We start from the raw sequence: 57671 nt of genomic DNA on the forward strand, positions 1-57671 counted from the left end.
TGCCGGAACAGGTTGGCCTCAAGGCTGCCCACCAGCCGGGCCGAGGCCAGGGTAGGTCCTACCAGAAACTCCACCGTCAACGGGGTGTTGGGCCGATCCTGATCCCACACCCAGCCCGCTATGTTAATGCAACTCACCAGATCCAGATACCCCTCAAAACTGCCCGTGGTCGGCGAGACTGGGGGCGTCGGGGTGGTGGGAGGGGTAGTGCCCGGATTCACCGTCAGCGTCAGCTCTACACTGGTTTTGGCATTCTGGTTGTCGGTGGCCGTGTAGGTGACGGAATAACTTCCCGCCGTGGTGACCGTCCCGCTCAGGCTCCGGCTAAGGACCTCAAAACTCAGCCCCGTCGGCAAACCGCTCACCGCATACGTCAGCGTGCCCCCTTCCGGATCGGTGAAAACCGGCAAAACCGTCTGGTAGGCCACATTCACCGTCGCCGTCAGACTCACCACTGTGGGGGCCACCGGCGGTTGATTCGTCGGGGTAGTCGGCATGGTTGGGGTAGTCGGGGTGGTTGGGGGCGTTGGCGTGTTGTTCCCGGTACAGGTCAGGGTCTTGGGAGACCCTTTCAGCAGATAGGTCGTGCCCTGAACCCGGCCCCAGACCTGATACGACTGGTTGTTCTTCAACTCCTCGGCCGTATCCCAGCGGTAGCCGTGGCTGCCGTTGCCTTTGCCGTTGTCTTTCAGGTCCTGCCGGAACAGGTTGGCCTCAAGGCTGCCCACCAGCCGGGCCGAGGCCAGGGTAGGTCCCACCAGAAACTCCACCGTCAACGGGGTGTTGGGCCGATCCTGATCCCACACCCAGCCCGCTATGTTGATACAACTCACCAGATCCAGGTAGCCTTCGAAGTTACCACTCGTCGGATTTTTGTCGACAACGATCAGCTTAAAGCTAAGTTGTCCGAGTTCATTCCCCTGATCATCAACCCCCTTAATCAGCAGGGTTGTCGTGCCGGTTTTTGTGGGTACTCCCGAAATCGTCCGGTTTTTGGCATCGTAACTCAGCCCTTCGGGCAAACCGGCCACGGTATAGCTATTACCGGGTCCCGGATCGGGCAATTGATAGGAATAAGCCAGGCCAGCAACAATCGTCTGATCAGCCAGCGTAGAAGAGATCGGCGAAGAACAACTGGTCCGGTACGTATAACTAACCTCCTTGTCGCCCTGACGAGCCATGAGTTTGAGATCGGTCGCATTCCGTTTTTCCGGGCCGATTGTAAATGTAGGATTGCTGGTCCAGTCACCAACGCCCGGAATCGAATACGTCAATGCCGCCCCATTGCCCCCTTCAGTTCGAATCGTTAATTGCCCGGTCTGGCAGTTGAACGTCGGGGCAACGATGGTCAGGCTGGTTTCTGTGGCCCGAATCGTAATCAGAAAGGCATCTTCGGCCTTCGCCCCCCGCTCATCGGTGGCGGTGACCACCACCGAAGTTGTACCGGTTTTTTTAGGTGTTCCCGAAATGGTCCGCTTGCCTTTATCGTAGGTGAGTCCTTCCGGTAGAGCACTAACGGCAAACGTCATTGTGGTGGACGCCCGGAAGGTTTCCGCCGGAATGGTCAGGGTGACGGCCTGACCAAGCGGGTAGGTCTGATCGCTCAACGGATTAACCACCACCGGGGCTTCGTATCCGTTACACTTTGTTGTGTAGGAAAACCGGGCCTCTTTACCACTTTGCCGGGCCTGGATCTCGAAGGTTACCCCGTCGCGGAGCCAGGGCGGAATAATGGCGATGGCATTGACGGTCCAGTCCGCGATGCCCGCCGATCGGAATTCAATCCTGGTCCCATCTCCTCCGCTGGTACGGAATTTAATTTCCCCGGTATTGCAATCAAAGGTTGGCTCCACTAAGGTTAATTTCCCTGTCGAAGGAGCGTTGTTAATCGTGAGTTGAAACTCCGTGGTAACACTGGCCCCTTTGTTGTCCGTGGCTTTGACCTTCACCGCAATAACACCGGCAACGTTGGGCATCCCCTGAATGGTGCGGTTGCCGGTTTCAAAACTCAGTCCGCTCGTCAATCCCAATACATCCACATCCGTGATTTGTCCATCGGGGTCCGAAAACGTCTCATTCGGAATGGTGAAGCTAAAATTCTGCCCGACGATGGCGGTTTGTGCGGGTATTATTTTACTAACTACCGGTGGTTTATTGGTTTCTTCCGGTTTAAGGACCGTTAATTTAAAACGGGTCGAAACACTGGTTCCCTTATCATCCGTCGCTTTCAGCGTAATCGTTGAAACTCCTTCCGAAGTGGGTTTACCACTGATCGTGTACGTTTGCGCATCATAGGACAATCCCACCGGCAAATCTGAAGCCTGAATACTCACGATCCGGCCATCCGGGTCTTTAAAGGTTTCATCCGGAATCCGAAATGAAAATTCCTTGCCGACACTGGCGGTTCGGTCCTCAATGGTTTTATTAACAACCGGAGCCTGGTTGCTATTTTGCCCCAGCACCGTAATCTGAAACTGCGTTGTTACCGGGGAGTTTTTATTATCGACCGCCCGGACCGTCACCGTGATCGTTCCCGTTCCGGTGGGCGTTCCCGAGATCGTTACGCCATCGGCCGAAAGCCCCAAAGCCGGCAAACCCGCCGTGATTTCTACTTTGGTGATGGAACCGTCCGGGTCTTCAAAGGTAGCCGGGGGAATGCTGAATTCGAAGAGTTTATCAGCGTAAGCGGTCTGGTTGGGAATCGGTTGCCGAACCCGCGGGTCCTGATTGGCATTATCCTCCAGCCAGTCTTCATTGATGACAATATTGACGGGTTTCCGGCCACTCTGCACATACGCCTTCGACCATTGATCACTGGCCCGGTTCTGCGAGTCCGAAACATCGTCCAGCACCATCGACGATAATTTGTAGGTGGCGTTACTACCGGTTTGGACCTGGGTTACGGGCTGATTCAGCAAACCCTGACTAACGACCTTATGAATCAACCGATTTAACGCATTCCGGGCATCCCAGCCCCCAAAGTTTGCCAGCGTCACCATCCGGGCGCCGTGTTCAAAACTTTCGGCTACCTGCTCGTAAAACCGGTCGGTAGAAACCGTCTGGTGGAAAAGGCCATCGACCTCGTTACACACCCAGCCTCCGGGACGGATATTGCTCCGAACAACGTCCATCGAAAACCGGTGGTTATAGTCCGGACCGTCGTTAATTTTAAGACCATCGGCATTTTGTGCCAGATTCCGGAACCCGAACGTGCCCCGCAAACCACTCTGGCGATCCCAGACGCAGCCGTGCTGGTTGACAAACTGAATCGAGCCATTGACTTCTTTGACCGTGCGGTTGGTTTCGTCAATAAACCGCTTCAGCATCAGGTGGCGAAACACGTACCAGTCTTCGCCCCAACGGCCCCGGCTAAAGGAAATATACGGATCATTCTGGTTGTACGGCGGGGGCACAACGGCTTCCCATTTACTGAAGTCGCTGCCCCAGCGCCGGTTCAGGGCCTCCAGCGAATACCGGCCCTGCAGCCACTGCCGAAACCCCTGCTTCATCGGGTCGCTGTAATCGAACGGAATGGGATAACTACCACCAGAGCGATCGTTTCGGGGGGAATATTCTGCTTCCTGAATGGGAGAAGCCACCACCGACATAAACAGAAGCTGGTCCTGTTGTTGCAGGTATTCGAAATGACGGGTGACCTGCCGAACAAAGTCTTTGGCTAATTCCAGCGTAGGTTGATGAGCAAAACTGAATTGAACCGCTTGCCCGAAATTCATCCGGGTGCCGTCGGCAGCCTGCATCGATTCTGCATTGTTCCAGAAACCGCTCAGCCGGTTGGGGTCGCGGGCCAGGTGAATGCGGAGCGCTACCTTCATGCCCATCCGTAAGGCGGCATTCACATAGGCATCCACCAGCTTCCAGTTCGGAGCGCTGTTGCGGGTGGGATAGACTCCGTCCCAGTGGATCGAGATTTCAGCCGCATTACACCCCATCCGGCCCGCATTCTCAATCCGTTCGATGTCACTGGTGGGGTCACCTTCGTAGTTAAAGATAACGATGGCCAGATACCGCTGGCGTTCCGGAACCTTTGGGGCAATAAGGCGGCTTTTCGACGGTTGGGAACCGCTGGTGGCCGGAGAATGTGCGTAACTTACGCCGAGGAAGAATGATAAAATTAAAAGCGTTACGGTTAGTTGTCTGATCATCATCCGTGCGGTGTGCTATTATGATATTTTGTTCTTCTCCCTGCGAGGCTGCAAAGACGCTGAAGCCGGGGAATCGGCTTATCACCGGCCACGAATCAGCGGATTCTGCACTCGTCAGGGCTAACTTCGGTTACGGATTTTAGCAGAGATGACTCTCCGGTACCGGAACCGAATGACGCGTTTCGATTAGCAGTCAGACTTATTATTAACTGCTGTGATTCAAATTCGAATACTGTGAAGGACAAAAATCATTCCAATGTAACCGGGCTCGCGGAATGAACGGCAGCGCAGTGCCTGCTCTTGGGAAAGTAAAAAGATGAACGGATGAACCCGTAAAAAGGCGCCAAAACCTCAGATTAAAACATGGCAATATCCTGTTTACCTGTATATAGTAAACTCAATTACACATCAAGCGTAGGATGGTTACAAAAATTGTGTCAGGAGCAACTAAAATTTAGTATGCGGTAGCAAAACCTAGTTACAACAAAGATACTAAATGTTAGTAAGTGGTAACATTTATAGCTGTAAAATAGCCTCCTGCCATTTTAAGACTTGTACTTTAGCATCAAATTGTTGACTTTTTTCGATCAATAAATTTGTGTTATAATTTTTGGGATGCTGCATCACGCGTACCATTGCCCTCCTAAACTCCTCTGGCATGGGGTAATCGACCAGTTCGCCCATGCCCGGAACGATAAATTCCCGGGCTCCGCCGGCATTGGGTGCCACCAGCGGTTTTCCGAGCGAGGCCGCTTCGGTCATAATCTTACCAAACGGTTCTTCGCGGGAAGTCATTACCAATCCGTCGGCGAGTTGCAGGTAGTTGTAGTAATCGTCGGTCTGCACATCGACGAAATGGAGGTTAGACAGGTTCAGCGCTTTGACCTGGCTATCGACCAGGTAATTCAGGCCGGTGGGCTGGGAGTTACCCATCCAGATAAAATGACACGGCTGATCGGCCAGCGCCTGGGCAATGAACGGAAACAGATCGACCCCTTTCCGGTAAATCCGCGTTCCGACCATCATCCAGACAAAAGCACCGGGTGCTATGTTCAGTTTTTTCCGAAGCTCCTCGACCCGCTGCTGCGAGACTTCCTTATGGATCAGATCCACCACGGGATACAGGAGAGCCGTCCGTTTTGCCCCCATCACCGTGGCGAGGTCGCAGATTTGCTGCGTTACGCCGATGACCAGTTCCGAGTAGGTCATGGCGTGTTTCATTTCGTCGTAATGAATCGATTCGAACTGCGAGTGGAGTTCGTGAATCTGCGTAATCACCTTCACGCCCAGTTGTTCGGCCAGTTTCGAAAGTGGAAACATCAGCACGGTATTCAGGTACCAGTAGTCGGCCTTTACGTGTTCCTGCAAACGCCGGATGTAGTTCTCATACACCTTCACGCCCATCGCGTGGGTCAGTTTGGAAACCAGTTTCCGGGCCAGCCCCCGGTTGAACGGCGAAGTGAAGGATGGTATATCTGCCGGCAACTGCGCAACCAATGGCCCCCGGTTTTCGCTGTACAAAGCCGCCTGAATCTGTTGTCGATCAAAATTTTGCAGATAGGTCCACAACACTACTTCCGAGCCGGTAAAGGATCCGTAGGGAGTAAAAAACAGAATTTTCTTCATGTATCAGAATGCGCTTCGGCCGCTAATATCCGCCGAAAAAACCATAAAAAGTGACGAAATCCGAAATTTGACGGAACGACCACCAAACCGGAATCCTCTACAGTTTGTTACCCGAACGGATTGGCAATTCAATAGTATATTGCGGCTTCGTTGGCTCATCGGTTTTCTGGAAGGTCTTCAGCTCGGCACTCACCGCCAATTGATAAAGAATTAAGGAATCGCTCCGGCGATCGTTTGAATTATGGCAAATCGGTATTTTTTGAAAGTAAAAGAAGTCGTTCGGCAAACCCCGGACGCCGTGACTATTCATTTTTGGCATCCCCTCAACGAAGTGATCCGGTACCAGCCCGGCCAGTACCTGACGTTTATTTTACCCTTCGACGGCCAGAAAATCCGGCGGTCGTACTCGATGTCCAGTTCTCCGCATACCGATGTCGCACTGGCGGTTACAATCAAACGCCTGCCGGGAGGGGTGGTTTCCAACTACCTCTGCGATACGACCAAACCCGGGGATGTGTTCGAGACGCTGGAACCGCTCGGCACCTTCGTCCCTAAACTGGATCCCGCCAACCAGCGACAAATCGTACTGATCGGGGCCGGAAGTGGTATTACGCCCCTGATTTCGATGGCCAAATCGGTTCTGCACGTCGAACCCCGCAGCACCATCTGGCTGCTCTACGGCAACCGGAACCGCGCATCGATCATTTTTGAAAAAGAGCTGAACGACCTGGTGCAGCGATCGGGCGGGCGGTTTCGGGTCACGCACCTGCTCAGCCAGCCCGAACCCGGTTGGAGTGGTCTGCAGGGGCGACTGAACCAATCGGCCATTCTGAAGCTGCTCGAAGAACAGCCACACCACGTCCTTCAGCAAACCGACTTCTACATTTGCGGCCCCGACGGCTTGATGGACGAAGCCCGCAGTGCGCTCCGGATCCTGGACGTTCCGGCCCATCAGGTTCACAAAGAGAGCTTCGCGACCAGTTCGCACGAAACCCACGGCGAGGTAGTGGAAGCCGAGCCCGCCGGTTCGTCAACCCCCGAAGTGACCATTTTATACGAAGGCAGCGAATACAAATTCACCGTTGAACCCCACCAGACCATTCTGGAAGCCGCCCTGGAACTCGACATCGACCTGCCGTATTCGTGCCAGGCCGGTATGTGTACGGCCTGCATGGGTCGTTGCCTGTCGGGTAAAGTACACCTTGACGAAGACGACGGGCTGGCCGAATCCGAACTCCAGGCCGGTTACATCCTGACGTGCGTAGCGCGCCCGTTGACCAGCGATGTTGTCATTGAAATTGAATAACCGTTGAACCGTTCAGGGTTTATCGTTGAAACCTGAATCATACACCCGTTTTCCTGAATACCGTAATGGAACCGACCTTAGCAATCCCCGCCCGCCCGGCCCGGCCGTTTATTGGTGAAGCATTTGTGCTCACGACCTGGGACGAAGTAAAACCGCTGTACGACAACCTGGTTGAACGTCCGATCACGAATGCCGATGAGCTGCGCCAGTGGTTTATCGACCGCAGTGAACTGGAATCGTACCTGTCCGAAAACTTTGCCTGGCGGTATATCCGGATGACCTGCGACACCTCCGACCCCGAACTGGTGCAGCAGTTTAACTTTTTCATTACCGAAATTCAGCCGCACTTATCCGCTTACGAAAACCGCCTGGATAAAATGGCCGTCGACAGCCCTTTTCTGGCCGATTTGAAGGATAAGGGTTTCGATATCACGATCCGGGGCATGAAGAAAGCCATTGACATTTTCCGGGACGAAAACATTCCGCTCCAAACCGAGATCCAGTCCGAACAACGCAAATACGGGGCCCTGGTCGGGGCCATGACGATCGAGCTGGAAAATGCCGAGGGCGTCCTGGAAGAAATCACACTGCCGCAGGCCAGCACCCTGCTGCAATCGCCCGACCGCGCGCTGCGGGAAAACGTCTGGCGAAAAATTCAGGAACGGCGGCACGAGGATAAAGCGTCGCTGGACGAGTTGTACGACCGGCTGGTGGAACGGCGGCACCAGGTGGCGGTCAATGCCGGTTTTGAGAATTTCCGGGATTATATGTTTGCCGCGATGGGGCGGTTTGATTATACCCCGCAGGATTGTTTCGACTTTCACGCGTCGGTTTCCAAGGCCGTCGTGCCGCTGCTCGATCAACTGGCGCAGGAACGCAGCCGGAAACTCGCCAGCGTCGATTCTTCTTTTGATATTCTTCGTCCCTGGGATTCCAAAGTCGACCCCGACGGGTTGGCGGCCCTGAAACCGTTCGAAACCGGCGAAGAGTTGCTGAATAAAACCATTACCTGTTTCAGCCGGCTGGATGCCGCCGTGGGCAATACGTACCTGAGCGACTGCCTGCGCATCATGAAAGCGATGGGCCACCTTGATCTCGAATCGCGGAAAGGCAAAGCACCGGGCGGTTACAATTACCCGCTCGAAGAAATCGGCGTTCCGTTTATTTTCATGAATGCCACCTCAAGTCTGCGTGATCTGGTCACAATGGTGCACGAAGGCGGTCACGCCGTCCACTCCTTTCTGACCCGCGATCTGCCGCTGAAACCGTTCCGCAACCCGCCGATGGAAGTGGCCGAACTGGCGTCGATGGCGATGGAATTGCTGACGATGGACTACTGGGATGTATTTTTCGAGAACCCCGACGAGTTGAAGCGCGCTAAAATCCAGCACCTGGAGTCCATCATCGAGACGCTGCCGTGGGTGGCCACCATCGATAAATTCCAGCACTGGGTGTACGAATCAGCGGCCCGCCCTCACCCCAAACCGTCTCATCCTGAACGTGACCAGGCCTGGGTGCGCATTTTTGAGGACTTTTCGGATACGGTTACCAGCTGGCAGGGCTTGGAGAAATACGAAGCGAGTTACTGGCAGAAACAGCTGCATTTATACGAAGTGCCGTTTTACTACATTGAGTACGGCATTGCGCAATTGGGTGCCATCGGCGTCTGGATGAACTTCCGGCAAAACCGGCAAAAGGGGCTGCAAGGCTACCTGAATGCGTTGAAACTGGGCTATACGGCTCCCATCAGCGAAATTTACCGGGCGGCTGACGTGCCGTTTGATTTTTCGCAAGAACACATTGGCCGATTGATTCGTTTTGTCTGGGAGGAGATCGAACGGCTGAAACGCTGAGGATTAGCGTTCCGATAAAAATTTGATGGACTGTTGGCGAATTGGCCGGCAGTCCATAGATTTGTGCTGAATTTTGTAAAATGTTTGTATGAAAGGGCTTTTGATTAAAGGAGTATTTTTACTGGTTGCCGGTTCGCTGGCATCCTGTGACTATCAGAAATATAACAGCATCCGCCAGAAAGATTACCGCGCGGGTGATTCGTATGTTTACGGCCCCGGTCTTGACTCTCCCGCTGTTCAGACGACGTATAAGTATGCGTCCCGTCCTGAACTGGCCGATCGGACCAATAAGATTCGTCAGAAATTATTCAGCCAGGCCCACTAAGCGACCTGCTCTCTATTCATATCCACCCGTGTGTTCTCTATCCGACCAGCAGCCGCTTTCGGCTCTTTCTTCATTCATAAGCCGTTAACCGTGTTCAAAAAGAAAACCAGCGTTTTGGCTTATGTATAATGGCAAAAAAGCAGTGGTGGTGCTGCCGGCCTACCGGGCAGCACTGACGCTTGAACGAACCTTCCGTGAAATTCCGTTCGACCTGATCGACGACGTCATTCTGGTCGACGACGCCAGCCCCGATAATACCGTCGAAGAAGCCCGGCGACTGGGCATTCGGCACATCATTCGCCACGAAAAAAACCGGGGCTACGGCGGCAACCAGAAGTCCTGCTACGCTAAGGCTCTGGAACTGAATGCCGACATTGTGGTGATGCTGCACCCTGATTATCAGTATACGCCGAAACTCATTACGGCCATGGTCAGCCTCATTGGCAATGAGCTGTATCCGGTCGTTTTCGGTTCGCGGATTCTGGGAAAAGGCGCACTGAAAGGCGGCATGCCACTCTATAAGTACGTCGCTAACCGGTTTTTGACCTTTACGCAGAATCTCCTGCTGAACCAGAAACTCTCGGAATACCATACCGGTTACCGGGCCTTTTCGGGCGATGTACTGCGCAGCCTCGATTTTACGCACAACTCCGACGACTTCATTTTCGACAATGAGATGATTGCCCAGATTTTTTACAAGGGCTACGAAATTGCCGAAGTAACCTGTCCCACCAAATACTTTGAAGAAGCTTCTTCCATCAATTTCCGGCGGAGCAGTATTTACGGTCTGGGCGTGTTGAAAGTATCCTTGTTTTACCGACTGACAAAGTGGGGCCTGATGAACTGGAAGGTGCTGAAATAGCAGCCTACCCGGCTTTCATCCGGCTTTTGTTTTTGTGTGATAGCAAGACCGTTTTTAGCGAACGGGCATTACGCGTACTTAAAATACACTAACTTTGTAAACCATTTTGCTGTAAATCAAGGATCGAAGGCTATTTTTTATCCCTAAAATCCAAGATTTCTACACTTGACCACATTCCAAAATATTGTACTTTTTCTGTAAACGCCGACATTTATGAACATAGCCTTAGTAACGGGTTCAGCCGGATTGATTGGGAGCGAGTCTGTAGCCTTCTTTGCCGACAAGTTTGATCTGGTTATTGGAATCGATAATAACCTGCGTCAGTATTTCTTCGGCACCGACGCATCGACCGAATGGAACCGGAATCGTCTGAACGATGCGTATTCGAACTATGAGCATTATACCGCCGACATTCGCAAGGTGGAAGAACTGGAGCCGATCTTTAAAAAGTACGGTACCGACATCTCCCTGATTGTGCATACGGCGGCTCAACCCAGTCACGACTGGGCCGCCCGCGAACCGTTTACGGACTTCTCCGTGAACGCCACCGGAACGCTGAACCTGCTTGAAATGACGCGGCAGAATTGTCCGGAAGCGGTTTTTATCTTTACCTCGACCAATAAAGTATACGGCGATAACCCCAATTACCTGCCGCTGATCGAAACCGAAACCCGCTGGGAAATCGACGAAAATCACCCGTATTTCAAAAACGGTATCGACGAGCAAATGTCCATCGACCACACCAAGCACTCGTTGTTCGGTGCGTCGAAAGTAGCCGCCGATATTCTGGTGCAGGAATATGGCCGGTATTTTGGAATGAAAACCGGTATTTTCCGGGGCGGTTGCTTAACGGGTCCCAACCACTCGGGTGCCCAGTTACACGGTTTTCTGTCGTACTTGATGAAATGTGCCATAACCGGTAATCACTACACCATTTTCGGTTACAAAGGAAAGCAGGTACGCGACAACATTCACAGCTACGACCTGGTGAACATGTTCTGGCATTATTACCAGAACCCCCGGGCGGGTGAAGTCTACAACGCCGGCGGTGGCCGCCATGCCAACTGTTCGATGCTGGAAGGCATTGCCCTGTGTGAAGAAATTTCGGGTAACAAGATGAGTTACAGCTACTCCGAAACCAACCGCATCGGAGATCACATCTGGTATATTTCGGACCTTTCGAAATTCAAGGAACATTATCCCGACTGGAACTGGACGTATGACCTGAAGCAAACGCTCGTGCAAATCCACGACAGCATGGCTCAACGGTTGCAGCTTCAAAAATAAATGGAACGATTCGGAGGCAAGTGTGTCAGCTTTGATAGAAACTGATGCACTTGCTTTTTTGTAAATAAACATCTCAAAATCGCGCCGGATTCCAGTCCGCTTTGTCCTTAATCAACTGCTCATGCTTGCCGTAAATTTGTTAAAAACACCCATTTTCTGGGAAATAGCAGGTTGGCTCGCATTTCTGGTGGTTAGCGGTTTGTTCATCATCAGTGATTTCCGGCGGCACTTGCCGCGCTGGCAGCAAGTGGGCCTGCTAGTAGTCCTGATCGGACTGCTGGTTACCAACCGGCTCCTGCTCCTGTTCTTCAACCGCGAACTGAATCCCGACGAAAGTCAGCTGCTTTCCCAGGCCATTACGCTTTTTCACCACCCGGTGTACTGGCAATCGACCGACGGCGCGACGATGGGGCCCTTGAGCTCGTATGTTGCCTCGCTCCCGGCCTATCTGGGTTATCCGCTGGATTACATCGCCCTGCGCCGAACGGCTTTTTTGTGTCTGCTGATTACCTTGATCAGCGGTTATTTCACGATTGAGAATTTTTTCAATCCCAGAACCGCCCGACTGGCCCTGCTGCCCGGGGTTGCCTTTCTGGCGTTTACGTACAACCACGATTTCCTGCATGCCACCAACGAGCAACTCTCCCTGACCCTGCTCGGGCTGGCCTTCTGGCAGTATTCCCGGCTCTGGCGCAACCAGTCTTTCGATTCGGTGGGAGAAATGGCGTTGTTGAGTTTTACCGGTAGCCTGATTGCTTTTGCCAAGCTACAGGGCGTTCCGACGGCGCTGGTCATTGTTGCGGCTGCCCTGCTTGGTTTGTGGTTTCAACGCCCAAAAATGACTGCGGCCCGGTTTTGGGCGACCTTCATGGGCTTGCTGGCGGGTGGCGTGGCGTTTCCGCTGCTGGTCGTTTTCCTGACCTGGCATTTCGGGGTTTTCGAGGATTTCAAACAGTTTTATGTATTCGGCAACCTAAGCTACAGCGCGGGGGCCAGTTTCTGGGATTATCTCGCCCGGTTTCCGGCTTTTGTGATGCGCACGACGGATTTTCTGGTTTTCCTTATTCCAACCGCTGTGCTGCTAACCAGCCTGCTGCTGGGCCGAAAAGGCGAAAAAAAGAACGGACTTCTGCTGTTCATTCTGGCGTCGCTGGTCGCGAGTGGATACGCCGTCATCAAACCGGGTAGCGAATTCATGCACTACCTGCTGTATCTGGTTTTTCCGGTTTGCCTGCTTAATGCCTGGTTCATCGACCGCCTGACAGCGCCGGTTTATACCATCGGTTGGGTTACGCTCATCGGCCTGTGCTTTGGGGTGAACGCGGCAAGGCAGTTTCATCAACTGGCCCAGCACCCCTTAAATGCGTACCGCCTGCAACCGTTTCAGTTGCAGCAGCTTTTCATTTCGCCCACGTCGGAGGCCGTGCAGCAATACGCCCGTTCGGGTGAGGATCTGGTCGTGTGGGGGTGGGCACCGCGGTATAATGTGGAAATGCAGATGCCGCAGGGCGTTTGCGACAACCACACCATCCGCTGCATCATTGGCGGAGCGGAAGCCCAGACGCTTCACCGCGCCCGGTACATCCGAAACATTACGGCTTCGCGTCCTCCGGTTTTTCTGGATGCAGTCGGCCCGAATTCGTTCTGGCTCAGTGACCGGGCGACGCAGGGATACGAGAACTTTCCCGAATTAAAACGTTTTATTGATACCCATTACCAGTTTGCGGGGGAAGTCGCCCGGACCCGGATTTACGTTCGGACCGACCGTTTGCGCCCGCAAGAGTAGTTTAGCGTTTACGGTTCACGGGGCTCCGCTCGAAACCATATACTTAAAAACGGTTTACCTGTTTATGTGGATTAAAAAAGGATTGATTTATAAAACCGACGGCCAGTTGCCGTTCAGCCGTACGCACGCCCAGGTGCCGTTTGCGTTTCCACTCGACGATGATCAGCGGCTGCGGGTCTATTTTGCCACCCGTGACGAAAACCGCTCGTCGTCCACTTCCTTCGTCGAACTGGATGCCAACGACCTTTCCAGGGTGTTGTATGTTCACGACAAACCGTGTCTGACGAAAGGCGCTGTCGGGATGTTCGACGAAACCGGCGCGATGCCATCGTGGTTTCTGAAACGGGGCGACGAAATCTGGCTGTATTACACGGGCTGGAACAAAAGCGAAACCGCCTGGTACCGGCTCGGCATTGGTCTGGCGATCAGCCGCGACGGTGGATTGACGTTTGAGCGGGCCTACGACGGGCCATTGCTCGACCGCTCGATCTACGATCAGGTGTGGGTGGCCCAACCCTGCGTGATGGTCGAAACCGATGCCGATGGCAACGACCGCTGGCGGATGTGGTACCTGTCGTGCACCAAAATTGAAATCATCCATAATCACCCGGAACCGTTTTATAACGTGAAATATGCCGAATCGAAAGACGGCATCACGTGGGAACGGACCGGTATTACCTGCGTCGGTTATAACGAATTCACCGATGCAATCGGGCGGCCCGCAGTGATCAAAGACGGCGATGTCTATAAAATGTATTTCTCTTATCGAAGCGCCACGGACTTCCGGACCAGCGTAGAGAAAAGCTACCGGATCGGCTATGCGGAGTCGAACGATGGAATCACCTGGGAGCGCAAGGATGACAAGGCCGGAATTGAACGATCGGCAGAAGGCTGGGATTCAGCCATGATGGACTATTGCCATCTTTTTCAGCACCACGGTCAGTGGACGATGCTCTACAATGGCAACGGCTTCGGCGCGTCGGGCTTCGGGTACGCCGTTCAGGAAAGCGGCCACTAAGGAATTGTGCCATAACCGCTTACCGGCAGAAACGGCGTTCATTTACTAAAATGGTGCTGATTAAGTTGACATTAGCCCCAGAGCAGGGTACTTTTGCGACGCTCTGTTCATATAATATACATTAGTTTAGTACTAAATTTCAGGTGCGATGAAGGTCAGTGTTTGCATTTTTACATACAATCACTCAAAGTTTATTCGGCAGACGTTAGACAGCGTTTTGTGCCAGCAAACTGACTTCGACTTTGAAATCATTGTAGGCGACGATCTTTCCAAAGACAATACCCGCGAAATTCTGGCGGAATACCAGACTCGCTACCCCGATAAAATCCGGTTGCTGCTGCATCCGAAAAACCTGGGCAATAACGGAATGTACAACGCGCTGGCGACCTTCCAGGAAGCGCGGGGCGAATACCTGGCCCAGATGGACGGCGACGATTACTGGATCAATCCCCATAAATTACAAAAGCAGGCCGATATGCTCGACCAGCATCCCGAATATTCGGCCTGCTTTACGAATGCCCTGAAGGTTTTCGAAGATGAACAATACGAGTCGTATGAACTGGTGAAGGACAAAAAACCGGCGTACACCATCGATGATCTGATTGGCGAGGAGGAGATTTTTTTCATGGCAACCTCCAGCATCATGTTCCGGAAAAATGCCATTCCGGAATACCCGGCCTGGTTTTACAAATCCCAAAGCGGGGATATTCCGCGGAACGTCCTGCTGGCCAAAGCCGGTTCGATCGGTTACATTGACGAAACGATGTCCGTTTACCGGAAAAACCGGGCCGGGGTCAGCTATGCCGATAACGAAAAGGATCGGGCGTTTCTGAATAACCGGATCGAGATGTATTCCAACATCAACCGCGAACTGAATTACAAATACGACAAACTGCTTCGGAAAAATATCGCCCGGTATTATAAACTCATGCTGGAGGCCAGGCAGTATCAGAACAGTTATTTCCGGCGGTTGGGATTTGCCCTGAAATACCTGTATCTGGGGAAACCCAAGACACAGGTTGCTAAAGAAATTATCCAGCATTATATTGTACCGGCCCCACTTTTTAAATTGTACAGTGCCATTCGGCTAATGCCTTACCGTTTAATGGATCGATCATGAAGCTAAGTGTAGTTATTCCCGCCTATAACGAACAGGATTCCATTCCGGAGACGCTGCGGTCGTTGTACGTTACGTTGTCGAAATACGGTATCCCGCACGAAATCTGCGTGACCAACGACAACTCCAAAGACAATACCCGGGCAGTTCTGGAACAGCTGACGCACGAAATCCCGACGCTGGTGTATTTCACCAACCCCGGTCCAAATGGTTTTGGATACGCCGTTCGTTACGGACTGGAACGGTTTACGGGCGACTGTGTAGCGGTTTTCATGGCCGATATGTCCGACGATCCGGAGGATCTCGTGAAGTTTTATTACAAAATGCTGGAGGGTGACTACGACTGTGTTTTTGGCAGCCGCTGGAGCAAGGGCGGCAAGGTCGTCGATTATCCGCCCCTCAAAAAATACATCAACCGGCTGGCCAACTTCATCATCCGGATGATGCTCGGCATTCGCTACAACGACACCACCAACGCGTTTAAGCTCTACAAGCGGGAAACGATGGAGGGCCTGAAGCCTTTCCTGTCGCCCCACTTTAATCTGACCGTTGAATTACCGCTGAAAGCCATGGTACGCGGCTATAATTTTGCCGTCGTGCCCAATAGCTGGACGAACCGGAAATACGGCGAATCGAAGCTGAAAATCAAGGAGATGGGCAGCCGGTATTTCTTTATCCTGCTCTATTGCCTGATCGAGAAATTCTTCTCGCGCGGGGATTTCCGGAAGAAAACCAAACCGGCGGCTCCCGTGAGTCGGTAACTTAATAGAGCGGTAAAATCTATCGCTTAATCCGACAAACTACACTGACAGCTGACGAATGCTGTGACCGGGGTTCGCTTTTCAGCCTACGGCCGGGAACGTTGTGCATCGGGTGAAACGGTCGTTTATCCCAACCAAAACAGCTCACTCATACGCCCACGTCTCAAAAGGCTGATACCCTACGGCAAGACCATCTTCAGCAAACCGCCTTTATCAACCAAGCCTTTACAACCCTAAACGCAGTAAAGGGATCGTTTATAAAATTACCCCGTTCACCATCTCTTTTTTTCATCCAATGAAGAAGTATCTGTTCTTTCTATTCTTGCTTCCATTTGCTGTTCAGAGTAAAACCGCCCACCACCGTTCGGACGAGTTAGCCGAAAAAATCCAGAAAATCGCCAAAACCGCCCAGGGTCGGGTCGGTATGATGGCCACCGTCATCGAAACGGGCCAATCAATCAGCCTCGACCCATCGGGCCATTTTCCGATGCAAAGCGTTTACAAATTTCCCATCGCCATGGCCGTACTTCAGCAGGTCGATCAGGGAAAACTAAGCCTGGGCCAGAAAATTCAGGTTGACAAAAATGATTTCGTTGGCCCCCGGCAACACAGCCCCATCCGGGATACCAATCCGCAGGGCGTCGAACTGACGCTGGCCGAACTGCTCCGGTTTATGGCGTCGGAAAGCGACGGAACGGCCTGCGATGTCCTGCTGAAGACGCTCGGAGGCCCCGCGAACGTGACCCAATACCTGCGTTCCCTGAGCATAAACGGTATTCGGGTGGCAACCACCGAAAAAGAGATGGGCACCAGCGAAACGGTTCAATACCGCAACTGGGCGTCACCGGAGTCGATGGTAAATCTGCTAACGGTTTTTCATCAGGGACAAAAACTTTCGGCCTCCAGCACCGACCTGCTTCGGCGTATCCTGACCGAAACGCCCACAGGTCCGCGTCGTCTCAAAGGCTTGCTGCCAGCCGGAACGGAAGTCGCTCACAAAACGGGCAGCTCCCGGACATTCGACGGTTTTACGCGGGCCACCAACGATGTCGGGATTATCACCCTGCCATCGGGTCAACATCTGGCCCTTGCGGTTTTTGTGGCCGATTCAAAAGCCAGCGATGCCGACCGGGAAAACGTCATTGCGCAGGTTGCCAAAGCCGTTTGGAACGAATGGAGCGGTCAGGCGGCAAAATAAGCGCACTGGCTTACTTTCCGGTTTCGCTGCTTGTAAACCGACTGAACAAGTCCGGTAGCTGATAAACCGCCAGGGTAAAAACGATCCCCCAGAACAAGGCGCTGATCAGCATATAACTGAAAATCAGGGAACGGTTTACTTTAAACGAAACCGCCAGGATAGTTCCGCCAATGGGCGTCAGTAAGAGAGGAGTCAGGAAAGCAATTCCCAGCATACCGGAGCGTTTCCAGACCCGGACCGCCAGCCGCGTCCGGCGTGTAAACCGGCGGGGAGCCGAGCGACGGAACCGGTTGATCAACGCCTGTAAAGCCGTACCCGCATACGTCACCAACATCACACTGGCCATCATGCCGGCCACCGTAAACAGCCAGGTTTCTACCCAGTTCAGCCCTACGGCGATGCCGGTTACCGGACCGCCCACAAACTTCACCATACTCGCAACAACAACCGATAAATATTTTGTAACTTCCATAATGGGAACCAACCAGACTAAATTTCGTTAAAAATAACAGAATAACGATCAAAAGGTTAACGTATGCCGGTTCTCCGACATTCTTCTTACCCCGGAGCGCCCCGGTATCTGATTAACGGCCACCTCCAGACAATTATTCCGAGTATGTTCCGCCGGATTGAGGGCGTGACCTACGAGCGGGAACGGCTGACCCTGGCCGATGGCGACTTTGTGGACCTGGACTGGATCGACCGGCGGAGCGACAAACTTGTCATCATGACGCACGGACTGGAAGGTGATTCCCACCGGCATTACATCAAAGGCACGGCTAAACTCTTCGCCCAAAACGGCTGGGATGTGCTGGCCTGGAACTGCCGGTCGTGCAGCGGTGAAATGAACCGGGCCTTCCGGCTTTACAACCACGGCGAAATCGACGACCTCGGCGAAGTCATTCAGCACGTGCTGCGGACCAAACCGTACCGGGAACTGGTGCTGGTTGGCTACAGCATGGGGGGCAATATTGCGCTGAAATACGCCGGGGTTCACGGCAAGAACGGGCCGGATGCCCTCCGGAAAGTGGTGGCGGTTTCGTCGCCAACGGACCTCGAAGCCAGTGTCCGGCAACTCGACCTGCCGCGAAACCGGTTTTACCGCAACCGGTTTATGAAAAAACTGATCCTCAAACTGCAACAGAAAGCCGACCGGTTTCCGGGAAAACTGGACATGACCAACCTGCAGCAGGTACGGCACTGGCGCGATTTCGACCAGTTTTTTTCGGCCCCGGTCAACGGCTACCGCGACGCCGATGATTTTTACACCCAGGCGTCGGCGGTTAATTACATGCCCGACATAGCGGTGCCGACCTTGCTCGTCAACGCCCAGAACGATCCCCTCCTGTCTTCCGAATGCTCGCCCGCGTGGCTGGCCGACAAACATCCGAACATCTACCTGGAAACGCCCAAAACCGGGGGGCACGTCGGTTTTGCCGTTCGCAATGACGAGTTTACCTGGATCGAGCGCCGGGCGCTGGAGTTTGTGCAGCAAGGTGAGTGATGCCCGGTTTTTGCCGTATCTTTCGGCCTTATCCAACTTTTTCCCATGAACCTTGTTTACGCAGACGCCTACGCCCTGAACCCCGGCGACCTCGACTGGGCTCCGCTCACCTCCCTCACGAGTAGTACGCTCTACGACCGTACGGCCCCCGACCAGTTGGTCGAACGGCTGAAAGATGCCGACATGGTGTTGGTCAATAAAATAAAGATGGACCGGCAGACACTGGAGCAATTGCCCCGACTGCGGTACATCGGCGTAACCGCGACGGGCTACGATATTATTGACGTCAAAGCGGCCCGTGAACTCGGCATCATCGTCACCAACGTGAAAGGCTACAGCACCGATTCGGTCGCACAGGCTACGTTCGCGTTGCTGCTGGAACTCACGCAGCATATCGGTCTGCACGCCGAAAGTGTTCGGGCGGGCGACTGGGCGCGCAATCCGGATTTCAGTTACTGGAAAAAACCGCTGGTTGAACTGGCCGGCAAAACGCTGGGCCTGGTCGGTTTTGGCGATATTGGGCAACGCGTAGCCGCCATCGGCCGGGCCTTTGGCATGCACATTCTGGTGAACCGGCGGCATACCGACACCCCACCACCGGAAGGCATTCGGTATGTCAATCAGGATACGCTTTTTGCCGAAAGCGACGTCGTGTCGCTCCACTGCCCGATGACCGACGAAAACCGGGGGTTTGTCAACCGTGGATTACTGAACCAGATGAAACCGTCAGCCTTTCTGATCAATACCAGCCGGGGCGCCCTCATTAATGAAGCCGATCTGGTCGAGGCCCTGAACAACGACCGGCTGGCCGGTGCCGGGCTGGATGTGTTAAGCACGGAGCCTCCATCGGCCGATCATCCGCTGTATTCGGCCCGAAATTGCCTGATCACTCCCCACCTGGCCTGGGCAACCCGGGAATCCCGCCAGCGCCTGTTGCACGAAGCTGCCGAAAATATCCGCGCTTTTTTCAGCGGCAGCGCCCGCAACGTCGTCAACTAAAAACCGTCCTTTTTCCGGACCTTGTTTTCGCCCCGCAACATTCTGCGGGGCGTTTGCGTATTACAAGATACCGTTCCGTCAATTTCGGTAACATCCTAACCGGTTACCGCGACGAAGTCCGTATCTTTTCGAGTCAGCTGTATCCCTCACAATCCTGTAGTTCAGTGTTATGCTTCCACATTTTACAAGACCTGATTATGAATGTGTCGTTGGACCGGAACCTGGCAGGTATTCCGGTGATTCGGCGGTTTGGGATCGCCTTCTGTCTTTTTTTGCTGGTTTTTATAGCCCTTCCCTCCTTTGGAAAACACATTTACGGCGGAGACATGAGTCTTCGGGTGGCAAACCGGGCTAATTATTACACGCTAACCCTGACGCTGTATCTGGATCAGGCCAACGCAGCGCCCAATACCTACGAAACCCAAATCAATCTGTTTGTTTTCCGGAAAAGCGACCACGCCCGGGTCAATACCGTCACGGTTCGCCAGACCTCGTCGCAACGGGTCCGCTACGACAACCAAGCCTGCGCCGATCTGCGCAATCTGAGCGTACTGGCGATGAATTACAGCTCGGACGTGTATCTGAATCCGGCCATTTACACCGACCCCGGCGGTTATTACGTCATCTGGGACCGTTGTTGCCGTAGTGCCGACATCAGCAACATCCAGAATCCGGGCGGAGAAGGCATGGTGTTTTACATGGAATTTCCGGCCGTGGTCCGCAACGGCGCTGCTTTTACCAACTCCAGCCCGCAGTTTAGTTTTCCCAACGGCGACTACATTTGCATCGGCAAACCCTTCCAGATCAATTTCGGCGCTACCGACGCCGATGGCGACCAGCTCCGGTATTCGCTGGTAACACCCCTGGCCGGTTATACGGATAATACCGGACAGAATACGGTCGGAAACGGCGACTCGCACGCAACGTACCCCGAAGTAAACTGGCTGCCGGGTTTCGGTGCCGCCAGTTCCATTCCCGGTAATCCACCGCTGAAAATTGACCCGCAAACCGGGGAGTTGCGGGTAACGGCCAGCCAGACCGGCCTGTTCATCTTTGCGGTTTTGTGCGAAGAATACCGCAACGGCGTTCGGATTGGGGCCATCCGGCGCGAATTTCAGATGCCGGTCGTCGATTGCGGCAACAACACCCCACCCCCACCGATCATCCGTCACAAAAACGTCGAAATGCTGGATGTACCCTTCTGCGAAGGAACGACCGTAACCTTATCGACCGAAGCTGATCCGCTCTGGTCGTACCAGTGGCAAAAAAATGGGTTCAACATTGCGGGCGCGACGAATGCAACCCTGATCGTCAGCGAACCGGGCGATTACGCCGTTGTCAAGAGCTTTGCGGCCACCTGCGGCAACGATACGATCTCTAAAATAACCAAAGCCCGGGCCTTACCGCCCCCGGCGGCCAAAATCACCTCCGGCGAAGAACTGCCGCTCTGCGAAGGCGAGTCCACGATCCTGTCGGTTCAGCCCGAAAACGGCGTCACGTACCAATGGACCGCCGATGGTGCGCTTTTACTGGGGTCAACCGGCCCATCGCTGACGGTGACCAAAGCCGGTCTGTACGGTATCCGGGCCACCTCATCGGCGGCCTGTGCCAGCCGCGACAGCCTGGCGGTGATCGTCCATCCAAATCCCAAAGCGGCTATAACCAGCTCATTGTCGGCCATTTGTCAGGATGGCGAGGTACGTCTGGACGCTTCCATCGGGGCGAATTATACCTACGAGTGGTTTTTTAACAAGACGTCCCTCAACACCAGCGATGCCGCCACGCGGCTGGTTGGTCAGGCCGGTTCGTATGAGGTTCGAATTACGGATGCGAACGGCTGTAGCGCGCTTTCGGCTCCGCTCATTCTGGCGGCTATCCCACGCCCGGACCTGCAATTCGATACCCTGACCCCGGTTTGTGCAACTCGCACCGAATCGGTTTTACTCGTGGCCAGCCCCGCGGGGGGCACCTTTTCGGGTCCGGGCGTAGCGGGCAACCAGTTTGATCCCTCGAAAGCCGGAGTGGGTTTGCACACCCTCACGTATACCTACGCCGGAAATTCCCCCTGTCCGGCGGTGATTACCCGCCAGGTGCGGGTCGAAGCACCCCCGGAAGTCCATCTGCCCGAACGGGTCACGGTGCTGATGGGGAACTCGATCACGTTAAAACCGACCATCCAGGGAGCAACAAATAGCTTTTTGTGGGAACCTCCCGACGGTTTATCGGACCCAACCGTTCAAACACCGACGGCGACGCCCGCAGCGCCGACCACCTACCAACTGACCGTAACCGCGCCCGGTGAATGTCGCACCGAAAAAAACGTACGGGTCGATGTTTTGAAACAGCTCTTTATGGCCGATGTTTTTTCGCCCAACCATGACGGCATAAACGATGTCTGGGAAATTCGCAATACCGACCAGTTCCCGGACTGCGAGGTGACGATCTATAACCGCTGGGGCGAGGTCGTTTTTTACTCGAAAGGGTACGAAAAACCCTGGAATGGCACTTACCAGGACCGGAAAGTACAGGCCGGGAATTATCAGTACCGGATCAAAACCAACCAGTCGGAACTCCCTGAATACCGTGGCACCCTGCTGGTAACCTACTAAAAACCGCCTTTTTCCACCATTCGCCCCCAGGGTCCCGCCGGAACAGATTTCCGGGAATTTACTTACGGCCTGTCCCTCAAAAAACCGTCTCTCGGGCATAAAGCCTATAAAATTTATAGAAAAACTATGTTTACCAGGAGGATATTTAAAATTTTTGTACTTTTCGGGGCCAATTGCGTCAACCAGTTCGATTGGAAAATCGACTCTATTGACACAATAGAGAAGTTGGACTAAGGAAAACTAACCATGACTGAAACCGGATTGGGTGCGCTGGCATCCAAACTACCGTGGGTTGGAACGACCATTTTTACGGTTATGTCCAAACTCGCTGCCGAAACGGGGGCTATCAACCTGTCGCAGGGATTCCCGGGTTTTGACTGTTCGCCCGAGCTCGTAAAATTAGTGGAGAAGTACCTCAAAACAGGATTTAACCAGTATGCCCCGATGACGGGTGTGCCCGCTCTGCGCGAAGCACTGGCCCAAAAGACGGAAGACCTGTACGGTATTTCCTACCATCCCGAAACCGAAATAACCGTGACGTCCGGCGCAACGGAAGCCCTGTTTGCGGCCATTACCGCCGTGATTCGGCCGGGAGACGAGGTGCTGGTTTTCGAACCCGCCTACGACAGCTACGTTCCGGCCATCGAACTGAACGGTGGAATTCCGGTTTTGGTCACGCTGACTCCGCCCGATTACACCATTGACTGGGAAACCGTGCGGGGGAAAATCACGGACAAGACCCGGCTGATTCTGGTCAATACGCCCCATAACCCGACGGGCCGCGTCTGGACGGCGGACGACCTAGCGCAACTGGCCGCCCTCGTCAAAGACCGGGATATCTGGATCGTAAGCGACGAGGTGTATGAGCACATCCGGTTTGACGGCCGGCCGCATCAATCGCTGGCCACGCATCCGGTTTTGCAGGAACGCACGTTTGTCTGCGGTTCGTTTGGCAAAACGTTTCACATCACGGGCTGGAAAATTGGGTATTGCCTCGCACCGAAAGCGTTAACGACGGAGTTCCGAAAAATCCACCAGTACCTGACATTCAGCACAGTGACGCCCATCCAGCACGCGCTGGCCGATTACCTGAAAAATCCGGTCCATTATGAAACCCTGCCAGATTTCTACGAACGCAAACGAAATCTGTTTCTGGAGAGCCTGCGTGGTTCCCGGTTTCAGTTCCGCCCCACCGAAGGAAGTTTCTTCCAGACCGTTTCCTACCAGGCGATTACGGATGAGCCCGATTATGATCTGGCCATTCGCCTGACGAAGGAAATCGGTGTGGCATCGATCCCGGTTTCGGTGTTTTACCGGGCCAGAAACGATTACAGAATCCTGCGTTTCTGTTTCGCCAAAGACGATGACACGCTGTTGCGGGCCGGCGAGCGGCTCAGCCGTTTATAAACCGTTGGGCGCGGGCTGCCGGTTTTGCCCGATCGGGCAAAACTATCATTAAATAAAGGCAGCGGTTTTTCGATCCTTTTTGCAAATGCAGGTGTTGTCGGAAAAGAACGAGGTAAGCGGGACGTAGAGGCACCCCAATCAACATCCGGCGGAAAAGTTCAGTCAACCTATTTTTATAACTTTTTACAGGTAACTTGTATGGATGCGATGAATCTGAATTGGATGGCACTGGCAGTTCCCTTCTTTCTATTTTTCATGGGGCTGGAATACCTCGTTGCCAAATGGCAGAAAAAAGACTACTTCCGGTTCAATAATTCGGTTGCCAACCTCAACGTTGGCATTGCCGAACGATTGCTGGACACGTTCACGGTCGGCCTTTTTTACTTTTTTTACGAGTACATCCACCGGCATTACGCACTCTTTGATCTCCAGCCGGGTGTGCTGGGCTGGGTAGCGCTTTTTCTGGCAACCGACTTTGTCTGGTACTGGTACCACCGGCTCGCCCACGAAATCAACCTGTTCTGGAGTGCGCACGTGGTTCACCACCAGAGCGAAGATTTCAATTACACGGTTTCGGCCCGGATTACGGTTTTTCAGGCGCTGATTCGTACCGGTTTCTGGTCCATTCTGCCGCTGATCGGTTTTCCCGCCGAAATGATCACGACCCTGCTGATTCTGCACGGTTTGTACCCGTTTTTCATTCACACCCGCACCATCGGCAAATTGGGCTGGCTCGAATACATTCTGGTGACGCCCTCGCACCACCGCGTCCACCACGCCAGCAACCCCGAATACCTCGATAAAAACTACGGGGACGTGCTGATTATCTGGGACAAACTGTTTGGCACCTTCGTCGAAGAAAAAGAAGAAGCGGTGGAATTAGTCTACGGCCTGACCAAACCGCTCGAAAGCCACAGCTTTTTGTGGCAGCAGTTTCACTTCATGATGGAACTGTTCGAAACCGTCCGGCGAACCCCCGGTTTTATCCCCAAAATCAAGGTTCTGTTTGGCCGCCCGGACGATATCGACCCGGAAATTCGCGATCAGCTGGAGAAGCGGTTCTTATCCCGTTCGTCGGTTCACGCGACCAGCCGCCGGTTTCGGGGCTACGTACTCGGCCAGCTCATCGGTATTCTGACCATTCTGTTCGTCTTTCTGTTGCTGGAAAAACAGGTTTCCGTCTATCATCAAACCCTGATTGCGCTCTTTATTCTCATTACGCTGGTCAACTGTGGTGCCCTGCTCGAACAACGGCAATGGGTCTTTTACCTGGAAATAACCCGGGCTTGTTTCCTGATTCTGATGGCCTTCCCGTATCTAACCAACCCACTATCGGTCAGCCTGTTGCTTATCATCACCCTCCTCCTGTGGGTGTATTTTTCCAACCTGCAAAACCGGTACCTGCGACTGGTGTACGGAACGGTTCCGGCGAAGTAAGGTGTTCAGCCCTGGCGCCATACCGCTAAAACCACCGGGGGACGGCTCGAAAGGCGGTTCCCCGGTGAACTTTTACTGCTTTATGACCCGCTTCCACACCCATCTATCCCGGATCTGAATCCGAAGAAAATAGGTACCCGCCGAGTAACGGCTTATAGGGAGGCTTATGGTGTCCGCATTCATCTGACACTGTAGCAAAACCTCACCCTTCAAATTCACCATCGTTACCTGAGCGGGCTTTGCCATTTGTTTTTCTCTCCATCGGATGGTTAACTCGGTGGTCGCAGGAACCGGAAAAACGTCTACGGTTACGGCCTGCCATTCGTCGTCAACCCCTAAAATGGGACTGACCGTAACAACCGCCCGACTCCCCAGGACCGTCCCGGCGCCACATTCATTCCGGACAGACACCAACTGATAAACCGTTGACTTAAGCGGCCTTACTGTAAAAACATACGGATTCGCACCCGTCTCCACCGACTGCATACCGCCCAGCCCGGAAGCCGTGCTGTCCTGCCAGGTAAAGGTCCAGGGACTCTGGCCGGTGAAGGTCACCATCAGGGACGCATCCTGCCCTTCCACAATCGTCTGACTCTTCATCAGCGTGGCCGTTGGTTGGGGCAATACCTGTAAGACCGTAGGGCTGATGTTTCCCACAATGGGAATTTTAGGGTTGGTTGCCACCACGCGGACCCAATACGCACCCGCCGGGGTTCCAACGGGCATTGTACCGGACAACAATCCATTGCCAGGCTGACTGGAAACCAGATCAGTAAATACCGCCTTTGTCGAATCCTCCCCTACTTTCGCTACCTGAATTTTAAAGACATTCCCGGCCGTAAAAGACCCGGTTGTCTGATAGCCAACGCTAAAATGGCCACCGCCACACAGGGCAGTAGTCGATAACGACAAGGTCTGAAGCCGGGGAATAAGCACCGTTATGGTAGCCCCATTGCCAACGACCTCACCGGCGCCACACTGGTTACGCACACCAACGGCCTGATAGGTCATGGTCTGCTCTGGTACTACCAACAGCGTTGTATCCTGCGAAGCGGTTCCAGTCAGGCCATTCGATAACGAATAACTATAAGGCCCACCACCGGTAAAGAACAACCGCAGCGGTCGCTCGGAGCCGAGGATGGCCGTTGTGGTTCCATTCACGGACAACGTAGGCTTGATCTGCACCACCACACGAAGGCTGGCCTTATCGCTTTCGCAGCCCTCAATGGTTTGGGTAACATAATAGAATTGATTCCCCGGCTTACTCGTATTCGGGGTTGGGGCTCCGGATAAAACCGCCCCCCCACTTGCATACCAGCGCAGGTTTTGCCCAACGGCCTCCAGCGGTAAGGCGGGCGTATTTTCACACAGATAGACCGGCTGAACCATGGGCCGCGCGGGCGATGGATCGAGTGTGAACGGATACGCATTGCTTTGAACGGAAGGGTTCGTACTGACTATTTTAAGGGTATATTCAGCTGGCAGCAGGTACGGAAGCGTTCCCGAAATGACGCCCGCTCCCACCCCTTTCAGGCTCCCTATCTGGTATGAATTATTCCATTGATCGACAACCACCAGCCTAAACTCCGTGTTGGCATCAAACGATCCCGATAGACGAAACCGGGCCTGAAGTTCACTCCCGGGACAGCTGTGCGCCACATTCAGTTCTGTGATGGTAATGGTCGGCAGATTGATCGGGAATACGAGTTCTGTACGATACGCCGAGTCAGCGCCATTCCGAAAGAACGCGTTCTGCACCTCGTATAAAGGCATCCATTGATATACTACAACATTGCTATAAGTCACTTTAAGCAGGAAGTTGGGATACCGAATATGCCAGGGAGAATCGTTCGACAAAGGCCCGTACGGGTTCGATACAAAATCATAGATGCCCTGGCTATTCGTGTAGCCCGTCACTACCGGGATTGGCTTAACTGAATACGAAAACCATTCGACCGGATAAAGCTCCAGCCTGGCCTGGTCAAGGGGCATTCCCTGCGCACTGCTGACCTGAATGCCGATCGTGCCGGGGAATGGACGCGTAATCCACGCATCGCCCTCAATCGGGCCGTCGGCAGTAGAATTGAGTAGATGCGTGGTGTGCTCATCCCACGTAATATTACCATAAGGATAATCCATAATGGAACTGACCGTCTTAAACGCGGTATTGTTAACCGGATTTTTCGAGCCTTCAACGCTTAAGCCATAGAGATCAATGGCTCCGCGGGCGTGGGCAAACTCGTGGGTCAGCCCGTCGGTTGCTCCCGGGCCAAAGGGCCCACTGGCCAGATCGTTACTCCAGGTCCATTTATGATAGATGGTCTGATGATCGCCGTACCAGCCGCCCCCCGTCGAATTGGGAGTAAAAGCCCCGTCAACGACCACACAATAGGTAAAACGGGGATGAGCCCGAAACACTTCCAGAGCCGCCGGACCATCAAATACGTAGATGGAATCAACCCGGAAGTCATAAATCCCATTGAAGCCGGTGCCCCTATTGAAATTGGCATTCACCGTGGCAATCTGGGCTCTGACAATCTGGTCGATCGGTTGACCAATCTTCAACTGATGAAAGTCTGCGGTTTGTTGTTCAACCGCTACCACAACGCTGAAAGTCCACGTCGGTTTAGCCAGCGCCTGCGAATTTTGTAAAAACCCTATTAGTACCAGTTTCAGCAAAAAACGTAACGGATGATTCATCGGTAGCATAGCCTTTGGAAGGTCCTTACCAAATCCCTGGGAAATGGCTGGCGGTAAAATTGACGCTTATCCCCCAATCAGGCTATGATTCCCGTTAGCTCCCCCTCTGATTATAATTAACTCATTCAAAGCCTGTATACTAACGATTACCATACGGTGTACATCATCCACTTAAACGGCGGATAAACGAAACATCCTACCGCTGTTCAAGATGGTTATAACCCGGAGACGATTGCCCTTCAGCCGCCGTTCCGGCTTCTCCGTGCAATACCCTCCGGTAGTTCGTCAGATTCGCCCGAGCACTTTATCCAGTTCAACCGCAGCCGTCTGGTAATCGTAGATGGCCTGTAAATAATGGGCTTTGGCCTGCGTTAGTGAAAACTCGGCATCGGACATATCCAGCCGTGAGGCAATGCCCTGCTTCCAGCGATCGCGGGTGATGCGGTAACCGAGTTCGGCCACTGCAACGGTTTGCTGCTGGGTGGCGATGCGCAGCCGGGCTTCGGCCAGGTTGGACAGGGCAATTTTCACCTGTGCCCGGACCACTTCCTTCAGGTTGGCCAATTGGGTTTCGCTTTGCTGCCGCGTAATGACGGCCTGCTGAATCCGGGAAGCCGTCCGAAAACCGGTAAAAATCGGCACATTCAGTTGCAACCCAATGTACGAACTGAGCGGCCAGCTGTAACGATCAAACCGCAAATGATTGGCCTGCGCCTGCGATTGCAACAGACCAATGGCCGACAGTTTGGGCGCTCGCTCGGCGGTTTGCAGGGCAATTTGCTCCCGGTTTAGCTTTTCCGTCAGTTCCAGCCGGTGGATTTCGGGCCGGGCCTGCACGGCTTCAAAAAACGCATCGGCTCCCGGCGCTACCAGTGCGTTCGGATCATACCGCAACGAATCCTGCAAATCGATCGCTTCCTGCTCGTCCAGCCCCATCGTCCGTTTTAAAACCGTCCTGGTAATTTCCACCCGGTTATTCAGTTGACTAAGAACAGGACGCAGGTTTTCGACCGAAACAAACGCCCGCAGGGTATCCACCCGCGACGCCCGGCCCTGCGCCAGCAACGACCGGGCATCTTTCAGCGCCTGCACGTTCCGCGCCAGGCTCTGTTCCTGCAACCGAAGCTGCTCCTGCGTAATGAGCACATCCAGATACGCTTTTTTCACATCCGTAACGACGCTGGCCCGCACTTCGTTGCGTTCCTCCGCCGAAGCGGTTTCGTACAGCTGGGCCGCCCGGATGCCGGCCCCAATGCCGGCCTGAAAAAGCGGTTGCGACACCGCCACTCCGCCCAGAAAGGCGTTGGAACCGCCCACCCGGAAGGTGGCCAGCTCATTTTCACCCAAACCCACAAAGCTTCCGGGCAAAAACGAAACCTGTTTCTGCGGAAAATACAGGTATTGGGCCGAAGCCGACACTGTGGGCAGGGCATAACTCCGGGCCTCGCGGACTTTCTGCCCCGATTTGGCAGTTTCCAGCGTCGCGACCTGCAAATCCCGGTTTTTCTCCAGCGCCACCTTAACGGCGGTTTCCATCGTCAGCAGTCGGACCTGCGCAAAGGCCGGTTTTCCGGAGATCAGGAGAAGTGAAAAGGCAATTGGATATAAATACGGTTTCATGATAAAGCATTGTTCAGTTTAGGGTATTCGGTTTACGGTTTACGAACAAAGATATCTTCCTGACTATCAGCTAATACCGAAAACTGTAAACCATAAACCGAATACCGGTTTTCAAACCAGTTCCAGGACTTCCTCTTTTTTCGGTTTCGGAACGCGGGAGAAATACGAATACACCGCCGGAATGATGTAAAGGGTCAGCAAACCGGCGAAGAGCAGACCGCCCACGATGACGGTTCCGAGCGAGTTGCGGCTGTTTTCGGTCAGCGCAATCGGAATGGCCCCGAAGATCATGGCCAGGCTCGTCATCAGAATCGGGCGGAAGCGCGAGGCTGCGGCTACTTTGGCGGCTTCGAGCGGACTCAGGCCCTGTTCCTTGCCGTGATTGGCAAACTCGACAATCAGAATCCCGTTCTTGGTAATCAGCCCGATCAGGGTGATAATCCCGATCTGGCTGAAAATATTCAGCGTCTGGCCGAAAATCCAGAGACTCAGCAGCGCGCCGGTCATGGCCATCGGCACCGTCAGCAGAATAATGAACGGATCAACCAGGCTTTCAAATTGGGCGGCCAGAATCAGGTAAATCAGCACCAGCGCGAAAATGAAGGCAAACAGCAGGCTCGACGAGCTTTCCGAGAAGTCGCGCGACTCACCGGCCAGCGAGGTTTTGATGCTCGGCGGCAACACTTTCCGGGCAATCCGGTTCATTTCGGCCACGCCATCGCCAATGGTTTTTCCGGGTGCCAGACCGCCCGAAACCGTCGCCGAAATCGACTGGTCGTAGCGGTAAATGGCCGCCGGACTGATGCTTTCTTTAAACGAAACCAGGTTGTCGAGCGGCACCATGTCGCCGGTTCGGGTTCGGACATAGAGGGCTTTCAGATCGTAGGGCGTGTCGCGTTCCTGCCGCTGAAGTTGCCCGATTACCTCGTATTGCCGGTCGTTGTAAATAAAATACCCGTAGCGTTGTCCGCTGAGCGCGAGTTGCAGACTGCGGGCAATTTCGACGGCGGAAATGCCCAACTCGGCGGCTTTGTCGCGGTTAATTTTCAGGACGAGTTCCGGTTTGTTCACTTTCAAGTCCGAATCGACAAACCGCAACACCTCGCTTTTGCGGGCCTCGGCCATGAATTTGGGCAGCACGTCGGTCAGCGTCGCCAGGTTCTGGGCCTGCAACACGTACTGCACGGGTTGCGCCTGCCCGAACCGGCTCCCGATCGTCGGCGGCTGCACCGGGAACACCAGCACGCCCCGGAACTGCTGCGCATTGCGGGCGTAAATCTGAAAGACGTCGGCCTGGGTAGTGTTCCGCTCACCGGCTTTTTTCAGGAAGGTGTTCTGAATGGCAATATTGACCGGCGCGGGCGGCCCGAACGTGAGTGCCAGAATCGAATACGTCTGGAACAAACCGGGCGTCGAATCGACCGAGAATTTGGCGATTTCGTTCATGTATTTTTCGGTGTATTCGTACGACGACCCTTCGGGTGCCAGCACCGCCAGACTGATCTGCGAGCGGTCTTCCAGCGGGGCCAGCTCCGACGGGAGTTGTTTACCAATGACGTAAATCAGGCTAAACGTAGCCGCCAGCGCCACAAACGCCAGCCAGCGCACCCGTAGAAACCAGCCGAGTGACTTTTCGTAGGCCCGGTTCAGGGCGATAAAATACGGTTCGGTTTTCCGGTACAGCCAGTTCGGTTTTTCCTGCCGTTTCAGCAGATAGGCGCTCATCATCGGCGACAGCGTCAGGGCCACGAAGGCCGACACCAGCACCGAACCCGCCACCACGATCGCAAACTCCTGAAAGAGTTTCCCGGTAATGCCGGGCAGAAACAGAATCGGGAGAAAAACCGCAGCCAGCGTGATGGTGGTCGAAATGACGGCGAAATAGATTTCCGACGATCCTTTGAAAGCCGCCTGCAATGGACTCATGCCTTCCTCAACCTTGGCGTAAATGTTTTCCAGCACCACAATGGCATCATCGACCACCAGCCCGATCGCCAGCACCAATGCCAGGAGCGTCAGGATGTTGATGGAATAACCGGCCACGTACATGATGAAAAAGGCCGAAATGATGGAAACCGGGATGGCGACGACGGGAATGATGGTGGAGCGCCAGTCGCGCAGAAAGATGAACAGAATCAGGATCACCAGCCCGAAAGCGATAAACAGCGTTTCTTCCACTTCCGAAATCGACGCCCGGATGGGTTCGGTAAAATCCTTGCCGATGGTTAGCTCGTATTCGGCCGGGATTTCCTTGCGCAGTTCTTTCAACCGGCGGTAAAATTCATCAGCAATGGCAACGGCATTGGCGCCCCGCTGCGGTTCGACAAATACCCCAATGACCGGCGAATTGGCTTTCAGGCTGTTCAGAATAGCGGTTCGTTCGTTTTCAGCGCCCAGTTCGGCGTACCCAATATCCTTAAACCGGATGATGGTGTTGCCTTCCTGCCGGATGATCATGTTGTTGAAATCCGCTTCCTGCGTCAACCGGCCCAGCGTCCGCACCGTCAGCTCGTTCTGATCGCCTTCGACCCGGCCCGAGGGTAAATCCACGTTTTCTCTCCGCAACGCCTGTTCAATGTCCACGGGCGTAAGCTGATAAGCCGACAGCTTGGCCGGGTCGATGCGCAGCCGCATGGCGTATTTTTTCTCCCCGGCAATTCCAACCCGCTTTACGCCCGGAATGGTTTGCATCCGTTCCTTGATGACAGTCGACGCAATGTTACTCACTTCCAGAATGTTCCGGGTTTTACTCTCGACTGCCATAAAGATGACAATATCACCGGCATTGGCTTTCTCGACAATCGGCGGATCGACATCGGCGGGCAGCAACCGCCGGGCTTTGGTTACTTTGTCGCGCACGTCGTTGGCGGCCGCTTCCAGGTCGGCATCGAGATTAAACTCAACGGTAATGACGCTGGCGGCTTCGCGCGAAACCGACGAAATGGTCCGAATCCCGTTCGCTTCGCCAATGGACTCTTCGAGCGGTTTCGTAATCTGGTAGGCAATCACATCGGGACTCGCGCCCGGATAGGTGGTCGTGACGGTTACAATCGGTGAATCCGTGACCGGATATTCCCGGATGCCGAGGTACGAAAACCCGACAATCCCGAACAGAATAATCAATACGGAGAGTACACCGGCCAGCACGGGCCGCTGAATACTAATTCCTGATAAACTCATGGTTGTATTGGCTAAAATGCGCCTATTCGTGTGGAACAGGCAAAAAAAAGGTAACGAGAAGGTATATACGTGATCGATACGCAGACTTAGGTTGTGCCCGGAGAAGCGACCTGCGCACGGATGTTCAGGCCACTCCTTCCGGGGCTTAACTTCTTCATCGAACGGATTTCGTTCCTGCGGAGCCGGATGGGTAGCATTCCGTGGTCGGTTTAACACCCTATCATCCTGGCGCCGGCAGCCCTGTCATCCGTACAGCGGTTGGAAAGGTTGAATCAATCGGTCATCAATTTGCCTGGGCCGCCCGGACCGCAGCACCCGGTTCCAGACGGAGCAGATTGGTGGTCAAAACCGTATCGCCCTGCGAAAGCCCTTGCAGAATCTGAACGGTGCCTTTGGTGCGGCTGCCGGTTTTCACCGCCCGGCTTTCGGCTTTCCCGTTTTTGAGGGCGAACAGCGAATAGCCACTGGCGGTCGGAATCAGCGCCTGCGTCGGAATCAGGATGCCGTCGGTGGTGCTGCGGAGCGTAAAGGCGATTTTGGCCGACGAGCCCGGAATGAGCTTACCGCTGCGGTTTTCGCTGATGGCTTTCACCAGCAAACTACGGGTGTTCAGATCGGTTTTCGGTTCCGTCGCAATGACTTTTCCCCGGAAGGGCTGGTTGCTGTTTTCGGTCGTAAACTGAATCGCCTGCCCGATCCGCACGGACGAAGCGTATTTTTCGGGAATTGTGAACGATACTTCGACCTGGCTCACATCATCCAGCGAGGTCAAAACCGTTGAAGGCGTCACGTACGCGCCCACATCGACTTTGTTCAGGCCAAGTTTGCCCGCAAACGGCGCGCGAATTTCGGTTTTGGCCAGATCGACGTCCACCATCGCCAGTTCGGCCTGCAACACGTTCAGGGTGGTGGCAATCTGGTCGTATTCCTGTTGATTGACGGCTTCGGTCGCCAGCAGTTCACGGAACCGCTTTTCGTCGAGCCGGGCCAGTTTTTCCTGGAGGGCGATTTTTTTCTTTTTAGCCAGCAAATCCGCATCATCCAGTTTAAACAGCAGGGTTCCCTGCGTCACGTAACTGCCTTCGCGGGCGTGAATCCGGGTCAGCTTGCGGGCTACTTCGCTGACCAGATCCACTTCCTGATTGGCGGCAATCGTACCGGTAGTTTGCAGCTCCTCGGCAACCGTTTCCGGTTTTACCACGAAAACATCAGCCACAATGCGCTGATCATCAGACGCAGGTGCGCTGGTAGTTAGTTTTTTAGCGGGAGTGGCTTTATTAGAAAATAGTTTGGGGGTGAAGACGAAGATGGCAACCGCCAGTACGAAAATCCCGATCATTAATGAGGTCGCTCGAATAGATTGTTGCGATTCCATGATTCATTTCTATTGTTTTAATGTTCTACACTTATCGAACTTTAATGTTTTATGGATGTCGAACAAGTCAGCCCTTTGATGGGTTCCATCGGTAGAAAAAAATAATTGAATTTTTTTACCGGGAATAATCGTTGTAGTAGCAATTGATGTACCTACTCCTTTTTTGGAAGTGGTTACATCCTGACCGTTGAAATAAGCAAATGAAAAAATATCAGCATCCTACACCCGATCAGATCACGCTCACGGGGATTCTGCACGCCCTCAGCGATCCGGTTCGGTTGAACTACGTGCAGTGTTTAGCGGCAAAAATGTGCGAAGCACCCTGCGGGGCCATTCCAACGCCGGTCGCTAAATCAACCATGTCGCACCATTTGCGGGTATTGCGCGAAGCCGGTATCGTGCGCATCCGGACGGAAGGAACCCAAAGCCTGACCTCGCTGCGGCTCGACGAACTGGAAGCCAAATTTCCGGGCGTATTGCAGGCGGTTTTGAAAGCCGCCGAAGAAGAACAATCCTTAGTAGACAACTGATTATCAGAACCCTTAGAAAGAACCACCACCTTCTGTGTAGTGCCCGAAAACGCCGGCCGGATAATCCGGCGGAGTCATGCACACCCGAATCCATCTGGTACAAAAAACCGGCCCGCTGGCGGGCCGGTTTTTTGTACCCAATCATTTTAAAACATGCGTCAGCCCCGGTTAAATTAACCAACCGGGGGCCTTCTTATTAGAAGGCCAGACCAAACTGAAAACCGAGCGTCACGCTGGCGGGGTGATCGTTTCCGAACCGCACCGGAATCGGTACGGCCACAAAATACCCGCTGTTTTTGTTCTTCTTGACGATTTTGTTCAAGACCGGTGTAAACCCATACCGACCGGCGGTTTCGAAAGCCGCCCGGCCCGCAAACGTAAACCCGTGGCCGAGGTTGACCAGCACGCCCGGGTGAAACAGCAGGTTCGACACTTTGCTGGTTCCGTTTTCGGCCCGGACCAGCGGCACAATTTCAACCGAAAATCCAATTTTCGGGCTTTTCCAGATGTTGATCCCCGTGGGTAAACCACCGATGTAATAATCCTTGAAATTGGTTACGGTCCCGTCGCTGCTGAACGTCACAAGGGGGTGTAGAATCCCTACATAACCGGCAATACGCGGGTAAACGGGTGGGCTATCCTGCGCCGAAACCGTCCCGGAACGCATGAAGAATCCGAGGCTGAGCAATTGAAAGAAAGCAATTCTTGTAAACGTACGCACAGTCAGTCGAGCCTTGAGTGAAACAAACGGAAACCGTACCGCCGACGGCCCCTTCCACCACAATGCTAGAAAACGATGCGTTTACAAAATAGAACAGAATCAACCTTTGGAATCGGCTTTACGTTTTGTCAGGTTTTTTCGGTATTCCGAGGGCCTTTTCCCGGTATGCTGCCGAAAAATCCGCGTGAAGTGGCTTTGATCCGAAAAACCGGTCAGGTACGCAATTTCAGACAAGGTATTTTCGGATGATTCGAGCAGTTGAATCGCTTTCTCGATCCGCGCTTTCCGGATGTATTCACCAAATGTCAGGTCGTCGAAATACCGCGCGAACTCCCGCGACAAATAGGTGGGGTTAATGTCCAGATTCTCGGAGACGGTTTTCAGGCTTAGGTTCAGGTTCGTATCGATATGATTCTGAATGAGTTCCCGCAATTCGGTCGTCCAGCCGGGCACCCGGTTTTTCTTTTCGCCTTTCTGGCTCAGGTACGTTCGGTAAATCTGCAAAAGCACGTGTTCGGTCGGGTTTTGTACGTGTTTCGCCTGGGGCAAATACGTAGCCCAGTTGTAGAGAGCGTCGTACATCAGCATCCCTTTTTCGAGCAATTCGTAATCATCGCGGATCATGAATGCCAGCCCGGCCGAAATGGCCCACAAACCCGCCGACTGGCTGGCCAGCGCGTGATCGTCGGTATCAGCCCCCCGGACAATGGGCGCCATGATGTGCAGGCCCGGATCGGTCAGCTCGTATTTTTTCAGGAAATAATCGAACGTACACTGATTTTCGTAATGCGTGAATTCCACGTCGGGAATATCGAACGGAATGGCCTGTAACGACTCCGCCAACGGTTTTACCTGCTTGTCGGGCACGAAAATAATGTCGGCCTCGGGATCAATAAACCGCTTGATGAGCCACGGACAGGCAATGCGGTCAATCTTGGGCCGCTCACGGGTGATCCATTTCATATTGCCTTCACGGATGTCAAGCGTCTTTTATCTATCGAATCCATCCCTGAAACCCTATCAGAGCGGTACTGAATCCCGCGAAACCCGGTTAGGGTCGGAATACCGGTTTTTACTATTTATCCCGTACGCACCGGAATCCCAGGTTGTTGCTCCCGCTGCTGACTTCTCCTTTCCCCCGGCTTCCGGCTTTGTACCGGATGCAATAGTCATCGCTGCACAGAAACGAGCCACCCCGCTGCACGTACTTCACGGCTCCGGGTTCGTCCGGATCATAGCTATCAGTCGGTCCTTTCGGGTTATCTTTCGGACTATTTCGGTAATAATCAGGTCGGTATAAATCCTGACACCATTCCCAGACATTCCCGTCCATGTCGTATAAACCGTACGGATTCGCCGGAAACGTCTTGACCGGAGCAGCCGCAGCGTAGCCGTCTTCCAGCGTATTTTTGTTCGGGAAATCGCCCTGGTAAATGTTGGCAACCCACTTGCCCCCCGGTTTTAGTTCTTCCCCCCAGTAGTAGGTGCGATTCCCCCGACCACCCTGGGCCGCAAATTCCCATTCGGCTTCGGTCGGCAGGCGTTTTCCGGCCCATTTGGCGTAAGCAGCCGCATCTTCGTAGCTCACGTGTACCACCGGCAGGTTTTCCCGGCCTTTGATGCTGCTGTTTGGCCCTTCGGGGTGTTGCCAACTGGCACCGGCCACGTATTCCCACCATTGCAGCGGGTTGTCCAGCGAAACTTTCTGGGCGGTGGGTTTAAAAACCGCCGAACCCGGCACCAGCTTATCCACCGGAACGCCCGGATAATCCTTCGGATTCAGCGGGCGTTCAGCTACGGTGACATACTTGGTTTCGGCCACAAACCGGGCAAATTCAGCGTTGGTTACCTCGTGGGCATCCATCCAGAATCCCTTGACCATCACGGTATGCAGCGGGCGGGAATCCGGAAATTCGTCGGACCCCATCTGAAACGTACCGCCGGGAATCCAGACCATGTCGTCGGTGCTGCCGGCGCCGGCAGCGGTGGCCGAAGCCGCCTGCCGGATAGCCGCCGACCGCGACGGCATGCCTTTGGCCACGCAGTGCGCCCCGCTATCGGGCTCGGCGGTTTGTTCGGCGGTCGATTTCGTTTCGGAATTACAGGCCACAAATCCGGTCAGGAACACGCTGCAAAACAGGATTCTCACCAGACACTTACAGATCGTTTTACTCCCCGCTTTCCACAATTTTGAGTGCTTCATCGTCCTTGTACTTCCGGATTTGGTCGTTCAGTTTCTTCTTCAAATCGGCGGTAACCGCGTCGTACCCTTTAACCCCGTACAGATTCCGGAGTTCCTGCGGGTCTTTTTTCAGGTCGTATAATTCCCAGTACTCTTTTGGTCCGTAAAACCGCACCAGCTTGTACTGGCTGGAACGCAACCCGATATGGGGCGAAACACGGTGCGGTTCCGGGTATTCGTAGTAGTGGTAATAGGCTTCCTGCCGCCAGTTGGTCTTCTGGCCTTTCAGCAGCGGCAGAAACGATTCGCCCTGAATTTCTTTCGGAATGGCCGTACCGGTCAGGTTCAGCACCGTGGGTGCCCAGTCGATGTTCGAAACCAGTTGATGCACCTGCGTACCCGGTTTGATCACGCCCGGATACCGGATCACAAACGGCGTTTTCAGGGATTCTTCGTAGATAAACCGCTTGTCGAACCAGCCGTGTTCGCCCAGGTAAAAGCCCTGATCGGACGCGTAAACGACCACTGTGTTTTTTGCCAGCCCGGTTTTGTCCAAATAATCGAGCAGTTCGCCGATGTTGCGGTCCAGGGAGTTGGCCGTCGCCAGATAGTCTTTCATATACCGCTGGTATTTCCACTCCACCAGCGCCTTGCCGCTCAGCTTCTTCTCGTCGAACTCCCGGCTGACCCGGTTCTCGTAGTAATCGTAAAACTTCTTTTTTTCTTCCGGTGAAAACCGGTTATACGCTCCCCGCTTCTCGTAATCGAGGTGCACTTTCAGGTCTTCTTTCAGGCGCATCGTTTTGTCGATGGTCATGTCCTGGTTTTTGGCGGCATCCCGGTTTTCGTATTCATCGTAGAACGACGCGGGCAGCGGAAAGGTCACGTTATCGTAGGCACCCAGATCCCGGATGTCGGGCAGCCATTCGCGGTGCGTCGCTTTGTGGCCCACCACCAGAAAGAACGGTTTTGATTTGTCCCGCTGATTCAGCCAGTCGAGCGAGAGTTTGGTCGTAACATTGGTGACATAGCCCGGGTAGCGCACCGTATCGCCTTTGGAATTGATGAAATCCGGGCTGTAATACTGGCCCTGACCCGGCAATACGTTCAGGTAATCAAAACCGTGCGGCAGACTCCCCAGGTGCATTTTGCCCACCCAGGCGGTCTGGTAACCATTTTTCTGCAATTCTTCGGGAAAAACCGGCTGGTCGATGTCGAACTTACGCTCGTTTACTTTATAACCGTTCAAATGGCTGTATTTCCCGGTCAGCAACGTCGCCCGGCTGGGTCCGCAAATGGAGTTGGTGACCACGTTATTGTGCAGAATAGCCCCTTCCCGGGCAATCCGGTCGATGTTCGGTGTTTTGGCCAGTTTGGCGCCGTAGGCTCCGATGGCCTGGTAGGCGTGGTCATCCGAAAAAATAAAGATCACATTGGGGCGGCTGGCCGGCTGCGTTTCCGCTTCTTTCGGCGCATAGCCCGGAACCACTACCAAAGCCGCCAGCGCCGACAGAACACCCAAAACGCCCATTCCAATTCGTAGATTCATTTTTGTTACCCGTTGATGATACTTGATTAGCTGGCTTTCGTTAACAATTGACCGAGATTTTCCACGAACAAAACGCAAGGTACCGGAAACGATAAACCAAAACCGCAAACCGCTCAGGTCTTCCACTGCTAGTAAGCAATGAAGCCTACGGTTTTACTTTATGATCCGTTGAGAAGTCGACGTTTTCATAAGGTAGGTCCCACCGGAAGCCTGAGAAAACCTTCTTACTCCAGTAAGTAAATGGAGTAACAAAGGAACAGGATCCCGCCCAAAAACCAAAATAGCTTTTGAAAACAGCCGGGTAAATCCCAACTAATCTTTCCTCCATCCCAATTCCCGGACACGCCCAGAACACTGCTTTGCCTTTCGTCGATTCCGCTACCGCTTCCTCAAACCTTTTGCCGTTCAATAGACCTTTTGGGAGAGCAATTCTTTTATTTATCCATTATTGCATTGGCAAAATCAAAATAAAGTGGGTATTGCAGGAAGTTTTCGGCCCAAAAAACCGTATGGAACCGAAATTTCATTCTAAACAAACCAATAGCCATGCCAAACAGTAATGGAAAACCGGTACAGTTCAAGGAACTGGAACGGCACTTTAAGGCGCATAAAGCCGTCAGGGACACACCCATTCAGATCGAACGGCGCTTCCACGTTCATGCGGAACGGGAGCCTCAGATTAAAACCCGGCTGGAGCGCGTGGATCGGGGTGACAACCAGAACCATTGGGAAATCATCGTCGAAATTGATGGTATTCGGGCCGAAACCCGGGCGTTGCCCCCGGCCTTAAAAGGTGAAGCCGTCAAAGCCGGACGCCGGAAAGTGAGCGAGGATGTGTTGGCCCAACAGCTAACCAGTTTTATCCCGGATCACCTGGGCTTCAATGTCAAACCGGTGGATTTGCAGAAAAGCATCAAAAGTATTCGCGAAGTCGTAGACGATCGGCGGGTTGCCACCACCATCTTCGGCACCGATAACCGCCGGGCCTTCCGGGACACGACCTACCCCTGGTCAACCGTCGGACTGGTACAAACCAATCGCGGAACCGGGTCGGGGGTCATGATTGGGCCGCGCCACCTGCTCACCGTCAGTCACGTAATCGACTGGACGGCTCCGGCGGGATTTGCCGCTGACTGGGTGCGGTTTACGCCTTCTTATTACGACGGTGATGCGCCTTTCGGCGAAGCGTACGGCTCCCATATTTACTGGTATGTGAAAGAAAACGGCGACGGTTTCATCACCGGCAACGAAGGGAATTACGATTACGTGGTAGTCGTGCTGGATCGTCGGCTGGGCGAAACCACCGGCTGGATGGGAGCCCGGGGGTACAACGATGACTGGGACAGCCTGGCGGCCTGGTCGCACATGGGTTATCCGGGCGATCTCAACGGCGGTCAGCGACCGACCTGGCAGGGCGGTTTTCGGGTTGATGGCACCGACGCCGACGCGCAATCCATTCTCCACCAGGCCGATGTTTTCCCCGGACAATCGGGTGGGCCGGTCTTTGGTTTCTGGGATGGCGACGTAGGGCCGCGCGCGATTGCCGTGCAATCCTGGCAAAATAGTTCGAACAACGGGGCCAGCGGCAGCATGGACATGCGGGATCTGGTCGCCAAGGCCCGAACCGAATTTGCCTGATCGACCTCCTTTTGTTTTAGTGGTTACAAAACAAGGCGGGTCTGCGCGGTTTTGTAACCACTAAAAACAATGAGTGTACAACTTGATCACTCCTTTTTGGACATCTTTCTGTATCTTGGTTGTTTTAACGTTCGTCAACCGGGATATGAAAACCGCCTTAACCCTACCTTTATTCCTGTTTAGCTTCTCCTTTCTTGCCGCTCAGGACCCTGCCGGCATTCCGGCCGAAGCCCAGAAAGCGGCCCAGTCCGTCAAACCGGAGGCCATCCGGGCGCACATGCGGTTTCTGGCCGACGACGCCATGGAAGGCCGGAAACCGGGTACGCGGGGCTACCGGCTGGCGGCCAACTACGTGATTTCGCAGTTCGAAGCGCTGGGACTGCAACCCGCCGGTGATGGGCAAACTTACCTGCAAAAAGTACCCCTGCGCCAGTGGCGCGTGAACGAAGACGGCTGTTCGCTGACCGTCCTTGGAAAAAAAGGCCAGGAACAGCTCCTGATTTACGGCAAAAACTATACCCTGAGCCCCGTATACGGGGATGCGAAAAGTGAAATAACCGCCCCGGTGGTCTTTGTCGGTTTTGGCGTCACGGCCCCCGACCTGGGCTACGACGACTACAAAAACATGGATGTGAAAGGCAAAATCGTGGCGTATTTCAATGGCGCTCCGGCGGCTTTTCCGTCCAGCCAGCGGGCCTACCACGGTTCGGCCAAACTCGAAAACGCGGCTGCCCACGGCGCCGTGGGTGTAATTTCGTTCAGCCTGCCCACCGACGTTCGTAACCGGATGGAAGCCTCCTCGGCCCGGTCCCGGCAGGGCACCTACCGCTGGCTCGGCAAAGATGGAAAACCACAACGGGTTTTCCCGGAACTGAAGGGCGTGGCCGCCCTGGGTGATTCGACCGCGCGGGTATTTCTTGCCCAGTCGGGCCGCGCTCTAGCCGACATCATTGCGGCTGCCAACAAGAGCATTCCCCAGGCGTTTCCGCTCAACCTGTCGGTTCGGATGAAAACCGAAACCCAGTCCGGGGGCGATATCGAGGGGTATAATGTCGTCGGCCTGTTGCCCGGCACCGACCCGGTTTTGAAAAACGAGTACGTGGTCTACGTCTCCCACCTCGATCACCTCGGCATTGGCCGACCCGTCAAGGGCGATTCCATTTTTAACGGCGCGCACGACAATGCCTCGGGCGTCGCGATCAACCTGGAAGCGGCCCGGATGTATGCCTCGCTGCCGACCAAACCCAAACGTTCGATCCTGTTTGTGGGCGTTACGGCGGAGGAAATGGGCCTGCTGGGATCCGACTATTTCGCCAGCAACCCGACCGTTCCGAAGGAGAAAATGATTGCCAACCTGTGCCTGGACATGCCGTTTTTCTTCCACCCGCTGATCGACATTGTGCCCTACGGCTACGAACATTCGAGCATGGCGAAGGAGGTGAATACCGTCGCGAAATACCTTGGCGTTAAAGTCGCCAAAGATCCGATGCCGGAGCAGGTGGTGTTCATGCGCAGCGACCATTTCAGCTTCGTGCGGCAGGGCATTCCGGCGATTTACGTCAAGAGCGGGACCGAATCCGGCAATCCGCAAATCGACGGCCTGAAACTGAACCTCGACTGGCGGGCCACCATTTACCACTCTCCGCAGGACGACATTAACCAGCCGTTTGATTACAACGCGGCCGCCAAACACGCCCAGATCCAGTTTCTGGTCGGGTACCTGACGGCGCAGAATCCGCAGCGGCCCACCTGGAATGCGGGCGATTTCTTCGGCAACAAGTTTGGTCCCAAACCGGGTGTTCGGTCGTCGGCCGAGAGCGGAAGGTAAAACGTCGACCTAGCCCGGCAGGGCCAGGTGCAGAATCGGATACGGTTTTCCGAGCGAATCCAGTTCCGACCGGCTGACGACCTGAAAACCCAGGTGTTTGTAAAAACCGACGGCCTGCGGATTGTCTTCGTTGACGTCGACTTTCGTGGCCTTTTTCCGGTGAACGGCGTAGTCCATCAGGATTTTACCCAGGCCTTTTCCCCGGGCGTCCGGGTGCAGAAAAAGCATTTCCACGCGCTCATCGGCCGTGCCCAGAAAACCGAGCAGGTTGCCCGCTTCGTTCCGGACCCCTACCAGATCGACGGCTTTTAGGTATTCCGTCAGGATCAGCGGTTTGTAATATTGAATATCCGCTTCCGTCAGAAAATGGTGGGTGAGTCGGACGGACGCTTCCCAGACCGCGACGACCTCGGGGTAGTCGGCAGGAAGAAGGGGTGTGATCGGTATTGTATCATTCATTGCAGTAGGGGCCATTAGCGCCAACATCGTTCAGGCAAATCGAAACGCTACGTCTGATCATAGCGATGCGTTCGTTATGCATGAATTCATATTCGTTCGATAAATCCAGATTAAAAGTAGTAGCTTATTCTCTATTCAAAACCGCCTACACGCGATCATTCTTCCCCGCCGGTTTCTGCGCGGTTCCGCAAGAAAACGTTTTTCTACCAATTTGTTAATTGCTGAAAACCGGTCTGTTGTCTGGCAATCCGGTTATATTTTTTAACTTTTTACAGATTTTCTTACAATCAACTAAGGTGGTTTTAGCGAAAAGTTGTCTTTATAAGTACAGGATTGACTTTTAGAAAGATAATGTAGACTAAAGCCAAGACCATGCCCTTTCGCCAACCGATCGAATTCCCCCAGCAGCAACTTCCGGTAACTACGCAATCCGAACAGGAAATCGAGCCCGCGGACGACAAACCGGCTCGCAACGATACCGAATGGTTTATCCGCCGGACGTTCGAGGAAAGCCCGCAGAAAGGCTGCGAACTGCTGTTCCGGCGGTATCACCAGGCGCTGTGCAGTCATGCCGTGCGGTACGTTTATTCCAAGGAAACCGCCGAAGACCTGGTCAGCGATGTTTTCTGCAAATTCTGGAAAACCCGGGCCTACGCCACCATCACCTCGTCGTACCGCTACTACCTCTTCCGCAGCGTCCGGAACGAAGCTTACAATTACCTCCGGCTCGAATTCCAGAAACTGGACGGGATCGAAACCGCCGAAGTTCGGGAAGGCGCCCTCAGCCAGCGGCCCGATCAGGTGTTGCAGTTCGAGGAAGTGGCGCACAAACTGGAAGATCTGGTCGAGTCGCTGCCCCCCCAGTGCCGCAAAGTGTTTCTGCTCAGCCGGTTTGAGGGCAAAAAATACCAGGACATTGCCACCGAACTCGGCCTTTCCATCAAAACCGTGGAAGTCCACCTTGTCAAGGCACTCAGTATTGTCCGCAAAGGGCTGAAAGACCACTGGCTGATCCTGGTTTCCGCCCTGAGTCATTCGTTTTTCTTCTGATAAAACCGCCCGGATCGACCCGACCGGACTGCTTTCCTGCCCCTGAACGGTGCCTAAATCGTATGATGAAATATGGAATCTGAAGTCAACAAGCATTTGATTTTTAGCTACTTCGGCCGAACGGCTTCTCCGCTCCAGCGCGAGCTGATTGCGCAGTGGCTGCGGGAAGAGAAGAACGAAGAGCAATTCTACGAATGGCTGGAAGAGTGGGAAAGCAGCCACCCGCAATACCACGCCCCGACGGATCGGGCTCACCAACGGTATGCGGCTTTTCTGGCCGATCATCCGCAAGCCAGCGAAGCCCCCGCCGACGAACCCGAACCGCTCCCTCCCCACCGCTGGCACCGGAAACAGTGGCTGGTAGCCGCTTCGTTGCTGTTCCTGCTCGGACTGGGGGCGCTGGCTTTTGAAAAACCGCTGCGGTATCAGACCTACGAAACCGCCTTTGGCGAAACCCGCTCGTTCCGGTTGTCCGACGGCAGTACCGTCATGCTGAACGCCAACTCCAGTCTGCAAGTCCCGCGTTGGGGGTTTGGCCGCCGTACCCGCGAAGTTCTGCTCACCGGCGAAGCGAGCTTTTCGGTCACCCACCTGCCAAACGATCAGAAATTTGTGGTTAAAACCAGGAAAAACTTCGAAGTCGTGGTGCTGGGCACAGAATTTACGGTTTTTGCCCGGAAGCGGGGCACCCGCGTGACGCTCAACAAAGGGCAGGTCCGGCTGCACTACCAGGAAGGGGTCGCGCGCAAACACCTAACCATGCAGCCGGGTGAACTGGTGACGCTCGACCCCCACAACCAGCTTGCGCTGAAAAAAGTACGGTCACCGCAACTTCGCCCGACCTGGAACGAGAAGCGGTTTGTGTTCGACGAAACGCCCCTTCAGGAAGTGGCTTATCTGCTCGAAGAAAACTACGGTCTGCAGGTCAGCATCCGCGATTCGGCCCTGGCTGACCGCCGGCTGATGGGTTCGTTCCGGGCCGACAACGTCGATCAATTGCTGCAATCGATTTCCGAACTGCTCGACATCAGCGTCGTGCGGCAGGGCAACCGGGTGCAACTGACCAGCCACTAACCATCTCACACTATATCCCTTTCCCTTACTTCTATGATCCACTCTATCCGGAAAGTCGCCCAAACGGGACTTCTGCTCACCCTTCTGCTGCATTTAGAGCCCGGCTGGGCGCAGTCCGGCCTGCTGGCCAGCAACCTGCAGCAACGCGACCGGCAACGTTTCAAGGGCGCAACCCGCCAGCTCAAGGAGGTACTCTCGGAACTCAAATCCCGGTACCGCGTCGATATTCTGTTCGAACTGCGGGCGGTCGAAGGCGTCTCGGTAGCCGCCGAAACCGTCCGGCCCGAGGTCAGCCTGGAAAAAAACCTGACAACGATTTTACGACCGCTGGGTTTTCGGTACAAAAAAGTCAACAGCAGTTCGTACATCGTCGTCAGCGATAAGAAAAACCGCAAATTGACCGAGATTGAAAGCCTTTTACCCGAAAACGAAGCGGTTTTACAAAGCCCGGCGCTGACGGCGGAAAAGCTGCCGGATGCGGCCAGCCCGGTGGCGGTTCCGGCGGAAGCCATGGCAGTGGATAAAGCCATCAGCGGTTCGGTGAAAAGCGAAACCGGTGAAGCCCTGCCCGGTGTAAGTGTCGTCGTCAAGAATACCACGCGGGGTACGTCGACCGACGGCGAGGGCAATTACAAACTCAACGTACCGGACGAAGCCACCACGCTGGTTTTTTCGTTCGTCGGCTATCTGAATCAGGAAGTTACGATTGGCAACCGAACGACCATCGACGTGCAGCTTCAGCCCGACCAGAAAACGCTGAACGAGGTCGTGGTGGTGGGTTACGGGGTGCAGCGCAAATCGGATTTAACCGGCGCGGTCGGAACCGTAAAAGCCGAAGCCCTGCAGGAACGCCCGGCGGCTTCGCTGAATCAGGGCCTGGCCGGCCGGATTACCGGGGTTAACGTTTCGGTGAATTCCGGGCGACCGGGTGGGCGCGCCAACATCCGCATCCGGGGAAACACCTCGGTGAGCGTGGCCAATAACCCCCTGTACGTCATTGACGGCGTGATCCTGAATGCCAGCGGGTTGACCAACGGCAGTACACCCATCGATTACATCAACCCGAACGACATCGCGAGTATCGAAGTCCTGAAAGACGCTTCGGCCACGGCCATTTACGGGGCGCGGGGTGCCAACGGCGTTATCCTCGTCACCACCAAACGGGGCAGCCAGACCGGCGGCCGGGTGACGTACGACACGGATTTCAGCATCGGGGTGTTGCCCAAAAAACTGGAATTGCTGAATTCCGAAGAGTTTTTACGAGTGGAAGACATTGCCTACCAGAATGCCCAGAAATACGATCCGGTGGGCTGGGCCGGCGGGAAATACAAAGATCCCAAAACCAAACGGACCAATCCGCTGCTGTTCGATGCCAGCGGAAAACCGCTGTACAATACCGACTGGCAGGACGAAGCCTTTCAGCAGGCGTTTACGCAAAACCACTAGCTGTCGTTCGCGGGTGGCAACGGCAAGGACAGTTACGGCGTCTACCTGAATTATCGGAACGAAAACGGGCTGGTTAAAGAATCGTGGCTGAAGCGGTATGCTGGCCGGTTTGTGTTCGATAGCCAGATCAAAAACTGGCTGAAAGTCGGCGGCAGCCTGGGCTACAACGACCAGAGTGAAAACCAGATCGATCCGCTGGGCGCGGGCGGGATCATCGCCATGCGGCAGGTGCTCGAAGCCCTGCCCATCATCCCGGTGAAATACCCCGACGGGCGCTGGGGCGGCAACGAAGACTATCCGGGCATGGAAGGGGGCGGCAACCCGATCAACATTCTGAAAGAACGGCTGAATTACATCAAAACCCAAACCCTGCTGGGCAACGTCTACGCCAACCTGAACCTGGCGAAAGGGCTGGAATTGCGCACCACCGTCGGAACCAACATCATCAACCAGCGGATCGATCTCTACAGCGGCCGGACGCTGAACTACATTTCCCGGAACCAGGGCGGTATTGCCACCGTCACCAACGAGCGGCACAATTCCTGGCAATTCGAGAATTACCTGACCTATAACCGGCAGTTCCGAAACATCCATTCGGTCACGGGTTTGCTGGGCTTGTCCTGGCAGCACGTCGACCGGTTTACGGCGGCCGCGTCCACGCAGAATTTTCAGGATGATTACTTCCTGTTCAACAACCTCGGCGCCGGTTCTAACCCCCAGGCACCCAGTTCTTCGGCGGTGGCCTACGGGCTGAACTCCTACTTCGGGCGGGTAAACTACGGCCTGAAAGACAAATACTTACTGACGCTTACCGGCCGGATCGACGGCTCATCGAAGTTCGGCTCGGCCAACCGGTATGCGTTCTTCCCCTCGGCGGCCCTGGCCTGGCGGATTACCGAGGAAGATTTCATGAAAGACATTCCGGCTATATCCAACCTGAAACTTCGAACCAGCTACGGCGTTACCGGGAACTCCGAAATCACGGCCTACCAGGCCCTGGCGGGGATGAGCAATTACTCGGTTATTTTCGGCGGAGCCCGCGCCATCGGAATCGGCACGGGACGGCTGGCGAACCCGGATTTGCGCTGGGAGAAAACGCACCAGATCGACGCCGGGCTGGAGCTCGGACTGTTCCAGAACCGGATTTCCGTCGAAGTGGACGTCTACCGGAAACTGACTACCGATATGCTCCTGAGCGCGCCCGTGCCCTACAGCAGCGGGTACGAGACGGTTTCCAAAAACGTGGGGAGTATGGAAAACCGGGGCATCGAGTTCGCCCTGAACAGCGTCAACGTGAATGCCGGCGATTTTTCGTGGAATACGACGTTCAATATTTCGTACAACAAGAACAAGGTGATCGCGCTGACCGGCGGTTCCGACATCTTCGTCGGCTTCACCGTGGTGCGGGAAGGCGAACCAGTTGGTTCCTATTTTGGCTTCGTTCACCAGGGCACCTGGAGCACTTCGGAAGAATCGGAAGCAGCCAAATACCTGAAAAAACCGGGTGATGTCAAATACCAGGATGTCAACCAGGACGGTATTATCAACAACAACGACCGCGTGATCATCGGGCGGGGTATTCCGAAATCGTTCGGAACCTTCCTGAACACGTTTAAGTACAAAAATTTTGACCTGACCGTCGATTTGCAATTCATGACCGGCAACGATGTGCTGTACCGCAGCGAACACTCCGCCGAAGACCGCCAGGGCATTGCCAACAGTTTCAAAACCGTATTGAACGCCTGGACGCCCGAAAACCAGCATACGCCCATCGCGCAGTTGCGGCCGGTTTCCGCCGGGTATAACACCAACGAAGACACGCACCGGGTAAAAGACGGTTCGTTCCTGCGGGGTCGCAACCTGCTGCTGGCGTACACCTTTCCGACGACGGTGGTGGACAAACTGAAACTGAACCGCCTACGGGCGTACGCTTCGGTGCAGAACTTTTTTCTGAGCACCCAATATCCGGGCTATGATCCGGAAGTTTCGACCACCGGCAGTGCCTTCGATCAGGGGGTTGCATTATACGACTACCCGAAACCGCGGGTCTTCATGGTCGGCCTGAACATTGGTCTTTAATTCTTCCCAAACCGTCTTTTACGATGAAACGAACGATAAAAATCACCGGTCAATGGATGCTCTTCACCGCCCTGCTGCTGAATGGGGCGGGTTGCTCGGACTTCCTGGAAGAAGCCAATCCGTCCAATTTTACGGTTGAAAACTACTTCACCAAACCCGAACACGCCACCAGCGCCGTCAATTCAATTTACGACGCACTGAAAACTCCCACCGGGGGCGGTTTTAACGGAGCGCCCTGGATGATGCTCGAATTTGCGACCGGTCTGGCCAATACGGAGTTAGGACAGGCCGTCAACAGCATTTTCGTCCGCAATCTGAACAATACGTCCGATAACGAATACGGCCGGATTTACTGGGCGAGCAGTTACAAAGGTATCGGGAATGCCAACCTGGCGATTGCCAAAATACCGGGCATTCCGATGGACGAAACCGCCAAAAAGAAAGCCTTGGGCGAAGCCCGGTTTCTACGCGCCTGGTATTATTACAACCTGGTCCGGATTTTTGGCAAAGTGCCCCTGATTACCGAACCCATCGGCCTGACCTCCGAAAATCTGATCCCCGCGGCCGCGACGGAGGAAGCCATTTACACGCAGATTGTGGCCGATCTGGTCGAAGCCGAAGCATCCGGTTTGCCGTATCTGGACAAATCCGGGCGGGTGTCGCTCGGCGCGGTCAAGTCGCTGCTGGCGGGCGTTTACCTCACGATGGCCGGTTATCCACTGCAAAAAGGAGCGGAGTACTACAAGAAAGCCGCTGACAAGGCCAATGAGGTTATTACCTCCAACCAGTACAGTCTGTTTGCGTCGTACGACGACCTGCACGACCCGACGAAGAAGAATACCGGCGAGAACATTTTCATGGTGCAGTTTGCCGCCAATATCCAACCCTCGGGCTGGCAGACGTCCATCATTCCGTACAACCAGGGCATTTCGGCCTATTCGGACGAAACCGGGGCCATTTTCGCCAACAAGGAGTTTGTGGAATCGTACGCCAAAGGCGATAAACGGGCCGAGGAAAAGCAGTTTTATTACCGAACGTTTACGCTGAGCGACGACCGGTCGAAAACCGTCGATCTGGGCGGCTATTACATCTACAAGCATTTCGACACGGCCGCCCACCTGACCACCACCAGCAGCGACCTGAACTGGCCGCTGATCCGGTTTGCCGAGGTATTGCTGACCTACGCCGAAGCGCAGAACGAAGTATCGGGACCAACGCCGGAAGCCTACGAAGCCGTGAACAAAATCCGCCGGCGGGCGAACCTGCCCAACCTGGCCGGGCTGACCAAAGAGCAATTGCGCGAAGCCGTCTGGAAAGAACGCTGGTACGAACTGAGCTTCGAAAACATCACCTGGTTTGACATGGTACGGTTGCGGAAAGCCTTTAATGTCACCACAAAATCCTTCGACAATTACGTGGGTCATAAATTCTCGTACGGGCCGGTTTTGAAGGAACGCGAGCTGCTGTTCCCGATTCCGACGGCGGAAATCCGGAACAACAGCAAGCTGGTGCAAAATCCGGGGTATTGATTCTCCGTTCCAGGTTTTCAGTTTCTGGCTTTTCGGCTTTTAGCGAAGCCGTTTGCCGAACGCTGCCGGGTTTAAAACCAAAAACTAGAAACTGAAAACTACGTACGTCCACTTTTATGGGTATATTCGGCGACCGATCGACTTATCATTAAGAGTTTCCCAAAACCGTACTTTGCATGAAAAACAAACGCAGAGCTTTTTTGCAACAGACCTCCGGCTTGCTGGGCCTGACCGGCCTGCTGAGTCTGGCCGAAAACGAAGCCCTCGCCGAAAGCCTGAAATCCCTTCCGGCCAAAGCCGGTAAACCGTACATCGTTTTTGTCACCGGTGACCACGAATACAGCGGAGAACAGACGCTGCCGCTTATTGCCGCTGAACTGGAAAAAAACTACGGCATGCGGACCCGCGTGCTCAAAGCGGCACCGGACCAGAACGCCGAAAAAAACATTCCCGGTCTGGAAGCACTCCGGGAAGCCGATCTGGCGGTTTTCTTCCTGCGGTGGCGCCAGTTACCTCCCGATCAACTGCAATACATTGACGAATACCTTAAGTCGGGCAAACCCGTGATGGGATTTCGAACCACCACCCACGCGTTTAATTTCCCCCAGGGCGATACGTCCGAAGTCTGGAATGCCTTTGGCGAACGCGCTTTTGGAACCCCTCCCGGTTGGGGAAAAGCGGGTCATACCCACTACGGGCATAAGAGTACAACCGATGTTACAGTGATTCCGGAAGCGGCCAAGCACCCCATTCTGACGGGGGTGGCTCCGTCATTCCATGCCGCTTCGTGGCTCTACCGGGTCCGACCCGAGTATCCTCCGAAGGATGCGACGCTGCTGCTGATGGGAAAATCGGTCAACCCCGACAAACCGGCCATCGATAACCCGGTAGCCTGGACCTGGACCAATAAAGCCAATGCCAAGGTGTTCTTTACGACGCTGGGCCATCCCGAAGACTTCCAGGACGAAAGTCTTCAGCGCCTGACCATCAATGCCATCCATTGGTTGCTGGGTAAGCCTGTTCCGAAACGCTGGAAAGGGAAAATAGCCATCAACGTGCCTTACCGGGGCATCGTAAAATCCTGAAGGAGCCAGGTCGGACCCCCACCCTTGAAATGCCTGCTATACCCATGACCCGTTATAACAATGTCTAAGCCCCGGAAAAATAGTCTGATTGGATTACTCGTCGCGTTTGGCCTGGTGCTGATTGCCTTCAGCGCCTTCCAGACCGGACCGCCGACGCTGACGCTTCAGAAAGGTTCACACATCATGCTGCTCGGCAACAACCTGGGGTCGAGGATGATGAATTACGATAATTTCGAAACGGAACTGCACGTTCGCTACCCCGAAAATTCGCTGCACATCCGCAACATGTGCGACGGGGGCGACACCCCCGGTTTTCGGCCCCACGCCAGCCGCAACAACCCCTGGGCGTTTCCGGGTGCCGAAAAATTCCAGACCGAATATGCCAATCCTTCCGCTAGCGAAGGTCACTTCGAGACACCCGACCAGTGGCTGACCCGGCTGAAAACCGACATCATTGTTGCGTTTTTTGGTTACAACGAATCGTTTCAGGGACCGGCAGGGCTCGAAAACTACAAAGCCGAGCTGGACGCGTTCATCAAATGGACGCTGAGCCAGAAATACAACGGCACCTCAGCCCCGCAACTCGCCCTTGTGTCGCCCATTGCGTTCGAGGATTTGTCGGCCAAGATGGATTTGCCCAACGGCAAGAAGGAAAACGAAAATCTGGCCCTGTACACCAAAGCCATGAAGGAAGTGGCCGACAAAAACAAAGTGCTTTTTGTCGATGCCTTCACGCCTTCGCAGCAGTGGTACGCCAGCACGAAGGAAGACCTGACCATCGACGGTTCGCAACTGAACGAAGAAGGCTACAAAAAACTGGGTGTGCTGCTGGTCGATCAGATTTTCGGCAAAGCCCCGAAGAAAGCCGAAGCCAACCGGGCGCTGATTCACGATGCCGTGATGGAGAAAAACTGGATGTGGCACAACGACTTCAAAATTCCGAACGGCGTACACGTCTACGGTCGGCGTTACAATCCGTTCGGACCGGACAACTACCCCGCCGAAATCCAGAAAATCCGCGAAATGACCGACATCCGGGATCAGGCGGTTTGGCTGGCGGCTTCCAAAGGCCAGAAAACGGACCTGGCCGCAGCCGATAAAAAAACCAGCGCGCTCCCGCCCGTCAAAACGAACTACAATCCGGAAAAAAACGGCAGCCTGACGTACCTCTACGGCAATGACGCCCTTACGAAGCTGAAGGTGCCGCAGGGCTATAAAATTGAACTGTTTGCGTCGGAACAGGAATTTCCCGATCTGGCGAAGCCCATGCAGATGTCGTTCGACAACAAAGGCCGGCTGTGGGTGGCGTGTATGCCAAGTTACCCGCACTACAAACCGGGCGACGCCAAACCGAACGATAAAATCATTATCCTGGAAGACACCAACGGCGACAACAAAGCCGACAAGCAGACGGTTTTTGCCGACGGCCTGCACCTGCCCCTCGGTTTTGAAATTGCCAAGGAAGGCGTTTACGTCTCGCAGGGAACCAACCTGAAACTGTTCACCGATACGAACGGCGACGACAAAGCCGACAAGGTGGAGATTCTGCTGAGCGGTTTTGACGACCACGACACCCACCACAACAGCCACGCGTTTTGCGTCGATCCATCCGGGGCCATCTACTCGGGCGAGGGCGTGTTCCTCCATACGAACGTTGAAACTTCGTACGGGCCGGTTCGGGCGACCAACGGCGGTTTTTACCGCTATTCGCCCCAACTCCGTAAACTGGAGCGCACCGCCCAGCTCTCGATTCCGAACCCCTGGGGCATTGCGTTCGACGACTGGGGCCAGCCGTTTTTTGCCGAGACCTCCAGCCCGGATGTGCGCTGGATGATGCCCGGTTCGGTCCTGCCGCGCTACGGTCAGGCTACGCACAAATCGGTGCAGTTGATCGAGGACGCCCACCGTGTGCGGCCGACTTCGGGCCTGGAATTTGTGTCGAGCCGTCATTTTCCGGACGAGCTACAGGGCGACCTGCTGATTAATAACACCATCGGTTTTCTCGGCACGAAAGAACACACCCTGGTCGACGACGGAACGGGTTACAAAAGCCGGCATCGGCAGGATCTGATCGTGAGCGATGACCGCAATTTCCGGCCCGTTGACATGGAATTTGCACCGGACGGTTCGCTGTACGTAATCGACTGGCACAACATTCTGATCGGGCACATGCAGCACAACGCCCGCGACCCGCTGCGCGACCATTCGCACGGCCGGGTCTACCGGGTTACGTATCCGTCGCGGCCGCTGGTCAAACCGGCGAAAGTAGACGGGGCCACGATTGACGAACTGCTCGATAACCTGAAATTACCGGAATACCGTACCCGCTACCGCACCCGGCGCGAACTGCGCGGTCGGGATGTGAATCAGGTGTTAGCCAAACTGACGCCCTGGGTGAACAAACTCGACAAAAATGATCCGCGCTACGAGCACCACGTGCTGGAAGCCTTGTGGGTCAGCTGGGGGATGAACAAAGTCGATCAGAAGCTGCTGCGGCAAATGCTGAAGGCGAAGGATTATCACGCCCGGGCAGCGGCCGTTCAGGTGCTGCGCTATACCGGCCATCAGGTAAAAGACCAGGCTGATCTGCTCATGCAGGCGGTGAAAGACGACAACAGCCGGGTTCGGCTCGACGCCATCGTGGCCGCGTCCTGGATTGGGCCGGAAAAAGGCTTACCCATTCTGGAAGAAGCCGCCAAAAAGCCGCTGGACGACTGGATGATTCATGCCCACACGGCCGCCGTGGCCCACCTGAAAGGCGAAAACGTCAAGCCGATCAAGGCGAAAGCGACGGCAACGACCCTGAAAGGCCCGGAACTGGCGCTGTATAACGCCGGCAAGGAAATTTACGGCAAAGAAGGCTACTGCGTTACCTGCCACCAGGCCGACGGCAAGGGGCTGGCGGCTTCCGGTTTTCCGCCCCTCAACGGCACTAAATGGGTAACCGGCAATGAAGAACGCCTGATCAAAATCGTCCTGAAAGGCTTGCTGGGCCCGATTGAAGTGGCGGGCAAAAACTACCCCGGTCAGGTGCCGATGACGCCCTTCGCCGGTTTGCTGAACGACAACGAACTGGCCGCCGTGCTGACGTACGTTCGGAACTCCTTCGGAAACCAGGCTTCCGCCATCACGCCGGAGCAGGTGAAGAAAGTCCGGGCCGCGACCGAAAGCAAAAAGGATTTCTATTCGCCGGACCAGTTGCTGAAAGCGCACCCGATGGAAAAATAACCAAACCGGTTTTAGCAAAATCCCTGACAGCGGTTTTCGTGCCTGTCAGGGATTTTTGTTTACATTAAAATATTATTGACGGCCTGCATCCGCTTCGGCAAGTCGGTTTCGCCGAGCATATCCCGAAGGTCGATCTCGATATTGCGGCAGATGGCGGTCATCGGCACGTCGTTGATGCTGTTCTCGAACGGGTTCTCGCTGGTATCACCCACAATCTCCATTGTATTGAAAATCCAGGCAATGACGGTAAAAAACGGCACCGTCAGCCACACATGCCAACTGCTCATCCGGGCCATTTCGGTCAGCAAACCGTACGGCAGTACGAAGATAAACAGCCAGGTAAATACGTAACTGAAGAAGGCATACTGGCGCGGAAACGGAAAGGATTTGATGCGTTCGCAGGCCCCCTGCTGGTTGTAGAACTCGGCCAGCATCCGCTCCAGATCAACGTGGTGGTAATCGCTGAGCCAACCGCGCTCCCGCAGCTCGCGCAACTGGGCCGACTGCTGACGGATCAACACCGTGGCCGGATTCGGGTGTTTAATCAGGTTCTCGATTTCGTTCGCTGGCAAAAACCGCATCAATTCAAGATCCAGGCTGCACAGCCGGAAGGCCTCAATCCGCTCGATCACCTCATGCGCCGGATTATGGTGCAGTTCCCAGACCGGTTTTTGCCGAAGCTGTACCCGCAGGGCCGTAATGTAGGCCAGATGGCGGTAAATCAGTTCCTTCCGAACCGGCTGTAAGGCACTCTCTTCCAACGTCTTCTCCGACCGCGAAATATAATCCAGTACCATAATTCCCCACGACCGGCTGGCATTGGTGATGCTTCCCCAGATTCGCCGGGCTTCCCAAAGCCGGTCGTAGGACGAATTATTCTTAAACCCGACGTAAAACGCCACCGCCGTGCCGATCGTGGCGACGGGCACAAACGGGATGGCCAGGAATTTCCAGTTCATCAGGTCATAGAGCGTACAAACCAGGAAGGAATAACCCAGGAAAAGCAGAATGGCCCGCCAGGTAAACGGAAAGATGATTCTAAACGGAACGCGTTTGGTGGTAAACATACGGCAAGAAGGTCGGTTGGATAGGTGAACAAGATACGTTTTTTGGCCCAAAAGTGTTACTTTACGCCAACGCTTGGCCGATCTTCGTTCTTTTACGGCCCCTGCGTTTCCCTTCCTGTCTTATGTTAGATCAGATCATCGACGCCCGTTCAGCCTCCCTCGGCAACGGTTTTCACGTCCGGCGCATTCTGCCCTACCGGCTGCGACGCATGCTCGGCCCGTTTATTTTCATGGATCACGGGGGTCCGGTGACGTTTACGCCCGAGCAGATTCCGGCGATGGACGTACTGCCCCATCCCCACATTGGCCTTTCGACCGTCAGCTACCTGTTCGACGGGCAGGTGACCCACCGCGACAGTCTGGGCGTTCGGCAGGTGATCCGGCCGGGCGAAGTCAACTGGATGACGGCGGGCCGGGGCATTGCCCATTCCGAGCGGTTCGAAGACCCGGCCACGCTGGCGGGCGGCTCGCTGGAAATGATTCAGACCTGGGTTGCCCTCCCCGAAGCCTATGAAGAAAGTGCCCCCAGCTTCGACAACTACCAGCCCGACGAATTACCCATTTTTACGGACAAAGGCATCTGGCTGCGGCTCATTGCCGGCCAGGCGTTTGGGCTCCAGAACGAGGTAAAAACACATTCGCCCCTGTTTTATGCCCACGTCGTGTTGCAGGCCGGGACACGGTTCGGCCTGCCGCTGGGCTATCCGGAGCGGGGCGCTTACGTGGCCAAAGGCAGCGTGGAAGTCAACGGGACGCCGTACGGCGTCGGCCAGTTGCTGGTGTTTACCCCCGGGATTGATCCGGTCATCGTAGCCCGCGAAACCAGTACGTTGATGCTGCTGGGCGGAGAGCCGCTGGGCGAACGCTACATCTGGTGGAACTTCGTGTCGTCGCGCCCGGAACGCATCGAACAGGCCAAAGCCGACTGGCAGGCGGGGCGGATCGAGTTACCACCCAACGACAACAAAGAGTTTGTTCCCCTGCCCGACGACAAATCCCGCCCCGCCGGCGCATCGCCCCCGCCCCAGGCTTTTTCGTAACGAAACCGCTAAAAAGATGGATCGACTTCCCCGCTGGCCTTGAAGCACAACGGGAAGTCGATCCATACGCTTTTACGGCACGGACAGACCCAGGGGCGGTTTTATCCTTTTGCCCATCCGATGGCCTTTCAGGAATAAAGGCAGCCGGTTTTCGCTCCCCATTCCGTTACGAAGGGCAACCAACACCCGGGTTCCTGGCAGAATGAGACTGGCTTTACTTCAAGTAGGCCCGCAGCATCCAGGCCCACTGCTCGTGTTTCTTCAGCAAACCGGTCAGAAAATCAGCCGTACCGGCATCTTTGTACGTTTCCTCTACGGCTTCGATCTGGTTCCGAATCAGGTGAATAAGCGTCTGGTGGTCGTCCAGCAAATGCCGCAACTGCCGCTGTTGATCGCTGGTATACTCCTCTTCTTCCAGGTTCGTGAGCTTCAGAAAATCTTTCAACCGGCCTTCGGCATAATGGCCAATCATCCGCACGCGTTCAGCTACCTCATCGATGATGGCGTCCAGTTCCGTATAGAGAGTTTCATAAAATTTGTGCATCTCCATAAAATTGCTCCCTTCAATGTTCCAATGGTAATTGCGGGTTTTGATGAGCAGGATGTGTTCATCGGCCAGTAATTTGTTAAGAATCAAGGCTACTTCCTGCGTGTTGCTTTCGCTGATACGGATGTCGGCTTTCATGGTATAACGCGTTTAGAAGATGGAAAAGATATTTTAACAAGATATAACAATAGTAACGTAATTATATATACGTTCAACATAGCACTCGTTTTAGTTGGCCTAACCGGCCTGAGTGCCTGCATACGGATAGGGCCAGGCCAGCTATGCTGCCCCTTCGGGTTCTCTGGATAGCTACGATTTATGTGCCAGAACGCAGGCAGGTCTCTAAAAAAGTGCCGGTTCGGTTTTCGGCGCTTTGCCGTCCGCGAAGCGGGTGCAGGCTCCAAAACTCCGTAGTTATTTTTTTTATCCTCTCAAACAGCCGGATAGGGAAAAACAAGGGCAATCTGTATAAATTTTGTCCAAATA

Annotated in this window: 38 protein-coding genes and 1 pseudogene; 25 read left to right on the plus strand and 14 right to left on the minus strand. The window is 54.4% G+C overall.

All coding sequences use genetic code 11. The features are described from left to right. A partial coding sequence (locus ACFPMF_RS26115; protein WP_379850744.1) for a putative Ig domain-containing protein occupies positions 1-4163 on the minus strand: 4163 nt, incomplete at its 3' end. Positions 4164-4679: 516 nt separating this feature from the next. Continuing rightward, on the minus strand, positions 4680-5789 hold the full coding sequence (locus tag ACFPMF_RS26120; RefSeq protein WP_379850746.1) for a glycosyltransferase family 4 protein: 1110 nt from the start codon (positions 5787-5789) through the stop codon (positions 4680-4682). Positions 5790-6030: 241 nt separating this feature from the next. Between ACFPMF_RS26120 and ACFPMF_RS26125 the strand changes: the two genes are divergently transcribed. The 10 genes from ACFPMF_RS26125 (at position 6031) to bla (ending at position 17302) form a co-directional block, all read left to right on the plus strand. After that, a complete protein-coding gene (locus ACFPMF_RS26125) occupies positions 6031-7095 on the plus strand; it encodes a 2Fe-2S iron-sulfur cluster-binding protein (protein ID WP_379850748.1) in 1065 nt (354 codons plus the stop codon). A 65-nt stretch (positions 7096-7160) separates the two neighbouring features. Further along, positions 7161-8948, plus strand: a complete 1788-nt coding sequence (locus tag ACFPMF_RS26130; protein ID WP_379850750.1) for a M3 family oligoendopeptidase — start codon at positions 7161-7163, stop codon at positions 8946-8948. Positions 8949-9036: 88 nt separating this feature from the next. Then, entirely contained in the window at positions 9037-9273 is a 237-nt protein-coding gene (locus ACFPMF_RS26135) for a hypothetical protein (protein ID WP_379850752.1), read from the plus strand. Between the two features lie 121 nt (positions 9274-9394). Next, complete coding sequence (locus ACFPMF_RS26140; protein ID WP_379850754.1) at positions 9395-10135, plus strand: glycosyltransferase family 2 protein; 741 nt, start codon at positions 9395-9397, stop codon at positions 10133-10135. Positions 10136-10348: 213 nt separating this feature from the next. Beyond that, positions 10349-11422, plus strand: a complete 1074-nt coding sequence (locus ACFPMF_RS26145; protein WP_379850756.1) for an NAD-dependent epimerase/dehydratase family protein — start codon at positions 10349-10351, stop codon at positions 11420-11422. A gap of 121 nt (positions 11423-11543) precedes the next feature. Continuing rightward, a complete protein-coding gene (locus ACFPMF_RS26150; RefSeq protein ID WP_379850758.1) occupies positions 11544-13208 on the plus strand; it encodes a hypothetical protein in 1665 nt (554 codons plus the stop codon). A 64-nt stretch (positions 13209-13272) separates the two neighbouring features. Continuing rightward, on the plus strand, positions 13273-14226 hold the full coding sequence (locus ACFPMF_RS26155) for a glycoside hydrolase family protein (protein ID WP_379850760.1): 954 nt from the start codon (positions 13273-13275) through the stop codon (positions 14224-14226). Between the two features lie 148 nt (positions 14227-14374). Beyond that, entirely contained in the window at positions 14375-15346 is a 972-nt protein-coding gene (locus ACFPMF_RS26160) for a glycosyltransferase family 2 protein (RefSeq protein WP_379850762.1), read from the plus strand. Beyond that, positions 15343-16104 (plus strand): glycosyltransferase family 2 protein, encoded by a 762-nt coding sequence (locus ACFPMF_RS26165; RefSeq protein ID WP_379850764.1) that lies wholly within the window; start codon positions 15343-15345, stop codon positions 16102-16104. The genes ACFPMF_RS26160 and ACFPMF_RS26165 overlap by 4 nt, the downstream gene beginning before the upstream one ends. 295 nt (positions 16105-16399) lie before the next feature. Then, entirely contained in the window at positions 16400-17302 is a 903-nt protein-coding gene (bla, locus tag ACFPMF_RS26170) for a class A beta-lactamase (protein ID WP_379850766.1), read from the plus strand. 10 nt (positions 17303-17312) lie between these two features. Here the strand turns inward: bla and ACFPMF_RS26175 are convergent, their stop codons facing one another. After that, positions 17313-17774, minus strand: coding sequence for a hypothetical protein (locus ACFPMF_RS26175; RefSeq protein WP_379850768.1), 462 nt, complete (start codon positions 17772-17774; stop codon positions 17313-17315). A gap of 63 nt (positions 17775-17837) precedes the next feature. Between ACFPMF_RS26175 and ACFPMF_RS26180 the strand changes: the two genes are divergently transcribed. The 5 genes from ACFPMF_RS26180 (at position 17838) to ACFPMF_RS26200 (ending at position 25258) form a co-directional block, all read left to right on the plus strand. Then, complete coding sequence (locus tag ACFPMF_RS26180; RefSeq protein ID WP_379850770.1) at positions 17838-18806, plus strand: YheT family hydrolase; 969 nt, start codon at positions 17838-17840, stop codon at positions 18804-18806. A gap of 45 nt (positions 18807-18851) precedes the next feature. Beyond that, positions 18852-19805, plus strand: a complete 954-nt coding sequence (locus ACFPMF_RS26185) for a D-2-hydroxyacid dehydrogenase (protein WP_379850772.1) — start codon at positions 18852-18854, stop codon at positions 19803-19805. A gap of 197 nt (positions 19806-20002) precedes the next feature. Then, the gene (locus ACFPMF_RS26190; RefSeq protein ID WP_379850774.1) at positions 20003-22414 is read left to right on the plus strand and encodes a gliding motility-associated C-terminal domain-containing protein; all 2412 of its coding nucleotides are present in this window, start codon (positions 20003-20005) and stop codon (positions 22412-22414) included. A gap of 246 nt (positions 22415-22660) precedes the next feature. Next, the gene (locus ACFPMF_RS26195) at positions 22661-23821 is read left to right on the plus strand and encodes a methionine aminotransferase (protein ID WP_379850776.1); all 1161 of its coding nucleotides are present in this window, start codon (positions 22661-22663) and stop codon (positions 23819-23821) included. A gap of 207 nt (positions 23822-24028) precedes the next feature. After that, the gene (locus tag ACFPMF_RS26200; protein ID WP_379850778.1) at positions 24029-25258 is read left to right on the plus strand and encodes a sterol desaturase family protein; all 1230 of its coding nucleotides are present in this window, start codon (positions 24029-24031) and stop codon (positions 25256-25258) included. Positions 25259-25330: 72 nt separating this feature from the next. Here ACFPMF_RS26200 and ACFPMF_RS26205 read toward each other — a convergent pair whose 3' ends face one another. From ACFPMF_RS26205 to ACFPMF_RS26220, 4 genes are all read right to left on the minus strand, one after another. After that, on the minus strand, positions 25331-27958 hold the full coding sequence (locus tag ACFPMF_RS26205) for a T9SS type A sorting domain-containing protein (RefSeq protein WP_379850780.1): 2628 nt from the start codon (positions 27956-27958) through the stop codon (positions 25331-25333). Between the two features lie 285 nt (positions 27959-28243). Beyond that, complete coding sequence (locus ACFPMF_RS26210; RefSeq protein ID WP_379850782.1) at positions 28244-29578, minus strand: TolC family protein; 1335 nt, start codon at positions 29576-29578, stop codon at positions 28244-28246. A 111-nt stretch (positions 29579-29689) separates the two neighbouring features. Then, positions 29690-32758 (minus strand): efflux RND transporter permease subunit, encoded by a 3069-nt coding sequence (locus ACFPMF_RS26215; protein WP_379850784.1) that lies wholly within the window; start codon positions 32756-32758, stop codon positions 29690-29692. 283 nt (positions 32759-33041) lie between these two features. Next, positions 33042-34133, minus strand: coding sequence for an efflux RND transporter periplasmic adaptor subunit (locus tag ACFPMF_RS26220; RefSeq protein WP_379850786.1), 1092 nt, complete (start codon positions 34131-34133; stop codon positions 33042-33044). A 200-nt stretch (positions 34134-34333) separates the two neighbouring features. On the opposite strand from ACFPMF_RS26220, the gene ACFPMF_RS26225 reads away from it, so the two are divergent. After that, positions 34334-34663 carry an ArsR/SmtB family transcription factor gene (locus tag ACFPMF_RS26225; RefSeq protein ID WP_379850788.1) on the plus strand — a complete coding sequence of 110 codons (330 nt, stop codon included), beginning with the start codon at positions 34334-34336 and terminating at the stop codon, positions 34661-34663. Between the two features lie 196 nt (positions 34664-34859). On the opposite strand, the gene ACFPMF_RS26230 is transcribed toward ACFPMF_RS26225, so the two are convergent. The 4 genes from ACFPMF_RS26230 to ACFPMF_RS26245 form a co-directional block, all read right to left on the minus strand. Beyond that, positions 34860-35330: a hypothetical protein gene (locus ACFPMF_RS26230; protein ID WP_379850790.1), complete on the minus strand. Its 471-nt coding sequence runs from the start codon at positions 35328-35330 to the stop codon at positions 34860-34862. Between the two features lie 153 nt (positions 35331-35483). Then, positions 35484-36347 carry a chromate resistance protein ChrB domain-containing protein gene (locus ACFPMF_RS26235; protein WP_379850792.1) on the minus strand — a complete coding sequence of 288 codons (864 nt, stop codon included), beginning with the start codon at positions 36345-36347 and terminating at the stop codon, positions 35484-35486. A gap of 112 nt (positions 36348-36459) precedes the next feature. Next, the gene (locus ACFPMF_RS26240; RefSeq protein WP_379850794.1) at positions 36460-37587 is read right to left on the minus strand and encodes a formylglycine-generating enzyme family protein; all 1128 of its coding nucleotides are present in this window, start codon (positions 37585-37587) and stop codon (positions 36460-36462) included. Further along, on the minus strand, positions 37553-39115 hold the full coding sequence (locus tag ACFPMF_RS26245) for a sulfatase family protein (protein ID WP_379850796.1): 1563 nt from the start codon (positions 39113-39115) through the stop codon (positions 37553-37555). Before ACFPMF_RS26245 ends, ACFPMF_RS26240 begins: the two co-directional genes overlap by 35 nt. A gap of 546 nt (positions 39116-39661) precedes the next feature. Between ACFPMF_RS26245 and ACFPMF_RS26250 the strand changes: the two genes are divergently transcribed. Together ACFPMF_RS26250 and ACFPMF_RS26255 are read left to right on the plus strand one after the other, a co-directional pair. Beyond that, complete coding sequence (locus ACFPMF_RS26250) at positions 39662-40753, plus strand: trypsin-like serine peptidase (RefSeq protein WP_379850798.1); 1092 nt, start codon at positions 39662-39664, stop codon at positions 40751-40753. Positions 40754-40898: 145 nt separating this feature from the next. Continuing rightward, a complete protein-coding gene (locus ACFPMF_RS26255) occupies positions 40899-42581 on the plus strand; it encodes a M28 family metallopeptidase (protein WP_379850800.1) in 1683 nt (560 codons plus the stop codon). Positions 42582-42590: 9 nt separating this feature from the next. Here ACFPMF_RS26255 and ACFPMF_RS26260 read toward each other — a convergent pair whose 3' ends face one another. Then, on the minus strand, positions 42591-43040 hold the full coding sequence (locus ACFPMF_RS26260) for a GNAT family N-acetyltransferase (RefSeq protein WP_379850802.1): 450 nt from the start codon (positions 43038-43040) through the stop codon (positions 42591-42593). A 372-nt stretch (positions 43041-43412) separates the two neighbouring features. On the opposite strand from ACFPMF_RS26260, the gene ACFPMF_RS26265 reads away from it, so the two are divergent. The 6 genes and pseudogenes from ACFPMF_RS26265 to ACFPMF_RS26290 all read left to right on the plus strand — a co-directional run bounded on the left by ACFPMF_RS26265 (position 43413) and on the right by ACFPMF_RS26290 (position 54531). After that, positions 43413-44090, plus strand: coding sequence for an RNA polymerase sigma-70 factor (locus tag ACFPMF_RS26265; RefSeq protein WP_379850804.1), 678 nt, complete (start codon positions 43413-43415; stop codon positions 44088-44090). Positions 44091-44162: 72 nt separating this feature from the next. Continuing rightward, positions 44163-45164: a FecR family protein gene (locus ACFPMF_RS26270; RefSeq protein ID WP_379850806.1), complete on the plus strand. Its 1002-nt coding sequence runs from the start codon at positions 44163-44165 to the stop codon at positions 45162-45164. Positions 45165-45674: 510 nt separating this feature from the next. Continuing rightward, positions 45675-48689: pseudogene (locus tag ACFPMF_RS26275) on the plus strand (SusC/RagA family TonB-linked outer membrane protein). Positions 48690-48712: 23 nt separating this feature from the next. Continuing rightward, positions 48713-50218, plus strand: a complete 1506-nt coding sequence (locus ACFPMF_RS26280) for a RagB/SusD family nutrient uptake outer membrane protein (RefSeq protein WP_379850808.1) — start codon at positions 48713-48715, stop codon at positions 50216-50218. A 176-nt stretch (positions 50219-50394) separates the two neighbouring features. Next, entirely contained in the window at positions 50395-51303 is a 909-nt protein-coding gene (locus tag ACFPMF_RS26285; RefSeq protein WP_379850810.1) for a ThuA domain-containing protein, read from the plus strand. A gap of 60 nt (positions 51304-51363) precedes the next feature. Then, positions 51364-54531 (plus strand): PVC-type heme-binding CxxCH protein, encoded by a 3168-nt coding sequence (locus ACFPMF_RS26290; RefSeq protein ID WP_379850812.1) that lies wholly within the window; start codon positions 51364-51366, stop codon positions 54529-54531. Positions 54532-54590: 59 nt separating this feature from the next. Here ACFPMF_RS26290 and ACFPMF_RS26295 read toward each other — a convergent pair whose 3' ends face one another. Beyond that, the gene (locus ACFPMF_RS26295; protein WP_379850814.1) at positions 54591-55598 is read right to left on the minus strand and encodes a bestrophin family protein; all 1008 of its coding nucleotides are present in this window, start codon (positions 55596-55598) and stop codon (positions 54591-54593) included. 122 nt (positions 55599-55720) lie between these two features. Between ACFPMF_RS26295 and ACFPMF_RS26300 the strand changes: the two genes are divergently transcribed. Further along, complete coding sequence (locus ACFPMF_RS26300) at positions 55721-56638, plus strand: pirin family protein (RefSeq protein WP_379850816.1); 918 nt, start codon at positions 55721-55723, stop codon at positions 56636-56638. A gap of 214 nt (positions 56639-56852) precedes the next feature. Here the strand turns inward: ACFPMF_RS26300 and ACFPMF_RS26305 are convergent, their stop codons facing one another. Then, entirely contained in the window at positions 56853-57323 is a 471-nt protein-coding gene (locus tag ACFPMF_RS26305; protein WP_379850818.1) for a Dps family protein, read from the minus strand. Positions 57324-57671: the final 348 nt, after the last annotated feature.

Origin of the sequence: Larkinella bovis (assembly GCF_042655385.1) — a bacterium.
In the GTDB taxonomy this organism is placed as follows: domain Bacteria; phylum Bacteroidota; class Bacteroidia; order Cytophagales; family Spirosomataceae; genus Larkinella; species Larkinella bovis.

What these genes read in the sequence shown, in the direction of transcription:
- ACFPMF_RS26130 (WP_379850750.1), top strand. Translation starts at nt 7,161, where the DNA reads ATGGAACCGACCTTAGCAATCCCCGCCCGCCCGGCCCGGCCGTTTATT.
- ACFPMF_RS26195 (WP_379850776.1), top strand. Translation starts at nt 22,661, where the DNA reads ATGACTGAAACCGGATTGGGTGCGCTGGCATCCAAACTACCGTGGGTT.
- ACFPMF_RS26225 (WP_379850788.1), top strand. Translation starts at nt 34,334, where the DNA reads ATGAAAAAATATCAGCATCCTACACCCGATCAGATCACGCTCACGGGG.
- ACFPMF_RS26205 (WP_379850780.1), bottom strand. Translation starts at nt 27,958, where the DNA reads ATGAATCATCCGTTACGTTTTTTGCTGAAACTGGTACTAATAGGGTTT.
- bla (WP_379850766.1), top strand. Translation starts at nt 16,400, where the DNA reads ATGAAGAAGTATCTGTTCTTTCTATTCTTGCTTCCATTTGCTGTTCAG.
- ACFPMF_RS26200 (WP_379850778.1), top strand. Translation starts at nt 24,029, where the DNA reads ATGAATCTGAATTGGATGGCACTGGCAGTTCCCTTCTTTCTATTTTTC.
- ACFPMF_RS26165 (WP_379850764.1), top strand. Translation starts at nt 15,343, where the DNA reads ATGAAGCTAAGTGTAGTTATTCCCGCCTATAACGAACAGGATTCCATT.
- ACFPMF_RS26260 (WP_379850802.1), bottom strand. Translation starts at nt 43,040, where the DNA reads ATGAATGATACAATACCGATCACACCCCTTCTTCCTGCCGACTACCCC.
- ACFPMF_RS26255 (WP_379850800.1), top strand. Translation starts at nt 40,899, where the DNA reads ATGAAAACCGCCTTAACCCTACCTTTATTCCTGTTTAGCTTCTCCTTT.
- ACFPMF_RS26220 (WP_379850786.1), bottom strand. Translation starts at nt 34,133, where the DNA reads ATGGAATCGCAACAATCTATTCGAGCGACCTCATTAATGATCGGGATT.
- ACFPMF_RS26145 (WP_379850756.1), top strand. Translation starts at nt 10,349, where the DNA reads ATGAACATAGCCTTAGTAACGGGTTCAGCCGGATTGATTGGGAGCGAG.
- ACFPMF_RS26120 (WP_379850746.1), bottom strand. Translation starts at nt 5,789, where the DNA reads ATGAAGAAAATTCTGTTTTTTACTCCCTACGGATCCTTTACCGGCTCG.
- ACFPMF_RS26230 (WP_379850790.1), bottom strand. Translation starts at nt 35,330, where the DNA reads ATGCGTTCCGGGACGGTTTCGGCGCAGGATAGCCCACCCGTTTACCCG.
- ACFPMF_RS26280 (WP_379850808.1), top strand. Translation starts at nt 48,713, where the DNA reads ATGAAACGAACGATAAAAATCACCGGTCAATGGATGCTCTTCACCGCC.
- ACFPMF_RS26285 (WP_379850810.1), top strand. Translation starts at nt 50,395, where the DNA reads ATGAAAAACAAACGCAGAGCTTTTTTGCAACAGACCTCCGGCTTGCTG.
- ACFPMF_RS26175 (WP_379850768.1), bottom strand. Translation starts at nt 17,774, where the DNA reads ATGGAAGTTACAAAATATTTATCGGTTGTTGTTGCGAGTATGGTGAAG.
- ACFPMF_RS26185 (WP_379850772.1), top strand. Translation starts at nt 18,852, where the DNA reads ATGAACCTTGTTTACGCAGACGCCTACGCCCTGAACCCCGGCGACCTC.
- ACFPMF_RS26235 (WP_379850792.1), bottom strand. Translation starts at nt 36,347, where the DNA reads ATGAAATGGATCACCCGTGAGCGGCCCAAGATTGACCGCATTGCCTGT.
- ACFPMF_RS26305 (WP_379850818.1), bottom strand. Translation starts at nt 57,323, where the DNA reads ATGAAAGCCGACATCCGTATCAGCGAAAGCAACACGCAGGAAGTAGCC.
- ACFPMF_RS26155 (WP_379850760.1), top strand. Translation starts at nt 13,273, where the DNA reads ATGTGGATTAAAAAAGGATTGATTTATAAAACCGACGGCCAGTTGCCG.
- ACFPMF_RS26190 (WP_379850774.1), top strand. Translation starts at nt 20,003, where the DNA reads ATGAATGTGTCGTTGGACCGGAACCTGGCAGGTATTCCGGTGATTCGG.
- ACFPMF_RS26180 (WP_379850770.1), top strand. Translation starts at nt 17,838, where the DNA reads ATGCCGGTTCTCCGACATTCTTCTTACCCCGGAGCGCCCCGGTATCTG.
- ACFPMF_RS26250 (WP_379850798.1), top strand. Translation starts at nt 39,662, where the DNA reads ATGCCAAACAGTAATGGAAAACCGGTACAGTTCAAGGAACTGGAACGG.
- ACFPMF_RS26300 (WP_379850816.1), top strand. Translation starts at nt 55,721, where the DNA reads ATGTTAGATCAGATCATCGACGCCCGTTCAGCCTCCCTCGGCAACGGT.
- ACFPMF_RS26210 (WP_379850782.1), bottom strand. Translation starts at nt 29,578, where the DNA reads ATGAAACCGTATTTATATCCAATTGCCTTTTCACTTCTCCTGATCTCC.
- ACFPMF_RS26240 (WP_379850794.1), bottom strand. Translation starts at nt 37,587, where the DNA reads ATGAAGCACTCAAAATTGTGGAAAGCGGGGAGTAAAACGATCTGTAAG.
- ACFPMF_RS26270 (WP_379850806.1), top strand. Translation starts at nt 44,163, where the DNA reads ATGGAATCTGAAGTCAACAAGCATTTGATTTTTAGCTACTTCGGCCGA.
- ACFPMF_RS26215 (WP_379850784.1), bottom strand. Translation starts at nt 32,758, where the DNA reads ATGAGTTTATCAGGAATTAGTATTCAGCGGCCCGTGCTGGCCGGTGTA.
- ACFPMF_RS26125 (WP_379850748.1), top strand. Translation starts at nt 6,031, where the DNA reads ATGGCAAATCGGTATTTTTTGAAAGTAAAAGAAGTCGTTCGGCAAACC.
- ACFPMF_RS26290 (WP_379850812.1), top strand. Translation starts at nt 51,364, where the DNA reads ATGTCTAAGCCCCGGAAAAATAGTCTGATTGGATTACTCGTCGCGTTT.
- ACFPMF_RS26295 (WP_379850814.1), bottom strand. Translation starts at nt 55,598, where the DNA reads ATGTTTACCACCAAACGCGTTCCGTTTAGAATCATCTTTCCGTTTACC.
- ACFPMF_RS26245 (WP_379850796.1), bottom strand. Translation starts at nt 39,115, where the DNA reads ATGAATCTACGAATTGGAATGGGCGTTTTGGGTGTTCTGTCGGCGCTG.
- ACFPMF_RS26140 (WP_379850754.1), top strand. Translation starts at nt 9,395, where the DNA reads ATGTATAATGGCAAAAAAGCAGTGGTGGTGCTGCCGGCCTACCGGGCA.
- ACFPMF_RS26160 (WP_379850762.1), top strand. Translation starts at nt 14,375, where the DNA reads ATGAAGGTCAGTGTTTGCATTTTTACATACAATCACTCAAAGTTTATT.
- ACFPMF_RS26150 (WP_379850758.1), top strand. Translation starts at nt 11,544, where the DNA reads ATGCTTGCCGTAAATTTGTTAAAAACACCCATTTTCTGGGAAATAGCA.
- ACFPMF_RS26135 (WP_379850752.1), top strand. Translation starts at nt 9,037, where the DNA reads ATGAAAGGGCTTTTGATTAAAGGAGTATTTTTACTGGTTGCCGGTTCG.
- ACFPMF_RS26265 (WP_379850804.1), top strand. Translation starts at nt 43,413, where the DNA reads ATGCCCTTTCGCCAACCGATCGAATTCCCCCAGCAGCAACTTCCGGTA.